This is a genomic window from Sulfurospirillum arcachonense DSM 9755, from assembly GCF_000597725.1.
Taxonomy (GTDB): Bacteria; Campylobacterota; Campylobacteria; order Campylobacterales; family Sulfurospirillaceae; genus Sulfurospirillum_A; species Sulfurospirillum_A arcachonense.
In genome coordinates this window covers 1-56,620 of record NZ_JFBL01000010.1, presented here as the reverse complement: position 1 = coordinate 56,620, position 56,620 = coordinate 1, and the positions used below count along the sequence as shown (strand labels likewise).

65 protein-coding genes, 2 tRNA genes and 1 other RNA gene (1 of these 68 cut by a window edge) are annotated in these 56,620 nt (G+C 29.4%); 41 read left to right on the top strand and 27 right to left on the bottom strand.

All coding sequences use genetic code 11. The annotated features are described in order from the left end of the window. Positions 1-35, top strand: partial view of a disulfide oxidoreductase gene (locus tag K354_RS0109005; protein ID WP_024955173.1) — the 3' end only. Its footprint begins 394 nt before the window's first position; the window shows 35 of its 429 coding nt (coding positions 395-429); its start codon lies off the left edge, out of view; the stop codon is at positions 33-35. Positions 36-37: 2 nt separating this feature from the next. Next, the gene (locus K354_RS0109000; RefSeq protein WP_024955172.1) at positions 38-676 is read left to right on the top strand and encodes a DsbA family protein; all 639 of its coding nucleotides are present in this window, start codon (positions 38-40) and stop codon (positions 674-676) included. Between the two features lie 272 nt (positions 677-948). On the opposite strand, the gene K354_RS0108990 is transcribed toward K354_RS0109000, so the two are convergent. Further along, positions 949-1,770 carry a thiamine-phosphate kinase gene (locus tag K354_RS0108990; RefSeq protein WP_024955170.1) on the bottom strand — a complete coding sequence of 274 codons (822 nt, stop codon included), beginning with the start codon at positions 1,768-1,770 and terminating at the stop codon, positions 949-951. 103 nt (positions 1,771-1,873) lie between these two features. Here K354_RS0108990 and K354_RS0108985 point away from each other — a divergent pair, with 103 nt between their 5' ends. The 5 genes from K354_RS0108985 (at position 1,874) to K354_RS0108965 (ending at position 5,791) form a co-directional block, all read left to right on the top strand. Then, the gene (locus K354_RS0108985) at positions 1,874-2,557 is read left to right on the top strand and encodes a DUF5644 domain-containing protein (RefSeq protein ID WP_024955169.1); all 684 of its coding nucleotides are present in this window, start codon (positions 1,874-1,876) and stop codon (positions 2,555-2,557) included. 4 nt (positions 2,558-2,561) lie between these two features. After that, positions 2,562-3,389, top strand: coding sequence for an HdrB C-terminal domain-containing protein (locus K354_RS0108980; protein ID WP_024955168.1), 828 nt, complete (start codon positions 2,562-2,564; stop codon positions 3,387-3,389). A 74-nt stretch (positions 3,390-3,463) separates the two neighbouring features. Further along, a complete protein-coding gene (locus tag K354_RS0108975) occupies positions 3,464-3,853 on the top strand; it encodes a class II SORL domain-containing protein (RefSeq protein ID WP_024955167.1) in 390 nt (129 codons plus the stop codon). A gap of 85 nt (positions 3,854-3,938) precedes the next feature. Continuing rightward, complete coding sequence (locus K354_RS0108970) at positions 3,939-4,604, top strand: uracil-DNA glycosylase (RefSeq protein WP_024955166.1); 666 nt, start codon at positions 3,939-3,941, stop codon at positions 4,602-4,604. Beyond that, positions 4,601-5,791 (top strand): hypothetical protein, encoded by a 1,191-nt coding sequence (locus tag K354_RS0108965; protein ID WP_051505414.1) that lies wholly within the window; start codon positions 4,601-4,603, stop codon positions 5,789-5,791. Before K354_RS0108970 ends, K354_RS0108965 begins: the two co-directional genes overlap by 4 nt. Here the strand turns inward: K354_RS0108965 and K354_RS0108960 are convergent. Next, positions 5,788-6,159 (bottom strand): YbgC/FadM family acyl-CoA thioesterase, encoded by a 372-nt coding sequence (locus tag K354_RS0108960; protein WP_024955164.1) that lies wholly within the window; start codon positions 6,157-6,159, stop codon positions 5,788-5,790. The two genes, K354_RS0108965 and K354_RS0108960, sit on opposite strands and share 4 nt — an antisense overlap. A 40-nt stretch (positions 6,160-6,199) precedes the next feature. On the opposite strand from K354_RS0108960, the gene K354_RS0108955 reads away from it, so the two are divergent. Next, entirely contained in the window at positions 6,200-6,661 is a 462-nt protein-coding gene (locus tag K354_RS0108955) for a methylated-DNA--[protein]-cysteine S-methyltransferase (RefSeq protein WP_024955163.1), read from the top strand. An 8-nt stretch (positions 6,662-6,669) separates the two neighbouring features. After that, positions 6,670-7,098 carry a hypothetical protein gene (locus K354_RS0108950; RefSeq protein WP_024955162.1) on the top strand — a complete coding sequence of 143 codons (429 nt, stop codon included), beginning with the start codon at positions 6,670-6,672 and terminating at the stop codon, positions 7,096-7,098. 29 nt (positions 7,099-7,127) lie between these two features. Here the strand turns inward: K354_RS0108950 and K354_RS0108945 are convergent, their stop codons facing one another. Then, positions 7,128-8,147, bottom strand: coding sequence for a bifunctional 3,4-dihydroxy-2-butanone 4-phosphate synthase/GTP cyclohydrolase II (locus K354_RS0108945; RefSeq protein ID WP_024955161.1), 1,020 nt, complete (start codon positions 8,145-8,147; stop codon positions 7,128-7,130). A gap of 113 nt (positions 8,148-8,260) precedes the next feature. On the opposite strand from K354_RS0108945, the gene K354_RS0108940 reads away from it, so the two are divergent. From K354_RS0108940 to rnpB, 4 genes are all read left to right on the top strand, one after another. Further along, positions 8,261-8,337: transfer RNA gene (locus K354_RS0108940), tRNA-Met, on the top strand. 18 nt (positions 8,338-8,355) lie between these two features. Next, a tRNA-Gln gene (locus tag K354_RS0108935) sits at positions 8,356-8,430 on the top strand. Positions 8,431-8,693: 263 nt separating this feature from the next. Then, a complete protein-coding gene (truD, locus tag K354_RS0108930; RefSeq protein WP_024955160.1) occupies positions 8,694-9,779 on the top strand; it encodes a tRNA pseudouridine(13) synthase TruD in 1,086 nt (361 codons plus the stop codon). A gap of 21 nt (positions 9,780-9,800) precedes the next feature. After that, positions 9,801-10,215: RNase P RNA component class A (rnpB, locus tag K354_RS14720), an RNA gene on the top strand. A 19-nt stretch (positions 10,216-10,234) separates the two neighbouring features. Here rnpB and K354_RS0108925 read toward each other — a convergent pair. The 3 genes from K354_RS0108925 to K354_RS0108915 are packed head-to-tail and all read right to left on the bottom strand — an operon-like array spanning position 10,235 to position 12,460. Beyond that, a complete protein-coding gene (locus tag K354_RS0108925; RefSeq protein WP_024955159.1) occupies positions 10,235-10,828 on the bottom strand; it encodes a pilus assembly FimT family protein in 594 nt (197 codons plus the stop codon). A 37-nt stretch (positions 10,829-10,865) separates the two neighbouring features. After that, positions 10,866-11,588, bottom strand: coding sequence for a class I SAM-dependent methyltransferase (locus K354_RS0108920; protein ID WP_024955158.1), 723 nt, complete (start codon positions 11,586-11,588; stop codon positions 10,866-10,868). Then, positions 11,585-12,460 carry a DMT family transporter gene (locus K354_RS0108915; protein ID WP_281169405.1) on the bottom strand — a complete coding sequence of 292 codons (876 nt, stop codon included), beginning with the start codon at positions 12,458-12,460 and terminating at the stop codon, positions 11,585-11,587. Before K354_RS0108915 ends, K354_RS0108920 begins: the two co-directional genes overlap by 4 nt. Before the next feature lie 93 nt (positions 12,461-12,553). On the opposite strand from K354_RS0108915, the gene K354_RS14710 reads away from it, so the two are divergent. Next, complete coding sequence (locus K354_RS14710; protein WP_024955156.1) at positions 12,554-15,844, top strand: cache domain-containing protein; 3,291 nt, start codon at positions 12,554-12,556, stop codon at positions 15,842-15,844. Continuing rightward, complete coding sequence (locus K354_RS0108905) at positions 15,828-16,172, top strand: hypothetical protein (RefSeq protein ID WP_024955155.1); 345 nt, start codon at positions 15,828-15,830, stop codon at positions 16,170-16,172. The genes K354_RS14710 and K354_RS0108905 overlap by 17 nt, the downstream gene beginning before the upstream one ends. Here K354_RS0108905 and K354_RS0108900 read toward each other — a convergent pair. Then, positions 16,165-16,551 carry a YchJ family protein gene (locus tag K354_RS0108900; RefSeq protein ID WP_024955154.1) on the bottom strand — a complete coding sequence of 129 codons (387 nt, stop codon included), beginning with the start codon at positions 16,549-16,551 and terminating at the stop codon, positions 16,165-16,167. The genes K354_RS0108905 and K354_RS0108900 overlap by 8 nt on opposite strands. Before the next feature lie 2 nt (positions 16,552-16,553). Next, positions 16,554-17,573: an aldo/keto reductase gene (locus tag K354_RS0108895; protein ID WP_024955153.1), complete on the bottom strand. Its 1,020-nt coding sequence runs from the start codon at positions 17,571-17,573 to the stop codon at positions 16,554-16,556. Positions 17,574-17,637: 64 nt separating this feature from the next. Here K354_RS0108895 and K354_RS0108890 point away from each other — a divergent pair, with 64 nt between their 5' ends. Then, a complete protein-coding gene (locus K354_RS0108890) occupies positions 17,638-18,936 on the top strand; it encodes a GGDEF domain-containing response regulator (RefSeq protein ID WP_024955152.1) in 1,299 nt (432 codons plus the stop codon). A 40-nt stretch (positions 18,937-18,976) separates the two neighbouring features. Here K354_RS0108890 and K354_RS0108885 read toward each other — a convergent pair whose 3' ends face one another. Genes K354_RS0108885 through K354_RS0108870 form a run of 4 tightly spaced genes read right to left on the bottom strand, consistent with a single transcriptional unit; the run spans position 18,977 to position 21,980 of the window. Beyond that, positions 18,977-19,198: a hypothetical protein gene (locus K354_RS0108885; RefSeq protein ID WP_024955151.1), complete on the bottom strand. Its 222-nt coding sequence runs from the start codon at positions 19,196-19,198 to the stop codon at positions 18,977-18,979. After that, positions 19,182-19,562, bottom strand: coding sequence for a flagellar export chaperone FliS (gene fliS / locus K354_RS0108880; RefSeq protein WP_024955150.1), 381 nt, complete (start codon positions 19,560-19,562; stop codon positions 19,182-19,184). Before fliS ends, K354_RS0108885 begins: the two co-directional genes overlap by 17 nt. Positions 19,563-19,571: 9 nt before the next feature. Continuing rightward, the gene (gene fliD, locus K354_RS0108875; protein WP_024955149.1) at positions 19,572-21,608 is read right to left on the bottom strand and encodes a flagellar filament capping protein FliD; all 2,037 of its coding nucleotides are present in this window, start codon (positions 21,606-21,608) and stop codon (positions 19,572-19,574) included. A 3-nt stretch (positions 21,609-21,611) separates the two neighbouring features. Continuing rightward, on the bottom strand, positions 21,612-21,980 hold the full coding sequence (locus K354_RS0108870) for a flagellar protein FlaG (RefSeq protein ID WP_024955148.1): 369 nt from the start codon (positions 21,978-21,980) through the stop codon (positions 21,612-21,614). Positions 21,981-22,110: 130 nt separating this feature from the next. Between K354_RS0108870 and K354_RS0108865 the strand changes: the two genes are divergently transcribed. The 9 genes from K354_RS0108865 (at position 22,111) to K354_RS0108825 (ending at position 28,678) form a co-directional block, all read left to right on the top strand. After that, the gene (locus K354_RS0108865) at positions 22,111-22,473 is read left to right on the top strand and encodes a hypothetical protein (protein ID WP_024955147.1); all 363 of its coding nucleotides are present in this window, start codon (positions 22,111-22,113) and stop codon (positions 22,471-22,473) included. Beyond that, entirely contained in the window at positions 22,463-23,038 is a 576-nt protein-coding gene (gene rsmD, locus K354_RS0108860; protein WP_024955146.1) for a 16S rRNA (guanine(966)-N(2))-methyltransferase RsmD, read from the top strand. The genes K354_RS0108865 and rsmD overlap by 11 nt, the downstream gene beginning before the upstream one ends. Positions 23,039-23,213: 175 nt before the next feature. Continuing rightward, on the top strand, positions 23,214-24,275 hold the full coding sequence (locus K354_RS0108855; protein ID WP_024955145.1) for a flagellar basal body P-ring protein FlgI: 1,062 nt from the start codon (positions 23,214-23,216) through the stop codon (positions 24,273-24,275). Between the two features lie 23 nt (positions 24,276-24,298). Next, entirely contained in the window at positions 24,299-24,559 is a 261-nt protein-coding gene (locus K354_RS0108850; protein WP_245600599.1) for a rod-binding protein, read from the top strand. A 54-nt stretch (positions 24,560-24,613) separates the two neighbouring features. Continuing rightward, positions 24,614-24,808, top strand: coding sequence for a flagellar biosynthesis anti-sigma factor FlgM (locus K354_RS0108845; RefSeq protein WP_024955143.1), 195 nt, complete (start codon positions 24,614-24,616; stop codon positions 24,806-24,808). A 22-nt stretch (positions 24,809-24,830) separates the two neighbouring features. Continuing rightward, entirely contained in the window at positions 24,831-25,259 is a 429-nt protein-coding gene (locus K354_RS0108840) for a hypothetical protein (RefSeq protein WP_024955142.1), read from the top strand. A 2-nt stretch (positions 25,260-25,261) separates the two neighbouring features. After that, positions 25,262-27,121 carry a flagellar hook-associated protein FlgK gene (gene flgK, locus K354_RS0108835; protein WP_024955141.1) on the top strand — a complete coding sequence of 620 codons (1,860 nt, stop codon included), beginning with the start codon at positions 25,262-25,264 and terminating at the stop codon, positions 27,119-27,121. After that, a complete protein-coding gene (locus K354_RS0108830) occupies positions 27,118-27,927 on the top strand; it encodes an ABC transporter permease (RefSeq protein WP_024955140.1) in 810 nt (269 codons plus the stop codon). The genes flgK and K354_RS0108830 overlap by 4 nt, the downstream gene beginning before the upstream one ends. Beyond that, positions 27,920-28,678, top strand: a complete 759-nt coding sequence (locus tag K354_RS0108825) for a TIGR02757 family protein (RefSeq protein ID WP_024955139.1) — start codon at positions 27,920-27,922, stop codon at positions 28,676-28,678. The genes K354_RS0108830 and K354_RS0108825 overlap by 8 nt, the downstream gene beginning before the upstream one ends. A 25-nt stretch (positions 28,679-28,703) precedes the next feature. Here the strand turns inward: K354_RS0108825 and K354_RS0108820 are convergent, their stop codons facing one another. Beyond that, on the bottom strand, positions 28,704-29,906 hold the full coding sequence (locus K354_RS0108820; protein ID WP_024955138.1) for a hypothetical protein: 1,203 nt from the start codon (positions 29,904-29,906) through the stop codon (positions 28,704-28,706). Between the two features lie 226 nt (positions 29,907-30,132). Between K354_RS0108820 and K354_RS0108815 the strand changes: the two genes are divergently transcribed. Genes K354_RS0108815 through K354_RS0108765 form a run of 11 tightly spaced genes read left to right on the top strand, consistent with a single transcriptional unit; the run spans position 30,133 to position 39,619 of the window. Next, positions 30,133-30,807: a F0F1 ATP synthase subunit A gene (locus K354_RS0108815; RefSeq protein ID WP_024955137.1), complete on the top strand. Its 675-nt coding sequence runs from the start codon at positions 30,133-30,135 to the stop codon at positions 30,805-30,807. 9 nt (positions 30,808-30,816) lie between these two features. Beyond that, positions 30,817-31,092 (top strand): hypothetical protein, encoded by a 276-nt coding sequence (locus tag K354_RS0108810; protein ID WP_024955136.1) that lies wholly within the window; start codon positions 30,817-30,819, stop codon positions 31,090-31,092. After that, positions 31,070-31,615, top strand: a complete 546-nt coding sequence (locus K354_RS0108805) for a thiamine phosphate synthase (RefSeq protein WP_024955135.1) — start codon at positions 31,070-31,072, stop codon at positions 31,613-31,615. The genes K354_RS0108810 and K354_RS0108805 overlap by 23 nt, the downstream gene beginning before the upstream one ends. Positions 31,616-31,630: 15 nt before the next feature. Further along, the gene (gene gatB, locus K354_RS0108800; RefSeq protein ID WP_024955134.1) at positions 31,631-33,055 is read left to right on the top strand and encodes an Asp-tRNA(Asn)/Glu-tRNA(Gln) amidotransferase subunit GatB; all 1,425 of its coding nucleotides are present in this window, start codon (positions 31,631-31,633) and stop codon (positions 33,053-33,055) included. A 5-nt stretch (positions 33,056-33,060) separates the two neighbouring features. After that, positions 33,061-34,614 carry an NAD-binding protein gene (locus K354_RS0108795; protein ID WP_024955133.1) on the top strand — a complete coding sequence of 518 codons (1,554 nt, stop codon included), beginning with the start codon at positions 33,061-33,063 and terminating at the stop codon, positions 34,612-34,614. Continuing rightward, positions 34,611-35,303: a potassium channel family protein gene (locus K354_RS0108790; protein WP_024955132.1), complete on the top strand. Its 693-nt coding sequence runs from the start codon at positions 34,611-34,613 to the stop codon at positions 35,301-35,303. The genes K354_RS0108795 and K354_RS0108790 overlap by 4 nt, the downstream gene beginning before the upstream one ends. Then, positions 35,300-36,184 carry an NAD(P)H-dependent glycerol-3-phosphate dehydrogenase gene (locus tag K354_RS0108785; RefSeq protein WP_024955131.1) on the top strand — a complete coding sequence of 295 codons (885 nt, stop codon included), beginning with the start codon at positions 35,300-35,302 and terminating at the stop codon, positions 36,182-36,184. The genes K354_RS0108790 and K354_RS0108785 overlap by 4 nt, the downstream gene beginning before the upstream one ends. Further along, positions 36,184-37,257, top strand: coding sequence for a glycoside hydrolase family 3 N-terminal domain-containing protein (locus K354_RS0108780; protein WP_024955130.1), 1,074 nt, complete (start codon positions 36,184-36,186; stop codon positions 37,255-37,257). The genes K354_RS0108785 and K354_RS0108780 overlap by 1 nt, the downstream gene beginning before the upstream one ends. Then, positions 37,244-38,467, top strand: coding sequence for an amidohydrolase family protein (locus K354_RS0108775; protein WP_051505409.1), 1,224 nt, complete (start codon positions 37,244-37,246; stop codon positions 38,465-38,467). Before K354_RS0108780 ends, K354_RS0108775 begins: the two co-directional genes overlap by 14 nt. After that, positions 38,464-39,237, top strand: coding sequence for an AmmeMemoRadiSam system protein B (gene amrB, locus K354_RS0108770; protein WP_037940567.1), 774 nt, complete (start codon positions 38,464-38,466; stop codon positions 39,235-39,237). Before K354_RS0108775 ends, amrB begins: the two co-directional genes overlap by 4 nt. 10 nt (positions 39,238-39,247) lie before the next feature. Continuing rightward, entirely contained in the window at positions 39,248-39,619 is a 372-nt protein-coding gene (locus K354_RS0108765) for a diacylglycerol kinase (protein ID WP_024955127.1), read from the top strand. On the opposite strand, the gene truA is transcribed toward K354_RS0108765, so the two are convergent. Genes truA through glmU form a run of 7 tightly spaced genes read right to left on the bottom strand, consistent with a single transcriptional unit; the run spans position 39,603 to position 45,968 of the window. Further along, positions 39,603-40,337: a tRNA pseudouridine(38-40) synthase TruA gene (gene truA, locus K354_RS0108760; RefSeq protein ID WP_245600597.1), complete on the bottom strand. Its 735-nt coding sequence runs from the start codon at positions 40,335-40,337 to the stop codon at positions 39,603-39,605. The two genes, K354_RS0108765 and truA, sit on opposite strands and share 17 nt — an antisense overlap. Before the next feature lie 9 nt (positions 40,338-40,346). Further along, positions 40,347-41,372 (bottom strand): LptF/LptG family permease, encoded by a 1,026-nt coding sequence (locus tag K354_RS0108755; RefSeq protein ID WP_024955125.1) that lies wholly within the window; start codon positions 41,370-41,372, stop codon positions 40,347-40,349. Beyond that, the gene (locus K354_RS0108750) at positions 41,365-42,096 is read right to left on the bottom strand and encodes a prepilin peptidase (RefSeq protein WP_051505408.1); all 732 of its coding nucleotides are present in this window, start codon (positions 42,094-42,096) and stop codon (positions 41,365-41,367) included. Before K354_RS0108750 ends, K354_RS0108755 begins: the two co-directional genes overlap by 8 nt. Then, a complete protein-coding gene (locus K354_RS0108745; RefSeq protein WP_024955123.1) occupies positions 42,093-42,770 on the bottom strand; it encodes a di-trans,poly-cis-decaprenylcistransferase in 678 nt (225 codons plus the stop codon). Before K354_RS0108745 ends, K354_RS0108750 begins: the two co-directional genes overlap by 4 nt. Positions 42,771-42,775: 5 nt before the next feature. Further along, positions 42,776-43,498 carry a hypothetical protein gene (locus K354_RS0108740; RefSeq protein ID WP_024955122.1) on the bottom strand — a complete coding sequence of 241 codons (723 nt, stop codon included), beginning with the start codon at positions 43,496-43,498 and terminating at the stop codon, positions 42,776-42,778. Continuing rightward, a complete protein-coding gene (gene coaBC / locus K354_RS0108735; RefSeq protein WP_037940565.1) occupies positions 43,495-44,676 on the bottom strand; it encodes a bifunctional phosphopantothenoylcysteine decarboxylase/phosphopantothenate--cysteine ligase CoaBC in 1,182 nt (393 codons plus the stop codon). The genes K354_RS0108740 and coaBC overlap by 4 nt, the downstream gene beginning before the upstream one ends. Then, positions 44,676-45,968 (bottom strand): bifunctional UDP-N-acetylglucosamine diphosphorylase/glucosamine-1-phosphate N-acetyltransferase GlmU, encoded by a 1,293-nt coding sequence (gene glmU, locus K354_RS0108730; RefSeq protein ID WP_024955120.1) that lies wholly within the window; start codon positions 45,966-45,968, stop codon positions 44,676-44,678. The genes coaBC and glmU overlap by 1 nt, the downstream gene beginning before the upstream one ends. A gap of 209 nt (positions 45,969-46,177) precedes the next feature. Here glmU and K354_RS0108725 point away from each other — a divergent pair, with 209 nt between their 5' ends. The 3 genes from K354_RS0108725 to fliP are packed head-to-tail and all read left to right on the top strand — an operon-like array spanning position 46,178 to position 48,468. Then, positions 46,178-46,942: a motility protein A gene (locus K354_RS0108725; RefSeq protein ID WP_024955119.1), complete on the top strand. Its 765-nt coding sequence runs from the start codon at positions 46,178-46,180 to the stop codon at positions 46,940-46,942. Positions 46,943-46,950: 8 nt separating this feature from the next. Continuing rightward, positions 46,951-47,733 (top strand): OmpA/MotB family protein, encoded by a 783-nt coding sequence (locus K354_RS0108720; protein WP_024955118.1) that lies wholly within the window; start codon positions 46,951-46,953, stop codon positions 47,731-47,733. Continuing rightward, the gene (fliP, locus tag K354_RS0108715) at positions 47,734-48,468 is read left to right on the top strand and encodes a flagellar type III secretion system pore protein FliP (protein WP_024955117.1); all 735 of its coding nucleotides are present in this window, start codon (positions 47,734-47,736) and stop codon (positions 48,466-48,468) included. Between the two features lie 17 nt (positions 48,469-48,485). Here the strand turns inward: fliP and K354_RS15010 are convergent, their stop codons facing one another. The 3 genes from K354_RS15010 to K354_RS0108700 form a co-directional block, all read right to left on the bottom strand. Further along, entirely contained in the window at positions 48,486-48,650 is a 165-nt protein-coding gene (locus tag K354_RS15010; protein ID WP_156928224.1) for a hypothetical protein, read from the bottom strand. A 140-nt stretch (positions 48,651-48,790) separates the two neighbouring features. Then, positions 48,791-50,158 carry a nickel/cobalt transporter gene (locus K354_RS0108705; protein ID WP_024955116.1) on the bottom strand — a complete coding sequence of 456 codons (1,368 nt, stop codon included), beginning with the start codon at positions 50,156-50,158 and terminating at the stop codon, positions 48,791-48,793. Between the two features lies 1 nt (position 50,159). Next, positions 50,160-51,035, bottom strand: coding sequence for a metal ABC transporter solute-binding protein, Zn/Mn family (locus K354_RS0108700; protein ID WP_024955115.1), 876 nt, complete (start codon positions 51,033-51,035; stop codon positions 50,160-50,162). A 63-nt stretch (positions 51,036-51,098) separates the two neighbouring features. Between K354_RS0108700 and K354_RS0108695 the strand changes: the two genes are divergently transcribed. Further along, on the top strand, positions 51,099-51,506 hold the full coding sequence (locus tag K354_RS0108695) for a Fur family transcriptional regulator (RefSeq protein ID WP_084607353.1): 408 nt from the start codon (positions 51,099-51,101) through the stop codon (positions 51,504-51,506). Between the two features lie 19 nt (positions 51,507-51,525). Here the strand turns inward: K354_RS0108695 and K354_RS0108690 are convergent, their stop codons facing one another. The 4 genes from K354_RS0108690 to K354_RS0108675 all read right to left on the bottom strand — a co-directional run bounded on the left by K354_RS0108690 (position 51,526) and on the right by K354_RS0108675 (position 55,456). Then, complete coding sequence (locus K354_RS0108690; protein WP_024955113.1) at positions 51,526-52,047, bottom strand: diacylglycerol kinase; 522 nt, start codon at positions 52,045-52,047, stop codon at positions 51,526-51,528. Positions 52,048-52,103: 56 nt separating this feature from the next. Beyond that, positions 52,104-52,772 carry an amino acid ABC transporter permease gene (locus K354_RS0108685; RefSeq protein ID WP_084607352.1) on the bottom strand — a complete coding sequence of 223 codons (669 nt, stop codon included), beginning with the start codon at positions 52,770-52,772 and terminating at the stop codon, positions 52,104-52,106. A 135-nt stretch (positions 52,773-52,907) separates the two neighbouring features. Continuing rightward, positions 52,908-53,693 (bottom strand): transporter substrate-binding domain-containing protein, encoded by a 786-nt coding sequence (locus K354_RS0108680; protein ID WP_024955111.1) that lies wholly within the window; start codon positions 53,691-53,693, stop codon positions 52,908-52,910. A 56-nt stretch (positions 53,694-53,749) separates the two neighbouring features. After that, entirely contained in the window at positions 53,750-55,456 is a 1,707-nt protein-coding gene (locus tag K354_RS0108675) for a YgiQ family radical SAM protein (protein WP_024955110.1), read from the bottom strand. A 321-nt stretch (positions 55,457-55,777) separates the two neighbouring features. Between K354_RS0108675 and K354_RS0108670 the strand changes: the two genes are divergently transcribed. Next, positions 55,778-56,317, top strand: coding sequence for a hypothetical protein (locus tag K354_RS0108670; RefSeq protein ID WP_024955109.1), 540 nt, complete (start codon positions 55,778-55,780; stop codon positions 56,315-56,317). The last annotated feature ends 303 nt before the right edge of the window (positions 56,318-56,620 follow it).

Sequence of the window (56,620 nt, the reverse complement as noted above, 5' to 3'; positions counted from 1 at the left end):
GAATTTTACTTTACATGTTAAGAAAGGAAAAATAAAGATGAGTAAACAAAAAATAGTTATTTTTACAGCAATAAGTTTAATTTTGCTTTTTATGGTTGGTGGGTATGTATATAAAAATCAACAATCCGCACAATTTAGCTCTATAGCTCAAAAAAACTCTGAAGCTTTTGTAAGAGAGCATTCTTTAACAATTGGTAATAAAGATGCAAAAGTTCATATTGTAGAATTTTTTGATCCAGCTTGTGAAACATGTGCAGATTTTTATCCTTTTATTAAAGATATTATGAAAAAAAATGAAGGTAATATTAAATTGACTTTGCGTTATGCTCCATTTCATCAAGGTTCAGATCATGTAGTAAAGATGCTTGAAGCTGCAAGAAAACAAGGTAAATTTCATGAAACGTTAGAAATGATATTTGCTACGCAGAGTTCATGGGCTAGTCATCATAAACCAAATCCTGAATTACTATGGAAATATTTAGCAAAACTTGGACTCGATATTGATAAGTTAGTTTTGGATATGAAAGATCCTGCTTTAGATACGCTTATAGCACAAGATTTAGCAGATGCTAAAACATTGGGTGCAACTAAAACACCATCTTATTTTGTTAATACAAAACCACTGGAAAAATTTGGATACAAACCATTAAAAGAGCTAATATACTCAGAACTTTAAACTAAAAGAGAACTTTTTTTGAGTTCTCTTTTTTAGAAGTTTTTGAATGTAGTAGTGTTTTATGAGAGATACATTATAGTTTAGTTTACTCTTATGTAGGGAGCTAAGAAATTGATTATTATTAAAAACACAATAAGAGCAAAACAAATAGCAGCTATATGGGAATTGGCTTTTTTAGTTCCTTTTTGTATAAAAAAATTTGAGCTAAATTTCCAAGTAAAATAAGATATTATAATTGCTACAGCAAGTAAAATTATTGACATGTTAATCCCTTAAAAATGGTTTTCTTTACAACAAGAGGTATATTTTCCTGTTACTGCTTTCGCAAATATTGTTATTTGTGTTCTATTCTTTTTGGCTATAGATTTTATTTTTGCTAGATTTTTTGGTGAAAATGAAAACAACATTTCGTACTCTTCGCCACTACATAGATCTTTTTTAGCAAGGTTTATTAAAAACTTCGCACCTAAATTTCTACTACTTTTACACAGCCTTGATAAATCTTTTGATAACCCGTCTGATATGTCTAAACCAGCATTTATATATTTTGCAGCTTCATAGATAAAGTCTGCTTTGAGTAAAGGTGTTACAAATTTACTATTTGTATGTACTTTCCCTTCTCTCAAAAGTTTGTTTAAATCTTTTTTAGAATTTCCTAGCTTCCCTGTAAATGCAATCAAATCACCTTTTTTCATAGTCTTTCTATAAATTGGTTTTTTTGTTTGAGAAATAAGTGTAATAGAAATCATAAGTTTATCGCCAGAAGTTGTATCTCCACCTATGATTTCAAAATTATATTTTTTTGCTGTTTCTTCAAAAGCATATGAGAGTTCTTGTAGTTGTAAAAGTGAAAAATTTGATGGTAAAACTAAACCTATAAGGGCATGTTTGGGTTTTGCATTCATAGCAATCGCATCCGAAATATTGACTAGCATACTTTTAATAGCGATTTGTTTTAGACTCATCCAAGAAAGTTTAAAATGAATATTTTCGCAAAAAAGATCTTTTGAGTAAACTAAGTTCCCTATAACGGCTCCATCATCTCCAATTTTTTTGTTTTTAAATCCAGAGATAAAGTATCCCTCTTTGTCCATCTTTATACCACACTGTTATTTTGATTTTATATATTTTTTGTATTATACCTTAAGTAAAGATAGAGTAGACTTTGGAACCTACTTAATTTGAGGAGAGTTGACTATGGAGTGTAAACTCATATTAGAAGTTTTTAGATTTGATTGTAAAACTGATTATCTTCCATATTATAAAAAGTATGTAGTGAAGATTGACATGGAAAAAACTGTTGCTGATTTGTTAGCTTTGATCAAAGATGACGAAAAAGTTTTTGAATATCCTACAGATGAATATGCTGCTATTAAAATAAATAATAAAGCTCTTTTTACAAATGTAAAACTCAGTGAAGTAAAAGATTATTTTGGAAAAGAGTTACGATTAGACCCTTTAAATTCTAAAAGAGCTATAAAAGATTTGACTATGAACCTTGAAGATTTTGAAAAAAGGTTTGATATTTTTGCTTCTTTTGTAAACTCAAGTGATAAAAAGGTTTTTAAATCATATATAAAAGAGCACTACTCATCTCCAATAGTTAATCTTGAAGAAGATTATTTAGGCGATGGACTTTTTGCTTTTGCATATGATATGATTCAAAAGTATCCTGAAAGAAAAGAAGAGATTTTAAACTTAATTTGTGTGAAAGATAGTGGAGTTTGGTTACATGTGAATATCTCAAATAAACTATTTCCCCAAAGTTATGAATTAGAAAGAAAAATAGATTTTTTAAAAAATGAAATTATAAAACAAGAGAATTCAGCAAATGATTTTGTTGATAAACAAAAAAACTTTAGCAGTAATTTTTTAAGGTAATATGATGGCACAATATAGATTATTTGATAATATAATAGAAAAAGGTACGGCATATCCTTTGATTCTTGCAGCTCTAGAGTTATTAAGTACATTTGATATAGAAGCACCAATTTTAACAGATTCAAAACCTGATATTGCAGCTGAGGGTAAATCTTTAAATGAAGAAGCTTTTTTATATAACTGTGCTTATAATTTAGCAAGTGCTAAAAAAGACAATGCTGATATAATTTGTGTAGAAGATAGTTCATATACCTCATTAAACTTAACAAAGATTATTCTTCTTGAAGATGTTCAGTTACGAGAAGAGATAGCAAACAAGCTTAAAAAAGATAATTTAGAACTCACTTTAGAGCCAAATGTTTTACATGTAAATGATATTCTAAGGGATGTGATTGGTTTTGACAAATTGCAAAAAAATATACAAAAACCATTTAATAATTTTAATGTAGCTATATTTAATGGTAATAAAACACATAATTTAGAAACGAATGATTCTATTTTAACTTTAATGGGTTTAAATATTATAAATTTTGAAAGACAAAATGATAGTGATGGTTATGAAATATTGCCTGCATCAAAAAATTATGCATATCAACTTGCAGGTAAAATTATGTTAGACATGTTTGATAATGCAGCGGACTTTGTAGTAACAAATGATGCTAGAAGTTTTTTTATGTTTGATTCAGAGCAAAAAAAGTTAGAAAGTATAGTAGGAAGAGATATTGAATTAAGTATTTTTTCAACAGCACAAATTGTTTTATTGGCTTTGGGATGTGAAAATATATCAAAAATGGGCTTAGATAAACACCATATAATAACAGATTTAATATAGTTGGATTAAATAAGACAAATTTAATCCTTTTTAGAATATAATTCTTTATAAAAATTTTAAGTTAAGGAAAAAATATGCCAAAAATTAATCGTTACGTTGATATAGATACAGTAGAAAGAGAAGCTAAAAAAGATTACATAGATAGACATTCTCCATTTATCGCCTGTGCTGATAGTGCAAAAAGTGGAGAAAAGTTTGCTGTAACAGTAAAAGTAGGAAACGAGTATTCTCATCCAGATGATTTTGATCATTTTATAGCGAATGTTGCATTATATAATGGAGAAACATTATTGGGTCGTGCTGATTTTGTACCAGGAACACTTGGTGGACAAGATGCAAAAGGACAAGCTGAAGTAGTTTTTAATATTGTTCCAACGACAAAAAAACTAAAACTAGTAGCACAATCTTACTGTACAAAACATGGAGTTTGGGAAAGTGATCCTGTTGCTGTAACAGTAGAATAATTATTTTAATAAGCCTCTTTTTTATAGAGGCTTCACTCTCTCCAATTTATCTCTTTTTAACACCTCATTAGATACTATTCTTTTCATGACACAAATAGAAAAAGCAAGACTTTTAAAAATATTATATCAATATAGAGCTATGGGATTTGAATACTTTAAAGAGTATAAGCCTGTAGGAAGTAAAGATACTAGCTCTATGTTACCCAAAGAAATTGGACAATTAAAAGAGTCTGTAATGTCTTGTCATTTGTGTAATTTAAGTAAAACAAGAAAAAATGTTGTATTTGGTGAAGGCGATGAAAATGCAAAACTTATGTTTATAGGTGAAGCACCAGGTGCTAGTGAAGATGAAGATGGAAAAGTATTTGTAGGTCGTTCAGGTACAGTTCTAACAAATATAATAGAAAATGTTTTGAGATTAAAAAGAGAAGATGTTTACATAGCAAATATTGTAAAGTGTAGACCTCCTGGAAATAGAGTTCCAACGATGGAAGAAGTGAGTGCTTGTAAACCATATTTAATGCAACAAGTAGAAAAAGTAAATCCTAGTATTATAGTTGCTCTTGGGTCTACAAGTTTTCATCACTTAACAGGCGAGTATGAAACTGAAATCTCTAAGATAAGAGGGGAAGTTTTAGAACTTGGTAATGCTAAGTTGATCCCTACGTATCACCCAAATTTTTTATTAAGAAATCCATCATCTAAAAAAGAAGTTTTTCAAGATATGTTAAAGGTTAAAAGTCTATTATGAAAATATTATTTATTTTTTTTATTTCTATTTCATTAATGTTTGCTAAGAGTGATAAAGTGTCGCATATACCACCACCTAAAAGTGTATTTATAAATTTGAATATTGATACATGTAATATGGATTGTATGGATAAACTTTTAGAAGATGGACAAATATTCTCTTTTTTAAGTTATTATAATAGTTCTATGGATGAACTTTATTCTATGCAAAGTGAATTTGAATACTATCAAAGAATTTTTAGAATTTTTGAAGATGAGAAATTCTCTATTCGAGTTGCTTTACTTGTTCCTCAAAGAAGTATAAGAAGGTACGCATCTACTACAGTTAATTCGGTAATAGCATATCTTGTTTCAAAACAAAATAATTTTGAAGTAAAAGTATTTAATAGTATTGATGAAAAAGAAGAGTCCATTTTAAAAGCACTTGAAGATATAAAAAAAGAGAAATTTACTTATGTAGTTGCTCCTGTTACAAATAGTGGCGCGAAGATAATTAACCAAAATGCGAATGGTTTAATAGTTTACATTCCTACAGTGCATAAGAAAAATATAGAAGAAAGTAATCCAAATATACTATTTGGTGGGATTGATTATGCAAAACAAATAGATACGTTATTGGGTTATACAAATAGTAAAATTGCTTATTTCTCAGATGGAAGTGGCTTGAGCAAGTCTTTAAATACTTTTCTTATAGAAAAGAGCCCACAAATAATTTATAATAAAAGTATAAATGATTCGAGAGTTAGTTTTAAAAGATTGTTAAGACACAATAGAAAATTAGCTGGAAGTTCAATTTTCATGAATACACCGCTTGTGAAAACAAGTCTTATATCTTCTCAATTAAGAGTTTATAAAATAAAACCATACGCTATACTCTCAACACAAATAAATTATAATCCTATGCTTTTAACACTCACGCAGTATGCAGATAGAGACAAGTTTTATATTGCAAATTCTATAGGAAAAACTACTGTTGGTATGGAAGAGCTAAACTCTCTTTTTGGACATGACATTGTTTATGATTGGGTTAATTACTCAACTTCTATAGGAATTGATTATTTTTATACACACTATTTTGTTCCAACAGCTGCAAAAAACTTTAGCGAAAATGTAGTAGACAATCAAGTAGAATATAAAGTTTCAATTATAAGACCAAAAAGATATAAATTTGAAAAAGAGCTATTCTAAAAAATACTTAGAAAAAACTCTTTTGATTTTGGATCTATTCTAATAGGTCGACCTTCTTTTACATAAGCTAATATAGAAGTCATCTCGAAAAGTTTTATATCATCTAACCATACACTTTGTATAAGGGTTAAAGATGCATTTTTTAAATCTAGTATTTTATGTTTTACTTCTAACATATCACCAAGTTTAGCAGAACGAATAAAATCAGCTTCTATATGTTTGACTACAAAATGAGCATTGTTTTGAGTAGGAGACATGCCTCTTTGAAAAAAAAGCTCACTTCTAGCTCGTTCACAAAACTTTAAATAATTTGCATGATATACAATACCACCGGCATCTGTATCATCATAATAAACTCTAATTTTCATAGAAATCCTTACATGTAAAGAAATAACGGTATAATACCGTATGAAAACAACATACTACTATAATTCACCTATTGGTATCTTGAAATTATGCTGTTCGGAATCTTCTTTAGAAGGGCTTAGTTTCGTGCAATATGCAGAGGAAAATCCAAAACAAATTTCTAAAATTCTCTCTACATGTAAAGAACAGTTGGATAGGTATTTTAGTGGAAAGCTAAAAAGTTTTGATATACCTATTGAGTTTACAAAAGGTACTGAATTTCAGCAAAATGTTTGGAAAGCTTTGCAAAATATACCTTATGGTGAAACAAGAAGTTATAAAGATATTGCTACAATTATAGGTAATCCAAAAGCTGTAAGAGCAGTTGGTGGTGCAAATAATAAAAACCCTATAGGTATCATAATTCCTTGTCATAGAGTCATAGGAAGCAGTGGTAAACTTGTAGGATATGCTAGTGGACTTGATAATAAAGAGTGGTTGTTAAAACATGAGAATAAAAAATAGGAAAATTAATGATAAAACCAAATCATATGGAAATAGAAAAAATATATAAAACAAAAGATATTATCCCAGCATTGAAGTATTATGGCAATAGCTTTGATAAAATCAAAACAAAGTATCCAGAACGTGCAAAAGCACTGATACTTGGATATAGAGTAAACCAATCAGGTTTAAATGAAGAGCAGATTCTTTCAGTAGTAGAAAATAAAATACAAGATAGAGAAATTACAGATTTACTTGGTTATAAAGAGATAAAAAGTATACGCTCTTGGAGTGTTTCATCTCAATTAAAACAAGAAGAAAAAGAGTTAGAAACATTAAGAGTTTGGTGCATGAAGTTAGGTGCAATATGTTTGCTAGGGAATCTAACTCAAAAAGATATTATTGAACTTGCAAAAAAACAAGAAGAGTTAGACTGTAGCGTACCAAAAGAGTTTTAAAATTAAAAAGCCTCTCAAGAGGCTTTTTATTATAATTCTTCAGCTATATCTAGACCAAATCCACTTAGCCCAACAAACTCTTTACCTTTTGATGTTGTTAAAAGTTGAATTTTTTCAACGCCTAATTTTTTAAGTATTTGAGCACCAATACCATACTCTTTTACTTCTCTTTTTGGAGAATTTTCATCATCTAAAAATATTAATACTCCGCCATGCTCTTTTAAATGTGAAATAGCTTTAATCATAGCATCAAATTTTTCATTATCAGAAAATAATTCAATATCAGGAATGATATTGTGAAATTTAACAGCAGATTCTTTTTTCACTTCGCCAAAAGTATATACGATATGATGATTGTCTTCATGATCAACCATATCTATACGTTTTGCTTCTGTACCTAAAAAGTTTGTATTTGCTGACGCAATTTCTCTTACTAAAGATTCATGCTGCATTCTATATTCAACAATATCTGAAATATATACTATATGAAGACCATGTTTTTCACAAAAGATATCTAAGTCATCACGTCTAGCCATTGTTCCATCTTCTTTCATGATTTCACAAATAACAGCAGAATCTGAAAGACCTGCTAAACGGCATAAGTCAATTGAACCTTCTGTATGACCTGTACGTACTAGTGCCCCACCTTTTTTGGCTATAAGAGGGAATATATGTCCGGGACGTGCTAGCTCATTTGCACTACTAGCACAATCTGCTAATATTTTTATTGTAATATCTCTTTCATGAGCTGAAATTCCTGTAGTACAAACTCTTGCATCTACTGAAACTGTAAAAGCTGTTTCTAATTGGCAGTCATTTTTCACTACCATAGGAGTTAGATTTAATCTCTTTGCAATATCATCAGACACAGATACACATATAAGACCTTTCGCTTCAGTTGCCATAAAATTTACTTTTTCTGGTGTTGAAAATGTAGCAGGATAAACCAAATCTCCTTCGTTTTCACGGTCTTCATCATCGACCATTACGACCATTTTACCTTGTTTTACATCTTCAATTGCTTGCTTAACTCTTTGTATAGCTGTCATGTTTTTCCTATCTTTGTATAAAATTTTAATTATTATACAAAAAAGCCCTTGACAAACAAATAAAAATCGACTATAATTTCACCTCACTTACACAGTGAAATACTTTTAAATGTCGCGGGATAGAGCAGTTTGGTAGCTCGTCGGGCTCATAACCCGAAGGTCGCTGGTTCAAATCCGGCTCCCGCAACCATTTTTTTAAACATCATGATGGGGATTCGCCAAGCGGTAAGGCACCACGTTTTGGTCGTGGCATTCATAGGTTCGAATCCTATATCCCCATCCACCATTTTTAACTTCCATAAATTTTATATAACTTGAAAACAACTTTTAATTAGTTTATAAAAGTACTTTAAAGATATCATCAATAATCTTAGCTTCTGCGTTAGATGTTTGATTTCTATTGATTGGATAGCTCATTTAAGGAAACTATTAAGCAGCTCAGATATAATGTCACTTATTGTATGAAGAAAGAGGGCTTTAGCTATATTAAGTTTTGGTAACTTTTTCAATAAATACACACTATCCTAGACTTAAAAGAGCAATACAATGAAACGATTATTTTTTTTAAACCATTCCCCTATTGACGTACTTTTTACAAAAACTGCTAATGATTTTGTAGTAAATGAAATACCTCTATATGAATTTAGTGGTGAAGGTGAACATCTCATCTTACATGTAAGAAAAAAAGACTTAACCACGTGGCAAATGGTACAACGTTTAAGTGAAGTCTGTGGAGCCAAAACAAGAGATTTTGGATATGCTGGACTCAAAGATAAAGACGGCATGACTACACAATATGTATCGGTTCATAAAAGTTTTGAAGCAAAACTTGAAAACTTTAAAGATGACAAGATAAAGATACTTTCAAAAACGTATCATAACAACAAAATAAGAGTAGGGCATCTAAAAGGCAATAGATTTTTTATAAGACTGAAGCGTGTCAATAAAGTAGATGGACAAAAACTCATAAATGCACTTAAAACTCTGAAAAAAGAGGGTTTCCCTAACTTTTTTGGTTATCAAAGATTTGGTAGAGATGGAGATAACTATATTTTAGGACGTGAAATCTTAGAAGGCAAAAGAAAAGAGCGTCAAAGAAAAATGAAGATGTTTTTTATCAGTGCATATCAAAGTTACCTTTTTAACGAATGGTTATCATCTCGTCTTGAAATAGGGCATATTTTAGAATCTTTCAATGATGAAGACGCAGCAAAAGCACTTGGTTTTTCTAAAGAACTAATAAAATCACTCAAAAAACAAAAAAAGTTTCTAAAAATGTTTGAAGGTGATGTTGCTCATCACTATCCAAATGGAAAACCTTTTATTGTTGAAGACTTGGAAACAGAAATAAAAAGATTTGAGGAAGAAGATACGACTATAACAGGATGGCTTCCAGGGCATAGAAGTATGCAAAGTGAAGGTTTTGTTCAAGAGATGGATACGAAGATATATGGCGAAGCTGAGCCATTTTTAAAGCAGATGGACGGTACTCGTAGATTCGGTTGGGCATTTTTGAAAGATGTTGAATACAAGTACATAGATGAAGAAAATTGGTTTGAGATGCATTTTTCTTTACCAAAAGGCTCTTATGCTACAGTGGTATTGGAAGAACTTACACACAATCTAAAATAATATGCTATAATCTCGACCTTAAAGGTACGGCAGGTGATTGCTTTGACATAAGTCGAAGAGGAAAGTCCGGGCTGCAATGAGACATGGTTCCGTCTAACGGACGGCTGGGGTAACCCAAGGGAAAGTGCAACAGAAAATAGACTACCATTGTGAAGTTACGAAGATAGGTAACTATCTTTGTGCTTTAGCGGTACAGCGCTTAGCGCAGATATAAAGAGCTTTGCTCTTGATGTCGTATTGAGATGGAAAAGGTGAAACGGCGGGGTAAGAGCCCACCAGTCTTTTGAGTAATCATAAGAGCTTTGTAAACCCAACCTGCAGCAAGAATGGATTGGTCAGTCTCATAATTCTACCATTCGCTAGAGTGTTATTGTAAAATAACAAGTAGATAAATAATCACCCACGACATAACTCGGCTTATCGCTGTGCCTTTAATTACTCTGAAAATAACTAACTTATTGAATTCTAACGTATCCAGTTTCAGGTTGTATTTCTATCGTAGCATCATTTACACCATCATTAAAAGTAAGGGTACAAGGAACTTGTAATATATTTACATATGCAGTTGCAGCAGCATTAGGATTAATTAAATATGGTCTCCCCATATTATCAAAAGATAGTGTTCTTCCACAAGTAGTAACTCTAAGGTTGGTTCCATATTCAGCAGTTAAATCTAATTCAGGTGTTCGAAGATTTACTGTACTATCACCAGTTAATCGCTTTGTAGGATCAATTATATTGTTTGCATAGTTTCCATTAGACCTAATCGAATAAATGTCATTTCCAGCATTAATAGGGTCAGGGACAAATTCTATATACCATCGTTGTTGAAACCATGTGCCAACTGCCGGATCAAATTTATTATCCATCATAGCCAAGTGTTGTGTATATCTAATATGGCTTATAATTTGGTCAGCAGCTTTTCTTGCATTATTATTGTTAAAACTTGGTGCTATCATAACTGATAAAATACCAACGATAACGATAACAAAAACGAGTTCAAGCATTGTAAATGCCATTTTTAGGTTACTTTGGATTGATGTTTTCATAAGAAGATTATACCATATTTTTGCATGATAACTCTTCTTACCATATAATCAAATTAAAATAACTTTCTGTAGTTTCTGTTATATTATCATTCTCATCACAGAGCTTTTTTAGGATTTCTTCTATTTTGTTTATATTTGGGACTATGCCTCTTATTTCTAGGTGCCATTGAAAGTTTTCTATAGATTTTTTGAGATCTCTTTTACTTATCTTCGTTTCTTCAAAAGGGATAAGATGATAAAATCTTTTATTTTTATCTAACCAGTTTTGTAATTTTTTTGAACCATTTGGTGCAGTATATATTTGTCCATGTGCTTTAAAAAGTAAATCAAGTATATTTGAATCACGTTTTCCTGCCCATCCTAGGTAGATTTTTGTAGTTGCACAATTGTCCATTTTGATAAAATCTTTTTCATCTCTTAAAGCTGGTGACATAGTGCATAGTGCATAGTCATAAGACTCTTTACATGTAAACTCATCCCAACTTACATGTAAAGTTTCTATATTTGTAAGATTAAGTGTTTTAGCATCTTGTTTTAAGACTTCAAGCATCTCCTTAGAAGAGTCAATAGCCTTTACATGTAGACACTGTTTTGCTGCTTGTAAAGTATATACTCCTGTGCCACATCCTATGTCTAAAAGAGTTTTGTTTGTAAGCTTTACATGTAAAGACTCTAGTGCTTTAAATATTTTTTTATCAAAGCTATTTTTATCTTCACTATAGCGGGAGTAGTTTTTTGCTTTTTTGTCCCATTGACTCATGCTTTTTCCTTTTTTGTAAAAAGAGATAAATATATACCAATACCTATAAAAATTGCGCCAATAATATGATAAAGATGGAGTTTTTCTCCTAAAAATAGATACGCTAAAAATGAGCCAAAAAGAGGCATGAGATGCGTAAACTGACCTGTTTTATTGGCTCCTATTTTATGGATACCTTGATGCCAAAAGTAATAAGAGACAAAAGAAGGAAAGATTGCTACATACAAGATAGGAGCATAATGCTTTTGAACTAAAACAATATCTTCACTTATAGAATAACCCATAAGCGTATAAGCAATCACTAACCAAAATAGTCCAATATATACAATAGTTGTAAAAAATTCAAAATCATTGAGATTTTTTGGCTTGAATTTTAATAATACAGAGTAAAAAGCCCAAGTTAGAGATGAAGATAAAACCCAAATATCACCATAGTTTAGTTCTAAATGAGTGAGTGTTGAAAGCTCCCCTCTTAAGATGAGAAATATCACCCCACATGTAGATAAAACTATGCCAGAAAATTGTATCAATTTGATTTTTATTTTCAAAATAAAATAGGACAATACTAAAATCAAAATAGGGACAAAAGAGTTGATTAGTAGAGCATTTGTAGCTGCTGTATAGTGAAGTCCTACATACAACAAAGTATTAAAACAGGTGATACCAAGGAGGGCTAAAGCACTTAAAATAAGAAAGTTTGATTTGAGAGTTTGTATAATCTTAGAAAAGTTTTTGACCAATATGGGAAAAACGAGAATTGCAACACCACTCCAGCGAAATAGAGCAAGCTGTATAGGATCTACATCTTCGTGAATAGCACGACCTATAATGAAGTTTCCAGACCAAAAAAGTACGCATAGTGTAAGAAGTATTGGAATTTTTATAATAAATCCTTTAAATTATTAAAAAAAACTTTGAGCAATTATAGTATAATAGAAACCAAATACTCATTAATAGGCATAATAATGAATAAAAAAGTAAATTTACTGAAGTATTTATCTGTTTCAACAGCTGGATTATTGGTACTTTTTTGTGTAGTTTTTATGCTAGTTAATATTGCTACTAATTATAACAAATTTCAAAAAAAATCAGAAATTTTAAAACAAGAATATATGCAAAGTAAAAAGGATAATTTAAAATCAGGTGTTGAACACTTTATAGAGTTGATAAAATATAATAAAAAAAAGATAGAAAAGCAAAAAAAAGAATTTTTAAAAAAACGTGTTTTAATAGCTTACAAAATAGCGGAGCAACTCTATAATCAATATAAAAATACCAAACCTCTAGAAGAAATTAAACAAATAACAATTGAAGCTTTAAGAACTATACGATATGAAAATAACGAATCATATTTCATAGCAGATTTAGATGGATATATAAGGCTTTCTGGAGATAGACCTAAGTATGAAGGTACCAATGTTTTAGAGTTTCAAAATTCTAAAGGTGTTTTTGTTACTAAAGAGGCAATATCTCTTGTTAAAAATAAATCAGAAGGTTACTATACTTATTTATGGGGAAGTAGAAAGAATCAAGAACAAAACAAAATAACGTACATAAAACTTTTTAAACAATTTGGATGGATTATTGGTGTAGGAGTTTATGAAAATAATATTAAAAAAGAGATACAAAAGTATATTTTATCAAATATAAAACAGATGGAATTTAATTATGACCATAGAAATTATATTTTTATTGCACAGTGGGATGGTTTAGGGTTATCTTATCCTGCAACTGGGAAAAATATGTATGATATTCAAGATGAAAATGGCATATATATCGTAAGAGAACTTATAAAAAATGCAAAAAATGGAGGGGGCTTTTTGGAGTATACAATGCCTTCTTTAGAAAATGAACAAAATTCATTAAAGCTTAGTTACACGCAGGGTATCCCTGAATGGGAGTGGTATGTTGGTGCTGGAGTGTATATAGATGATATTCATAAAGAGATAGTAAAACTGAAAGAAGATATGAAAAAAGAGCTTATTGAAACATCTATTGTTACTTTAGTAATTTCATTATTTATAATGATTTTATTTATGTGGATATATTCTAGATTAGGTAAAAAGATAAAAACAGATTTTGTTATATTTGTAGAGTTTCTAAACTCAGTTTTAAAATCAAATAAAAAGATTGATAGAAATAAATTGAAGATAGAAGAGTTTGACTTAATGGCAGAACATGCAAATTTTATGTTGGATAATAAAATAAAACTAGAAAAAAATTTAAAACTTTATAAGCATATTGTAAATACTTCTGGTGATTTTTTGTCTATGGTTGATAGAAATTATGTATATCTTGCTGTAAATGAAACATATTTGAAATTTTTTAGAAAAAATAGGGAAGATATTGAAAATAAAACAGCAAATAATTTATTTGGTGAAGAAATGTTTCAAAAAACAATAAAACCTTTGCATGATAGGGCATTGGTAGGAGAATCTTTTATTGAAGATGTTTGGTACAATAAAGATGGCAAAGATAGATGTTTGCAAACTAGTTTTTTCCCTTATTATCAAGCGCAGGAGAAACTACCTTTTGGATTTGTAATATCAGCCAAAGATATTACACAAATTAAAATAATCGAAGAAAAATTAAAACTTTGGGCAAAGGTATTTCAAAATACAAGTGAAGCTGTACTTATTTGTGATGCCCAAAAACATATTATTACTGTAAATACAGCATTTTCGCAAATAACTGGTTATAAGGAAGAAGATGTTGTAAATAAGCCAGTAAAAATTATGCAAAATGATACAGAAGGAGATTTTTTTAATGAAATTTTTGAAATAGTATCTAAAGAAAATTTTTGGAGTGGTGAAGTTGAAAATCTCAAAAAGACAGGAACATCCTATCCAGCACATTTAAATGTAAATGTAGTAAGAGATGAGAATAGTGTTATTACAAATTATATTATAGTTTTTAATGATATAACAAAGTCAAAAGATTCAGAAAAAATGCTTTCATTTTTAGCTCATCATGATGTTCTAACAAAACTCCCAAATAGAACCTTACTGATAGATAGAATTACACATGCAATCGAAAATTCTAGTAGATTAAAAAATAAAATAGCTATATGTTTTATAGATTTGGATAATTTTAAAAAGATAAATGACAGTTATGGACATAGTTACGGTGATGAGGTATTAATTCAAGTTGCGAGTAGGATTAAAAGTGCTATAAGAAAAGCTGATACTCTTTCTAGAATTGGTGGAGATGAATTTGTATTGTTATTAGAAAATATAAATGATAAAACAGAGATAAAAAATGCTATTTTTAAAATACAAACATTATTAAAAGATACTTTTATAGTAAATAAACAGAAGTTTTTTATCTCAGCGAGTATTGGTATTAGTTTGTATCCTGATGATGGTATGGACAAAGAAATGCTTATTAAAAATGCTGATATTGCTATGTATAGTGCAAAAGATGCTGGAAAAAATGCTTATAGATTTTTTACAAAAGATATGAGTTTAGCCTCTTACGAAACGGTTAATATTGAAAGTCAATTAAAAGATGCAATTATAAAAAAAGAATTTATTGTTTATTATCAACCGCAAATAAATTTAAAAACAAAAGAAGTAATAGGTTTAGAAGCACTTATAAGGTGGAATCATCCTCAATATGGAATTTTTGCTCCTAGTAAGTTTATAAAGTATGCAGAAGAGACAAGAATGATAATAGAGATAGGGGAGTTTGTTCTTTATCAAGCTTGTAGTGATGTCGTGAAACTGCAAAAAGAAAACAATTTTTTAGGCAGGGTTTCTATTAATGTTTCAGGTGTGCAAATAGAACATAGTGATTTTTTGACTACTTTAAATAAAGTTATAAAAATGACTAAAATAGATCCAAATACAATAGAATTAGAAGTAACAGAATCTACAATTATGAATGAACCAAATATGTGGATAAATCTTTTGTCTAGTATGCAAGAAAGTGGTGTAAAAATAGCAATTGATGATTTTGGAACGGGGTATTCGTCTTTGAGTTATCTTCAAAAACTGCCAATAGATAAACTGAAAATTGATATGTCATTTGTTAGAAATATTCCACAAGATGAGAATGCTTGTTCAATTGTAAATTCTATTATAAATTTATCAGATGGTATGAAAATGATAAGTATTGCTGAGGGTATTGAAACTAAAAAACAAGAAGATTTTTTAGAAAAAAATGGTTGTCATGAGGGACAAGGATATTTATATGGTAGGCCTATGCCTATTAAAGATTTATTAATATGGTTGGATACATTTGAACAAGAAAAGTAAAGTAGTTTTAAAAAACTCGGAAATATTTGGAAATTATAATTATTTAGAGCAGAGTTGGACAGTGCCTTCTTGGGTTGCTAAGAATGAAGATTTTATAGAAGTATTAAAAGATACAATTTCATATAATATTACAGACCAAGATTATAGACAGCCATCTTCTTTTGAAGAACTGTTTGCTTATCTTAGAGGAAAAAACTATGCAGTTTTTGATGAAAGATTTGTTGTTTGCCTCTCACAAGGAAGACTTAGTTATCTTACAAATGTTGGCTTTAGTAAAGTAAGTGCTACAGAAGATATATTTGACTTAAAAAATTGGAGAATTAGATAAATTCTCCGTTTACATAATACCATTTATTGTTTTCTTTTAAAAATTTACTTTTTTCAGTAAAAGAGATATCTTGTGAGTTTGAAAAAAGAGTTGCTTTAAACGTAACGTAGGCTTCATTTTCATTTTCTTCAAAGTGAATGATTTGAAGATTTTCAAATTTGGTTTGCTTAGAAAAGTTTTTAACAGCTTCTATATTTGTATCCCTTGTTGTACTGTGTGTGGTATTTATAATATATTTGTACTCATTGTAAACAAATGCAGAATATCTTGATTTCATCAAAAGTAAGGCACTTTGAGCTATTTTACCTTTGTGGTATGGATTACAACATTTTTTATATTTTTCACCACTACCACAAGGACATTTCGAATTAATGGTCATTTTTAGCCCATAGGGTATAAAATATCTTCATGAACAGCATCAAGCTTTCTCATGAGTTCATCACTAATTTTATATTCAAATGCAGCCAAAGTATCATCGAGTTGATCTGCATTACTTGCTCCAATAATAGTAGAAGCAATAAAATCAAAGTGCATACTCCATGCAGTAGCAAGTGTTGTTAAACTTACATCGTACTCTTTTGCTATTTTTAGGTACTCTTCAACAGAAGATAATGTTTTATCATTTACAAATCTTTTTGCTTGAGCTTGTATTCGAGGGTTTGGATTGTTTAAATACTTTGCAAACCTTGCATTTTCAGGATAAAATTTTTGGTTATATTTTCCTGTTAGCACACCACCTGCTAATGGAGAGTAGGGGAGTAATGATATATTTTCTTTTCTGCACACATTTGATAATTCGTCCATAAATCTTCTATTAAGCATTGAGAAATTGTTTTGAATAGATTGAAATCTTGTTAAATTTTTAAACTTTGATACTTCATTTGATTTTGTAAGACCATATGCACTATCATTAGAAGTTCCAATGTATCTAATTTTCCCTTGTTTTACAAATTCATCAAGAACATATAAACTCTCTTCAATAGGTACACTCATATCAGGCCAGTGAACTTGGTAAAGATCTATATAATCAGTTTTTAATCTTTTTAAAGTATTTTCTAGCGCTTTAGTAATGTGAAACCTATCAATTGCTGTAAGACCATGTCTAATAGGAGGAACAAACCAACCGTTTGCAGCACCTGCAACTTTAGAAGCGAGTATGATAGAGTCTCTAGGTTTAGTTTGCAACCATTCACCTATAATCTCTTCTGTAAGCCCTGCATATTCACCCGAAGGAGGTACTGGATAAAGCTCAGCTGTATCAAAAAAATTGATTCCCATATCATAAGCTTTATCCATAATTTTAAAAGATTCTTTTTTATCTGCAGACGTACCAAATGTCATAGTACCAAGGCAGATTGGGGTGACTCTTAATCCACTTTTTCCAATATATCTGTATTGCATCATTAAAACCTTTGTTAAATATTTACTATATTATAGTACAATTGTAATTAAGTAGGAGTGTATTATGCATGAAAAAATAGACAATGGAAAATTACTTGAGCTTTGCAATGTTTTACACATAAGTGATGATAGTTCAGAAGCTAAAGTCATGAATACATTTTTATCTTCACATGTAAAGAAAGCTTATACTGCTAATTGTTCAGAAGAAGGCATAAAATCTTTTTTTTGCTATAGACCTGATATTGTAATTTTAGATCTAAAAATATCAAATGAAATAAATATTGAAACTCTTAAAAAATTACGTGAAATTGATGAAAACAGTATAGTGATTTTAACTACAAGCACTCAACAAAGTGAATTTTTTATTACTGCAATTTCTCAAAATATAAATAGCTTTTTACTTAAACCTGTAGAAAAAGGCAGACTGTTAAATGTTTTATATGATTCTGCTGTTTTAATACACTCTAGATTTCAAAATAAATATTATGAAACGTATGAGCAAAAAATTATTGATAAACAATCAAATATGATTCTTATTTTAAATGAAGAATTTGATATAAAAAGAGCAAATGCTAAGTTTTTTGAAACTTTTGAGGTGGAGAGTATTGAAGAGTTTTCAAAAAGATATTCAAAAGAAGATATCATTCTAGATTGTAAAATATATCATGATTTTTTAAGTAAACTAGATACAAAAACTATTATTGATATAGTTGATCACCCTAAAAATAAATATGTTTCAACAATAATTGATTTACCAAATTATGATGTAAGAGCTTTTCTTATTAATGGTAGTAGAGAAAGAAATGATAGGGGTGATGTTGAATATATACTATCATTTGCAGATATAACAGCGTATGAAATAGAAAAAAGAAAAATTGAAAAGAGTAGCCATATTGACCCTCTTACAAAAATTCATAATAGATATATTTTTGAAGAGCTTTTTAAATATGAGTTAAATATGAAAAAAAGATATTCTCAGCCATCTTCACTAATCTTTTTTGATGTAGATGATTTTAAAAGTATTAATGATACATATGGGCATAATGTTGGAGATGAAGTTCTATCAGCTATTGCTATATTTTTTAAGAAAAAGATACGTGGAGTAGATTCATTTATTAGATGGGGAGGTGAAGAATTTATAATCCTTTTGCCATATACAAATAAAAAAGAAGCACTTGATTTGGCAGATAGAGTAAGAATAGAGCTTTCAGAAAAAACTTTTGAACATGATATAAAGATAACGTGTAGTTTTGGTGTAACTGAGATTGATGAAGAAGATACTTATTTGAGTTTTATTGAAAGAGCCGATAAAGCACAATATAAAGCTAAAAGTACAGGAAAGAATAGAGTCTTTTACATGTAAATTTTACATGCAAAAGATGGTAATATTGCTATTGTGAAGATTAATGACTATTTAAAAAAGCTTTAGTCCTTTTGATTTTATTCATTGTTTCAAGAGTTTTTTGTTTTTCAATTTGCACAATAGAGATGGCTTCTTCGATGAGTGCTTTAGCTTCTTTAGCTTCATCTATTTTTGTTATTATAGGAACTTCATTAATGAGTTTTTCTATAACATTTATATTATTGTCGATAATAGCTAGTTTTAAACTACTCAACCATTTCATTGACAGTTTCCTCATTCCATGCTTGTAATAGAATTTTTGTTACATTAATAACTTCATCTAATTTTGCTGTATTATTTGTAATGTTACATTCAGTTAATAGAGCTATTTGTTGTGTATAAAGACCACTTAAGTAGTGTGAAATATCTCCACTATCATAATTAAGTGAATTTATAAGTTCTGAGAATATAGCCGTTGTTCTATTTATCCAATATACTCTTTTTTCTATGTCATTAGCTTCAATTGATCTTTTTGCTTGTGAAGCAAATTTTAATATTCCTTCATAGAGCATTTTTATTAATTTTTCTGAAGATTCTATTGATACATTATTTTGTGAATATGCTGAGTACGCTAAATTTGATTTCATAATTTTTCCTTAATTATTACTAGAGTTTGATTGTTCAATCATCATTGAAAGTGATTGAAATTGATTATTTAATTTATTGATGATAGAATCATATGCAGCAAATCTTGTTGCCATAGTATCATATTTTTGGTCTAATGATTCTATTGTTTTTGTTTTTTCATCAATTAATGATTGATTTTGTGTGTGTAGTTGAGTATTATATAATTCAAGTATAGATTCGGTACCAGTTACATAACTTGCTAATAAAGAATTAAATTTTGTAAAATAGCCTTCTTTTGTTTCACTTTGTGAATAAACTGTTTTTTCGCTTAATCCAATATTTTCAAGTTTTGTTGCATCTCCAGAAACTGATATATCATAACCTGAAGATTCTATGAGATTTATGCCAAGACCATCACTATTTAGATTAGCTACTACACCTTCAATATTTGCATTGTTAATTGCTTCCTTAAGTGCTTGTGCTTGTTCCGATGCTGTACCAGTTAAACTAACTACTATATTTGTATCATTAATTACTAAATCACCATTTAAAATATCATTTGGAGTAGTTCCGTTAATAGCAAAACCTTCTATCTTAGTTTGAGAATAAGTTGTTGATCCTCTGAAAAAATCTTCTAAGTCAGTTGGATTTTCAGATATTTTTGCATCAAAGATACTTTTATCAAATTCTAAAATTCCAGATTCGTTTAAAGTAATACCAAAATCATTGAGACTTCTTGTTCTTGTATTTCCTATCTTGTCCCTTGAAAAATTAGGATCTTCTTCTTTTCCTTCTATTAATAACTGATCTATTTCTTCTTCAGTTCTTGGTACAATATCTGAAAGTAGAAGTTGTTTATTAATATCTGACTTTAATATTTTTATTTCATTAACATTTTGAAAATTACCTGCGGCACCACTATTTTCATCATATTTCGTAGATTCATTTAGATTACTTATAAGCTCATTATAACTGTTTACAAAAGCTTCTAGATTATCTGATATATCTGAAGTATTTTGTGTTATAGATACATTACTTAATCCAGTATTTTTATTAAGAGTTATAGTTGTTCCTTCTACCAAGTCATCTATAGTGTTACTATCTCTAGTAATATTAATTCCATTATATTTAAAAGAGGCATCGGTAGCATTTTGAATATGGTTTGTTTGTGCTGATGAAGTATTGTCCAGCCCAAAAATTATATCAGAACCATCTAGTGATGAGATTGACATATTTGTATCAGTTGATTCAAATACAAGAACACCATTTTCTATTTTTGAAGTTAGAACATTACCTAAATTTGCATCAATTTTGGATTGGATTTCTGTAATACTATCTCCTGTACTAACACTTATATCATAATCTGTACCATTAATGTTAAAAGTGAGAGTATCTCCAGCACCTGTATATGAACCAGTTGGAGTACTAGCTGTATATTCATAGTTTGTTAAACCCAAATTGAATAAACTATCTCCAGTAGACGTCATTGTTATAGCATTATTTTCACCAGTGTCGGTTGATTGTATTATTAGTTTATAGGGTTCATCTCCACCTACATTTAATATTGAAGCGCTAATTTTTCCATCAGTTGCATCAGTAATTTTATCTTTTAATTCAGTAATTGAAGTAGTAGAATCAACATCAATATCATAATCTTGCCCATCGATACTTAATCGTATTGTATCATTACCAGAAGCAAATGTTGTATTTTTATTAGCAAAAGATTTACTTTGATAAACATCTTTTAATGCAAGATTTTGTATATCTATATTAAAATTTTGTATGTTAGTTCCTGCTTCTACTGTTACAGAAATTGCATCATCAGATACTAAAGCACTTCTTTGTAAATAACTTAGTTCATCTGAAAGAGAACTAGTTGATGCTTTGAAAGTAGAAGTCAAAGTACTTATTATAGACAAATCTGATTGTTTTGTTGTATTTGTCTCAATCTTAGCTTCAAGTGGTTTTACTTGATTACTCTCATCAACTTCTCTAAGTTGATCAATAATATCATAGCTTAGTACACCATCACTACCAAGTCCTAAAGATGTCATTGTAGATGCCATTATTTATCCTTTTTTATCAAAGATAGTTCCTATGATTTCTTGCATTTTTTCAGATAGGAGCATAGCTTCTTCTGTCGGAATTTTTCTAATCATTTTTCCACTACTTCTTTCCATAACATTAACGAACATGGTATTGATTTTATCATTAAAACCAAATTTAACATTGGTATCTAATGCTTCCATATTATCGTTTAATTTTTTGACCGTTGCCGTTAACTCTTCTGAAATATCTTGTTTCTCTTGAGTATTCTCTCTAGCACTTTTTGCCATTTGATGAGAATTTTCAACTTGTCTAACTTGCGTTGGAGCTTCAGCTTTTGGTGTAGCAACTGCTGATTCAACTTGTTTACTCGTTGTACTAAAAATATCCATTTTGTCCTCCTTGACAATTTATTATGTACTTTTATAAACTATACATCGACTAAATTTTTTTTTTTTTTAATTTTATATGGTTATTATTAGAATTAGTATAATATTAGGAAAAATTATTGGGAGTAGGTTTGTGAAAATTGCTTTGGCATGTCAATCAGTCTTATTGGAAAAATCTTTAGAAATATTTTTAAAAAACTATTTAAGTCCTTATAAGCAATGTGATTTTGTTATAAGTGATAGCCATATAGAAATAGATAAGCCACTATTTTTTATTTCTTCCGATGATTCAGATTTAAATATTCCTTTTTCTAAAAGTTCTTTAATTATGGCTATAGAAAAATTTTATAGCACTATGAATGAACAAAATATAGAAAAAAATGTAAATATGGTAAAGAAAATAGATATAAATGAATTAGAAGAAAAAATAACTAAATTAACAAATAATTTTAGAGATGATTTAGTAAATATTATAAAAGATTATTATGAAGAGTAAAGAGTTAACAAAAAAAATAGTAGCAGGAAAATATAAAAATTTAAATATTAAACTTCCTTCCTCTGATAGTACTAGAAGTACAAAATCAATTATGAAAGAGTCTTTATTTAACACTCTTCAGTTTGATATAGTTGGAGAAAATTTTGTAGAAGTTTTTGGTGGTAGTGGTTCGATAGGATTAGAAGCACTGAGTCGTGGTGCTTCACATGCTTACTTTTTTGAAAAAGATAAAAATGCCTATAAAATACTAAGAGAAAATTGTTTTAATATTGCAAAAAATGATACTACATGTATAAATGGAAATAGTTTTGAAGAGTTTCCAAAATTTATTAAAACATTAAAAAAACCTGCTTTTTTTTATTTTGACCCTCCTTTTTCTATTAGAGAAGGTATGGAAAACATATATGAAAAAACATTAGAAATCATATCTATGATTCCAAAGGAATTATCTCTACTTATAATAGTCGAACATATGAGCTCACAAAAAATGCCTGAAAGCATCTCTACTTATACTCTCAAAAAAACCAAAAAATTTGGAAAAAGCTCTCTATCATACTACGTTTAAATCTTTACATGTAAAAATGGATTAATTTCCATTTTCTTTCTTTATAAGAATTAAAATGCGACCAAAGGTTGTGCTTCAGTGATATGAATTTTACTTGGACTTTGTTCAAGTAAAAGAAGACAGTAAAGTGGAACACCAATTGCTTTAACATATACAAATATGTCAAAGGAAGATTATGAGAATTGTAAGTGCTTTCATCTTACTACTATTAACTATCACATCTTTAAATGCTGAAAAAATTAGAGAGATTGCTAATATTATAGGCGTTAGAGAAAATCAAGTTATTGGATATGGTTTGGTTGTTGGACTTAATGGAACAGGGGATGGTTCTTCTTCAGAGTTTACAATCAGATCTCTTTCTAACCTTCTTCAAACAGTAAATGTAAAAATTGACCCAGCAGATATCAAATCAAAAAATGTTGCAGCAGTTATGGTAACAGCAGCTCTTCCAGCTTTTGCTAGACAAGGAGATCGACTAGATGTTACTATTTCTTCAATAGGTGATTCAAAATCTCTTGAAGGTGGTACTCTTTTAATGACAGCATTAAAAGGTGTTGATGGAAATATATATGCACTTTCTCAAGGATCAGTCACAATAGGTGGTCGAAATGGAAAAGGTGGTGGCGTAGCAAATCATACAACAGCAGGAACTATTTTTAATGGCGGAATAATTGAAAAAGAAATTGTTTATGATATTTATAATCAAAACTTTGCAAATCTTAGCTTAAAAGACTCTAATTTTAAAACTGCTGTTTCAGTTCAAAATGGTTTAAATGACTTTTTTCAAGAAGACATAGCAGTTGCAATTGATCCAAGAACTATAAGACTTATGAAGCCTGCTAGTGTATCAATGGTTGAGTTTCTAGCTAAAACTTTAGAGGTAAATGTTCAATATCAAAAAGAAGAAAAGATAGTTATTGATGAAAGAACAGGTACTATAATTTCTGGTATTAATATAGCAGTTGATCCAATCATAATTACACATGGAGATATCACAATAAAAATTTCACCTAAGAAAAAAATTGTGGAAGAAGAACTTACAGATGGTTTAAATATGAAAGATGGAGTTCATATAGGGGTAAATGAAAATTTATTAAACATGGAAAACGACAAAATAACAGTAGCAAATATTACAAGAGCTCTTCATAAATTAGGGGCAAAACCTAAAGATATTATTTCTATTATAGAAAATATAAAAAGAGCTGGTGCAATTAGAGCTAAATTGGAGGTAATCTAATGATTGATAATTCAATGGCACTTATGCATACAACATATAGTCCGCAAAATATAAAAGTAGAAAATAGTAGTGATGCTCAATTGAAAGAGCAAACAGATAAATTTGAAGCTTTTTTTATTAAAAAGGTTTTAGATATTTCACTAAAAAATGATAATAAACTTTTTGAAAAAGATGCTGGTGATAAGATATATAACTCAATGTATAACGATGCTATGAGTAATTCTTTAACAGGTAAATTTGGATTTAGTGAAATGTTATTTGGATTTTTAAAAGAGGGGCGTTAAGGTTTATTGTTTTTGACCGATATAAGAGTATAAGTTATATATGAAAGGTCAAAAATGATTTCAAAAGTTGCAGCTGGATCATCAGCTTATTTGCAACAGGTTAACTCTAATAATAAAAAAGAGTCTACTCCTGTTGACAAACCAAAAGAGATGGATAAAGTCGAATCTATAAAAGAGCAGATACAAAGTGGTGAATATAAAGTTGATTCACGAAAGACTGCGGAGGCCATAGCCGAAGATTTGATTTAGTCCATGAAATAAGGACAGAATCATGTTATCACATTATCTTAAAAGTTCAGTAGAAGATATTGACAATTTAATAGAATTAACTAGTAAAGACATTTTGGATATAAAAGAGGCTAGACATGAAGTCATCTTTGATAGAACAAAGATAAAAAATGATTTGATTAAATCGTTTGAAAATAAAAAAGCTCTTTTAGATAATGAATTAATTAAGTTAGTAAGAGATAACCCAAATAAATCTTTAGAAGATATTTTGGACGATACTCAAAAGAAAATGCTCGATGCTATGAAAAATAAACTTTCTATTTTAAAAACTAAAAATAAAGAATATGCTAGATTTGTTGTGACAGTAAGCGAATTTTACAATACACTTCTTGATAGAGTTTTTCCTAGAGTTCGAGAAGGTTATAAAAACTATAATCATAAACCAGCTTCATTTTTACAAGTGAGGGCTTAATTATGAGTTTATTTAGTACATTAGGGACGGGGGTCTCTGGATTAAAAGCTTCTGAATTAGCAATGTCAACAACAGGGCATAATATAGCAAATGCAGATAATGCATACTATACAAGGCAACGTGTAGTAACTCAAGCAAGTGAACCATTACACACTGATCCAGGAGACATAGGAACTGGAGTTAGTGTTACTACTATTGTTAGAATTCATGATGAATTTGTATATACAAGATTAAGAGAGAGTTCAGGGGATCTTTCTTATGACTCTTATAACAAAAAAACACTTGAAGAAGTATCAAAATATTTTCCTGATTTAAATGATAGTGGTGTAGGAGTTGATATACAAAACTATTTTGCTTCATGGAACGACTTAGCATCTAATCCAGATGATGCTGCACAAAAAATAGCATTAGTTCAAAATTCAGAAACTCTTGCTAGTAATCTACAAAATTCAAGAAATAATATTAGAAAGTTACAAGATTCTGTTAATGAAGAATTGATAACAAATGTCAATGAACTGAATCGTATAGGTGAACAAATCGTAGAGTTAAATAAAGCAATAAGTAGTGTTGAAGTAATAGAGCCTAATAGAGCAAATGATTTAAGAGATCAAAGAGATCAGCTTGAGTTGACTCTTTCTAAACTTGTAGACATATCTGTTTTTAAAGGTAATGTAGAATCAGATAATGTTATAGATCCTAACCTTACTGATCAAGGAAGAGATTATAATTTAAATATATCAGGACACTCTTTTGTTGATGGTATGACTTTTCATCCTATTGAAATCAATAATGAAAAAAATGGAAGTAGTTATTATTCAATCTATTCAAAAAGCCAAGATGGATCTACTGTTGAAATCACTAATAAGCTAGCAGGTGGTAAAATTGGTGCAATGCTTGATTTAAGAGGAAGAAGTATAGTTCCTGGTTCTAATAATGGTTATCCAGAAGATGGAACTTTACAAGGTTATATTGATAATTTAGATTCATTTGCAAAAACTCTTATAGAAGAAACAAATAACGTATATGCACAAAGTGCACAAGAAGATATGGTATCACTATCGAATTCAGGGTTAGAAGAAAATATTTCTTTAGAAAGTTATAATAAAAGTATAAAAGATGGAACTTTTGATGTTATTGTTTATGATAAACAAGGGAATGAAGTTGCAAGGAAAGCTGTAAATATTAATACGTTAACAACTATGGATGATGGTACAGCAAATAGTATTGTAGGGCAATTTAATACATCAACTGATGATAATGGAGATAATAATGCATTAAATGATGTTGATGATTATTTTACTGCTTATTATATGTATGATGATGATACAAATAAAGGTAAACTAAGTTTTTCATCTAAAGATAGCTTATCTGGATATACTATTGCTGTAGATGATCATGGAACAAATTTTGCGGGAGCTATAGGATTAAGTTCATTTTTTAAAGGAGAAAGTGCAGCTGATATTAGCGTTACCACTGAATATGTAAAAGATCCAACAAAAATGAATGCATATGGAGCACCAGTAGATGGAAATAATGATGTAGCAAATAATATGATTCAAATACAATATGAAAAATTAGAGTTTAGTATGGGTAATAACTCTAATATTTCAGAAACTATAGAAGGTTTTTATCGATATGTTACAACAGAAATTGCAACAGATGGACAAACAGCAGGAAGGCTTTATGAAACAAGTTCTGCTCTTTTTAATACAGTTAATGCCGAATTTCAATCTATAAGTGGTGTGAATGTGGATGAGGAGTTATCTGCTTTAATTAAGTTTCAAGCTTCTTATGGAGCTAATGCAAAAGTGATAACTACAGTAGATCAAATGTTAGATACTCTTTTAGGCTTAAAGCAATAGTGAAGTTTCCTCTTTATAGTACATTATCAATTTGTTTTATATTACTAGTATGCTTTTTTGCAGGATATGTATATTCTGGAAATGCTTATGAGTTAAATCCAGAAGCAATACTTTTAGCACCATCTTTTGAATTTCCATTGGGTACAGATAGACTTGGAAGAGATTTATTAGCTAGAATAATTGAAGGTGGTAAAATTTCTTTAAAGATAGGATTAATTAGCTCTATAATAACAAGTTTATTAGGTCTTATTATAGGAGTTAGTGCAGGATTTTTTAAAGGTAAAACAGATAAAACAATTATAGTTTTGATAGATCTTTTTCTTACTTTCCCAACTTTTTTCTTACTCTTGGCACTTATAAGTTATGTTAATGCATCTGTTTGGGTGATTATTGTTGTTATATCAATAACAGGATGGATGAGTATGGCTAGGATGATAAGAAGTGAAAGTTTTGCTATATCTAATGCACCATTTATTAAAATATTGACAATTGGTAAAGTCAATAGTTTAAAGATAATACTTAAGTATTTTACTCCAATGTTAGCACCTATATTTTTTATTAGTTTTACTTTTGGTATTAGTGGAGCAATACTTGCTGAAAGTGGTCTAAGTTTTTTAGGAATCGGTATAAATCCTCCTCAAATTAGTTGGGGTACAATTTTAAGTGAAGGAAAAGAAGTTATTGACATTGCTTGGTGGTTAAGTTTCTTTCCTGGACTTATGATATTTATTGTGACATACTCTTTAATAAATATATCTGATTACTTACAAACAAAAACAGACTCCAAAGAGTCTCAAAGTGAATAAAGTTTATGAATTATTAGAAAAAGAGATAATTAAAAGAAATTCACATTTTGAGTTAAATGAAGATAAACCCGATCCTCTTTTAATAGCTTCGATATATAAAGATGAATATATTTCATTGATATGCGCACTTTTTGCCTATGGTAATGTACAATCAATAATGAAATTTTTAAAATCACTTGATTTTTCATTGCTCGAAAAAAACAATACTATCTTAGAAAAAAGTTTAGAAAAGAGTTATTATAGATTTCAGTCAAATCAAGATGTGATTGAGTTTTTTAAAACAATGAAATTATTAAAACAAAGTACATCTTTAGAATCACAATTTTACGAAGGATATAAAAAAAAATTTGATGTCATGGAAGGGTTATCTTTTATAATCTCTTACATGTACGACTTAAATTCTTACCGCTCTCGTGGATATGAATTTTTGATTGGAAAAATCCCTACATGTAAAAATAATTCTCCATATAAAAGGTGGCATATGTATCTTCGTTGGATGGTACGAAAAGACAATCTTGATTTGGGTCTTTGGACAAGTATAGATAAAAAAGATTTACTAATGCCTCTTGATACTCATACTTTTAATATTGGACAAAAATTAGGACTTATAAAAAGAAAGAGTTATGATTTTAAAGCTGTTTTAGAATTGACAGAAGCTCTGAGAAAATTTGATATAAATGACCCTGTAAAGTATGATTTTGCCCTTTATAGGATTGGTCAGGAAAAAATGTTAGAGAAGAATAAGGCTTGAATACTTAATTCAAGCCTTATTAGAATTATTTTTCTAAAATAATAATCTTACCTTGTACTTTTCTCATAACAGAAATACCAGGATAGCCTGTTCCATCATAAGGGTCTTTAAATTCAGTAAAATAACCTCGGTTAAATGGTTCATCTTTCATATGAAGAATAACCATACCAGGATAACCTTTGTATAAAGGGATACCTAAGCCATTTTTATAAAGAGTTGCAGATTTATTGGCTCCATAAGCTATTAATTCACCACCTTTATTTTTAGCAAATCTACTTGCAACTTTTTTAACATCACCTGAATCATTTGGATAATCACTTGAGTTCCATTTACGATCAGTATTTTTAATAACTTTTACCATCTCTTTTTTAATAGCTGCAACTTTATCAAGTTTGTCTTGAGGTATAGAACCGATTTTATCTTGATTAAAATATTTATTGCTTCCATTATGAAAAAGGTCATCTAGCGAGTCATAGTAAATATAGCCTTTAGATTTTAATAAATTTAAAGCATCCGTTTTTTTAGCAATAAAGTCATCAATGTTTGACCCAGCAATAAGACTTTTTAGGTTGTCTCTGTATATTTTAGCATTTTTAAACATATCTAAAACAAAACTCACTTTGATAGTAATCATTGAGCCTTGATATCCATAATCTGGATGATTTTTTATCAAAGTAGCAAAGTTTTTTCTAAAATCATTTTCATAAGCTAAAAAACCTGGTAAGTTTTTATCTACAAACTCAACTTTAGATAATGATGCATTATAGTTCTTTAACTCTTTTGTTTTACCAACATTAAGAAGAGTAAGAAGATCATCAAAACCACGTACGGCCTGTCCATACCTAGCCTTTTGATCTATTAGCTCATTTGCAGCAGCTGATTGCTGCGCTTTATTAGTTGAAAGCTGAATATATTGTTTTTCATAACCATTAAGTTTATCTTGCAAAGCAAGTCCATCAGGTGATGACATATAACCTTCAGATATCTTAGCAATATATTTTTTTGCTTGTTCAATTGTTCTTTCTACACTTTTATAATTTGTTTTTTGAAAGTAACCTGGAATCCTATTGATTTGCTTTTCTGCAAATTTTTTATATTTTATATCTTTTTTAAGCTGTTTCTCTGGTGAGAGTGGTTTTTTAGCTGCCTCAAGTGGCATACTAGATATAAAAAGGCCTAGACAGAGTGCTAACATAATTTTAGCAGTCAACTTTGGAATCATATACATGTTTTTCTCCTCAATGTAAAATCTCTGAATTCTACTCCAAATTAACTTAATAATAAATATGTTGAATAAATAGTATTCTAAATATATATTTGAGTTGTAAAAGATGATTTTATAATTAATCTTATTCTATATAAAATAGAAAATCGAATAAAAAGATTTTTTTTAATGAAGTATTAATGGATTTAAGGGTATACTCTCAAAAATTTATACAAGAAGGAAAAGTGTAATGAATGAAGTTTTTACATTTTTAGGGCTTATTAATCATTCTCATGGTTTTATTATCGGGGCACATATTGTATTGGTAGGTTTAATTATTTTATTTGTTGCTAAAAAAGCAACTACTTCTATGCAACTTGTACCAAGCGGCGCACAAAACATTATGGAAGCTTATTTAGAAGGTGTTATCTCTATTGGTAAAGATGTTATTGGTGAAGAGTTAGCTAGAAAATATCTTCCATTAGTAGCTACTGTTGGTTTATTGGTATTAGTTGGAAACTTAATAGGAATTATTCCAGGTTTTGAATCTCCTACTAGTAGTGTTAATATGACATTAGTTTTAGCATTGGTAGTATTCGTATATTATAATTACGAAGGAATTAGAGTGAATGGTGTAATAAAATATTTTGCTCATTTTATGGGACCAATGAAAATATTAGCTCCACTTATGTTTCCAATTGAAATAGTATCTCATCTTTCAAGAATAGTATCTTTATCATTTCGTTTATTTGGAAATATTAAAGGTGATGATATGTTTTTAGCAGTTATTTTAATGTTAGCTCCATGGATAGTTCCAATGGTACCATTTGGTCTATTGACTTTTATGGCATTTTTACAAGCATTTATTTTTATGATTTTAACATATGTATATCTTGCAAGTGCTGTGCAAATTAGTGATCATTAAGAGTTCACTATGTTGAAAAAACGTAGTACTTTTGAGCGACTTATAAGTCTTTTACAAGGAGCCTCATGGGCCCTTGTACTCATTGGTGCTATATCTTTCTTTTTTACTCTTTACCCTTTTGGTTTTTTTATTGCTATTGTTGGTGCTTTTTTAGGTTCTTTAGGAGGACTTTTTTTTGTCGTGATATTTGAAATAGCAAATCTTCAAATAGAAAAACTTGATGAAATCAAAAAACAGACTAAATTGTTAGAGAGATTAGTGGATGAAAAAATATCTCATAACTGACCCTGTTTACTATTCTTCAAATCCTCAAACTTTTTCAAAAAAACTTTCAAATATAATAAAAGAAAAAAATCCAGATTTTATTTGTTTAAGAGATAAAAATACAGATAGCTATGAAGAGCTTGCAATAAGTTTAAAAAATATAGTAAGAGATAAGATAAAAACATTTTTACATACAGATTTTAAACTTGCAAAAAAACTTGATTTTTATGGTATTCATTTACCCTCAAATAGATTAGAAGATATTCAAAAAGCAAAAGATTTAGATTTAAAAGTTATCGTTTCTACACACACTTTAGAAGAAGCAAAAAAAGCAGAAAGATTAGGTGCAGATTTTATTACCTATTCTCCTATATTTTTTACTCCAAATAAAGGTGAGCCTAAGGGTTTAGAGAAGTTAAAAGAAATAAATGATAAAATAAATATAAATTGTTTCGCTCTTGGCGGAATTTGTGAAGATGAACAAGTTCAACTCTGTAAAAAAACAGGTGTTTATGGATTTGCTTCAATACGTTATTTTGTATAAAAAGGTTATATTAATATGTTCGAAGTTGTTATAGGATTAGAAGTACACGCTCAACTCAATACAAAAACAAAAATATTTTGTTCTTGCCCAACTAGTTTTGGTGATGCGCCAAATACAAATGTTTGTACAGTGTGTTTAGGGTTACCTGGTGCTTTACCAGTCTTAAATATAGAAACAGTAAAAAAATCTATAGCATTTGGAACAGCTATTGGTGCAACGGTACATAAAAAATCAATTTTTAATAGAAAAAACTATTTCTATCCAGATCTTCCAAAAGGGTATCAAATTAGTCAATTTGAAATTCCTATTGTTGAAGGTGGAGAAGTTATTATTGATTTTGAGGATGGAACACAAAAAACTATCGGTGTTACACGTGCTCACCTTGAAGAAGATGCGGGAAAGAACAATCATCATGGCTCAGTTAGTCATGTTGATTTAAATCGTGCAGGCACACCTTTACTTGAAATTGTAAGTGAACCTGATATGAGAAGTGCAGATGAAGCAATAAGATACCTTAAAAAACTTCATTCTATTGTAAGGTATTTAGATATAAGTGATGCAAATATGCAAGAAGGTAGCTTTAGATGTGATGTAAATATATCAATCCGTCCTAAGGGCGAGGATAAACTTTATACAAGAGCAGAGATTAAAAATCTTAACTCTTTTAAATTTATTCAAAAAGCTATTGAGTATGAAGTACAAAGACAGTGTGAAGCTTGGGAAGATGGAAGATATGATGAAGAAGTTGTACAAGAGACAAGACTTTTTGATGTCGATAAAGGTGTCACAAAATCCATGAGAGGAAAAGAGGATAGTGCAGAGTATCGCTATTTCCCAGATCCTGATTTACTTCCTGTTGTAATTCCTGATGAGATGATGGAAGAGTGTATAAAAATCCCAGAACTTCCTGATGAAAAGAAAAATAGATTTGTAAATGAATATGGAATAAAAGAATATGATGCCACTGTTATAACAGGTTTAGTTGAAATGGCTCATTTCTTTGAAAATATGATAAAAGAGGGTGCTGATGCTAAGATGAGTGTTACTTGGCTTACAGTAGAACTTCTAGGACGCTTTAGTGGAGGTATGTCAGCAGTTACATCTCCTGTAAATGCACAAAAACTTGGAACTTTAGTGAAAAGAATTAAAGATGGTACTATAAGTGGTAAAGCTGCTAAAGAAGTACTTGATTTTCTGATGGAAAATGATGTAAGTGTTGATGCAACGATAGAAAAACTTGGACTTAAACAAGTAAGTGATGATGGAGCAATTTTAGAAATGATTGATGCTATTATTGCTGCTAATACTGATAAAGTAGAACAATACAAAAGTGGAAAAGATAAATTATTTGGCTTTTTTGTAGGTCAAACTATGAAAGCAAGTAAAGGTACAGCAAACCCAGGAAAAGTAAATGAACTTTTAAAACAAAGATTGGGTTAAAACTAATGATAGCAAGGCTTATTGTCTCTTTTGTATATTTTTTAGACGCATGCAAAAATTATAAAAAGGCAAAAAGTGTTGCTTATGATATTTTAGAAAATCCAAAGTCAAAGATAAAACCATATTTTGATGCATTTATAATCTTCTTAGTTTTAATAACGGTTTCAATATTAATTTATGATATAGCACATGAATTACCATATCACTTTGAATTTGTTGAAAATTTAGCGGTGAGCATATTTATACTAGAGTGGTTAGGTAGATTTTGGATTCATGATGATATTCGGTTAGATATCATAAAGTATCATGAAAGAATGATTAATTTAGGATTAAAGCCTAGTTTAGTAAAAATGTGTAAAATATATTTTTTTAAAAAAATAAAATATATTTTTTCTCCAATGTCAATTATTGATTTACTAGCAATTCTCCCTACATATAGACCACTTAGAATTTTAAGAATATTTTTAATTTTTAGACTTTTAAAAATCTTTCGATATACAAAAAGTTTAAATATATTTTTTAAAGTTTTAAGTGATAAAAAATTTGAATTTAATTTTCTATTTTTAATAGGAATTTTTACAGTTTTTCTTTCTTCAACAATTATGTATGTATTTGAAGGAATTGGAAATAATCCAAATATAACATCTTTTTTAGATGCTGTTTATTGGGCTATTATTACGATTACAACTGTGGGATATGGAGATATAACACCAGTGACATTTACTGGTAAAATAGTAACTTTATTTCTTGTTGGTGGAGGATTTCTAATACTCGTACTTGCTACTTCCATTGTGACAAATGCTCTTTCTGATAAGATTGATATTGTAAGAGAAAATCAACTTTTAACTCAAGCTCATAAACTTAATCATCTTATTGCTATATTTGGTTTTGGAAGAATGGGAAAAACTTTAGCAGATGAGTTACATAAAAATAAAAAAAAGTTTATAGTAGTTGATAAAGATGAAGAGAATATTTTAAAAGCAAAAGAACTTGGATTTATGTATATCAAAGCAGATGCTTCTGAATATGAAACTATTAATAATGTAGTTTTTAAGAATGATGTTGAAAAAGTTGTAATAACTACAGATAGTGATGCTTTAAACCTTTCTATTTTGTTGACAATAAAAGCGGAAAAAAAAGATATTGAAGTTATAGTTCGAGCTAATAATGATGAAAATATTAAAAAATTTAAAATTGCAAAAGCAGATCATGTCATCTTCCCTTATGAAACAGTTGCAGAGGTAGCAGTTGAGTATATAGGAAATTCTGTTAAATTTGATGCAATTGAAAATATTTTATTGCAAAATAGTTCTATAATTCTTGATGAAATAAATATTTTAAAAGGAAGTAATCTTATTGGCAAGAATATGGTTGATATTGGAATGAAAGAATTAAATATAACAACTATTGCTATTTTAAAAAATGGTCATAGCAAAAATTATATTTTTAATCCAGATTTTTATACCTATAAATTTGAAGAAAAAGATACTTTAGTAGTAATCGGTGATGAAGAAAATATAGAAAAAATTAAAAAGCGTATATCAAGGCAATTTGCATGATTAAGATTGTATTATTTGGTTATTCAAAAACTGGTCGTGAAATTGCAAAACTATTACATCCAGATGAGTATGAGTTAAATATTATAGATGAAAATCCTTTACATGTTGCACAGGCGAATGAAGATGGCTTTTTTGCTAGACATTCTACATTTAACGATGATAAATTGTTAAATGAAATGGGCATTGGAGAAGATGCTAAAATATTGTTTTGTACATCAAGTAATGATAGTTTAAACCTTTTTGTAACACTTTCTGCTAGAAATATAGATAAAAATTTAAAAATTTTGACTTTAATTTACAAAAAAGAAGATGAAAAAAAGATGCTTTTAGCTGGTGCAAATAGAACTATAAGTCCATATGATGTTGGTGCGCTTAAGGCTTTTAGGATTATTGATAAACCACAAGTTTCTAAAGTTTTAAATTTGTTTTCATCACATACAAATAAATTAGCTATTAGCGAAATAAAAATAGTGAAAGATTCTATTTTAAATGGAGTATATTTTAATGATACTAATATCTTTCGTGAATTTGATTTGATATTTTTAGGTATCCTAGATAGAGAATTAGGAGAAGAATTTATTTTTTGTTCTCAAGGGCTTAATCATAAAATAGATGATGAAGATGTTATTGTTGTTCTTGGAAGTAAAATGAACATTCAAAATTTTAAACAAAAAGTAGGATCAAAATGAATATAGCTGTAATTGGTGCTGGTAAATGGGGACAAGCCATTCACTTTTCTTTATCAAAAAGCTTTACATGTAAAATATCTTCGCGAACAAAAAAAGAGATAAAAAACTTTGTACCAATGAGTGAAGCATTGGCGTGCGAATATTTGATTATGGCACTTCCCGCACAGATTGTAAGAGCTTGGTTAAAAGAAAATTTTGAGTTTAAAAACCAAAAAATATTAGTAGCAGCTAAAGGTATTGAAAAAGGTACCGGAGCATTTTTAAATGATATTTATAAAGAGTTTGTTCCTGAAGATAATTTAGCTTTTCTTTCAGGTCCATCTTTTGCAGCAGAAGTTATAAAGTCTTTGCCAACTTGTGTAGTGATTAATGCAACAAATAGTAATTTGGCTAATAAATTTGCATCTTTTTTTCCAGATTTCATAAAAACATACATTTCAGATGATATTATTGGGGCTGAAATATGTGGAGCCTATAAAAATGTTTTAGCAATAGCAAGTGGAATATGTGAGGGATTAGAACTTGGTAACAATGCAAGAGCCAGTTTAATTTCAAGAGGTTTAGTTGAAATGAGACGTTTTGGAAAGTTTTATGGAGCGAAGGATGAAACATTTTTAGGTTTAAGTGGAGCAGGTGATCTATTTTTAACAGCATCAAGTACACTTTCTCGCAATTTTAGAGTTGGTATTGCATTAGCTAAGGAAAAAAAATTGGAAGATATCTTAATTGAGCTTGGAGAAGTAGCAGAAGGCGTTTTTACAACAGATGCTATATATGAATTATCAAAAAAAGAGGGTATTTATACTCCTATAGTTGATGAAGTATATAAGGTTTTAAAAGGTAAGTCACCTAAAGAAAGTTTGAAAGATTTGTTAGCATAATGAAATATATAGTAATTTTATTTTTATTAATCTCATCAGTCTATTCTAAAACACCATCATTAGAGTATATGATATCTCAAATGATTATGGTTGGAGTTGGTGGGAGCAAACCAAGTGAAAAATGGGTGAAACAGCTTAAAAGGGATATTGAAAATGAAAAAATAGGAGGAGTAATTCTCTTTGGTAATAATATTGAAAATCCTAAACAACTTTTAAAACTGACTACTTATTTATCTTCTGTAAAAACAAAAAATCCTCTTTTTATTGCAATAGATCAAGAGGGTGGAAAAGTTCAAAGGTTATCAGAAAAAAATAGTTTTCATTCATATGATGCAGCTTTTGAATTAGCAAGAAATAAAACTCTTACACAAACATATGAAACGTATGAAAAAATGGCTAATGAGTTGAAAGAATATGGTTTTAATGTAAATTTTGGTCCTGTAGTTGACCTTAATATCAATCCAAACTCACCTGCAATTGGAGCTAAAAAAAGAGCCTATTCTGACCAAGAAGAAATAGTTGTAGCTTATGCAACAGAATTTATAAATGCTCATAAAAGTAGAGGAATAATCACAGTTTTAAAACATTTTCCAGGACATGGAAGTGCCAAAAAAGATTCTCATAAAGATTTAACAGATGTAAGTACTACTTGGCAGTATAAAGAGTTAAAACCATATTATGATTTGATTAAATATGATAGAGTCGATGCTATTATGGTTGGGCACATTAGTTTAGACAAATTTGATAAAATATATCCAGCTTCTCTTTCAAAAAATACAATAAAAGGGCTATTAAGAAATAAGTTAGAGTTTCAAGGTGTAGTTTTTAGTGACGATATGAGGATGAAAGCTATTAGCGATAGATATACTCTAAAAGAGAGTGTAAAACTCGCTATAAATGCAGATGTAGATGTTTTGGTTTTTTCAAGCTATTTTACAAAAAAATCAAGTGTTATTAAAGAAGTAACAGACATTATACTAGAAGCCGTTAAAAAAGGTGAAATTAAAAAAGAAGAGATAATTGACTCTTATGAAAGAGTAGTTAAACTAAAGGGTAAATATGATATTAATTAAAAATGCTAAGTTAGTTAGTTTAGAAATAAAAGATGTATTAATAAAAGATGGAAAAATAGAATCTATAGAAGATAGTATTGAAATATCTGAAAATATAAGAATAATAGATGCACAAAAAAGTTTTCTTTTACCAGGTCTTGTTGATTTAAATGTAAGATTAGCAAATTCACAGTTAAATAGTAACTCTTTGAAAAAACTAACAAAAACATCTTTACATGGAGGGGTTACAACCAGCGTAATAATGCCAGATTTTTCTCCTAGACTAGATAATTCAACTTTGCTTGAACATTTTAAAATTAAGGCAGAAAAAGAAGAGTGTGATTTGCACGTTGCAGCTCCTTTATCAAATGAAGAAGATGAAAGATTAAATAACATTGCAACACTTTTAAATAATGGTGCAACAGCAATTTGGACGCCTTCTTCTAGTAATACAAATGTTTTAAAACGTGGATTTCAATATGCAAGAATGAAAAAAGCTCCAATTTTTTGTAAATGTTATGATGCTGATTTAGATGACAATGGAGTTATGAATGAAGGAGAAGTTTCATTTAGGCTTGGTCTTGGTGGTATTTCTAAGGTTTCAGAAAATTCAGAAGTAGCAAAAATTGCTGAAATTTCTTTGATAAACAATACAAAAATTATTTTTCAATCACTCTCTACAAAACGCTCAATTAGTATATTAAAAGAGATGAAAAAAATTAATAAAAATATATATAGAGAAATTTCTATTCATCATTTGTGCAAAAATGAAAATAGTTGTGATGGTTTTAATACCTATGCTAAAATAATGCCTCCTTTAAGAGAAGAGAGTGAAAGAGTAGCAATGTTAAGTGAGTTAGTACTTGGTAATATAGATGCTCTTACAAGTTTACACTCACCAAAATCAGTGACTTATAAAGATGTGGCATTTGATGATGCAGCATTTGGAATTGGTTGTATTGAAGAGTATTTATCTTTGTGTTATACGCATCTTGTAAAGAGTGAAATGATTTCAATGGATAGATTATTAACATTGTGTTCATTAAATCCAGCACATATAATAGATAGAGATGATATTGGTAAAGTAGAAGTTGGATATAAAGCAGATTTAGTTATTTTTGATGAAAAAGTATCAAAAATAATAAATGACAAAAGTTCTTTATACAATGGTGATACTCTTTTTGGAGAAGTTAAAAAGGTCTTGAAGGATGGAGTTATTGTAGAATCATGACAAGAGAAATGAGTGTAGCAGGAGTTTTTTATCCAGCTACTAGTGCTGAAGTGATATCTTCATTTAATTATTTTAATGATTTAATTTCTCAGCAATTTAATGACTCTTTATATAATGAAGATGTCAAAGCACTTATTGTACCTCATGCTGGTTATGTTTATAGTGGTTTTACTGCAAATCTTGCTTTTAGAAACGTAAACAAAATGCCTAAAAGGGTAGTTGTTATTGGACCTAGTCATAGAGTTGGATTTTATGGAGTTAGCATGAATATGTATAGCTCTTATGAAACTCCCTTTGGTGATATTAAAGCTGATATCGAGTTTAAAAAAAATTTGAAATCGAGGTTTGAATTTGTTTCAGTTGAACATGCTGAACATAGTACAGAAGTACAATTTCCTTTTATTAAACACTATTTTCCAAAGGCTACTTTAATAGAATGTGTTTATGGACAAAATGCGAATTTAGATAATTTAATCGAGACTATACTTAAAGAAGAGAATACTCTTTTAGTCATAAGTACAGATTTAAGTCATTTTTATGATCAAGACAAAGCAAATACACTTGATAAATACTGTATTGAAGGTATAGAAAATATAGATGTGGATATACTTCAAAAAGGTGAGGCATGTGGTATGCAAGGAGTAGTCGCACTTTTACATGTAGTCAAAAAAATGAGTTTACATGTAAAGAGTATAGATTATAGAACAAGTGGTGATATAACTAATGATATGAAAAGAGTTGTTGGTTATTATAGTGCAATAGTTTATTGAAAAGAGATAGATGAGAAATCAGCCAAAATATAATTTGTTTAAAAATACGATATACGCGTTAAAAGGTTTAAAAGATATTATTCAAAATGAAAGTTCTTTTAAAATAGAACTTTTATTAGCTTGTGTCATGGGAATTATTATTGTTTGTATAGATGTAACTGTAGTTGAAAAATTATTGTTATTTATTACTTTAATGGGGATACTTATAGCTGAAGCTATAAATAGTGCGATTGAAAGAGTAGTAGATCTTGTAACGTTAAAACATAATAAAATGGCTGGGCGGGCTAAAGACGTTGGAAGTGCTGTTGTTTTTTTAAGTATTATTCTTTGTATTAGTGTATGGTTTGCTATATTTTATACGAATTTTAATAAAATATTTTAGCTAAATAGAGTCCGCAAGAGGGTATTATAGCCGTACTATGTTTTTGAGTTTTATTGAGTTGTTCTTCTAATTGCTCGATTGTCAATTCTTCATTCATTACTTTAAGAGCAAAATCACTCATCATACGTACTTGACTTCTTATAAAGGAGTTCCCTAAAAAGTAAATAATAGTCATATTTTTATAAGTATATGCACCAGCTTTGAAAATGTGTCTTATATCTGTTTTTGTATCACTTCCAGTTTTTTTAAAATTTTCAAAGTCATGAGTACCTATAAAACTTTTTAAAATTGAGTTTAATTTTTTTGTATTAATATCCTTTACATGTAAAGCATATGGAGCAAAAAAAGGCTGGTATTCACCACTATACAGAACATATCTATAGAGTCTTTTATAAGCTCCATATCTTGCATGAAAATCCTCATTAACATTTGTTATAGATTTAATATAAATACTAGGAGCCAACATTTTATTTATTTTTATTTTGAGTTTTTCTAAATCTTCCCAAAAATCAGGAAGTTCACAGTGTAATACTTGTGCAGTTGCATGGACCCCTGCATCAGTTCTTCCACTACCTACTAGATTAGTTTGAATATTAAGCTTTTTAAATACTTTAGTTATTAATCCAGCTACAGTAGTAAGTTTTTTATTGTTTTTTTGGATTTGAAATCCATTAAACTTACTCCCATCGTAACTTAGTGTGATTTTTACTTTTATCACTAATAAACCTTAATATTTTAAAAGAATTTTTTTTCTATAAAATATATATGAACATATAAAACTAATACTAATTACAAGAGCAACTGCAGGTAAATTTGCAAGTTTTACTAAAAGAAAACCAGGAACAAGATATCCTATTATTACTGTAAACATAGAGAGGTAAATTTTATTTTTTTCATACCTATATGTAACGATACCAATGCTAAGAGCAAACAAAACTGTAGCAATTGGGAAAAGTGCGATGAGAAGGAAAAAAGCTAAATTATAAGCTCTTTTTTTGTTTTTAAGTGCTTCTTCCCAATAAGAAAGTATATTTACAACTTTACTTACTTCATCTTTTTCTCCACTTTTAATATACATTTCACTAAAATTAATTTGTTCTATTTTTTTATCAGATATTTCAAATGCTTTACCTTTATCTAAAATAAGTTTTAAATTACCATTGTCATTGTCAATATTTGCAGTAGTTGCTGTAATGATTTTTTCTGCTTTATTAGAAGAAGCTTCTTGAAACATAACAATGCCATTAAAACTATCTTTTTGTTCACTTTTATCAATATAAACTAACCAATTAGAAAATTTTTGTCCAAATTCTGTAGCTTTGATGTTAAATTTTGCTTCAGCTTTTTTATAGTCTAAAAAATTTGCATTTAACTGTTTTGCTGTTGGAATTAAAACTAAAATATTTATAATTAAAAGAGAAGAGAGAATAGAAGCTACGATAATAAAAAGTTTAGATATTTTTTGTGGTTTATACCCAAGCGTAAAAAGTACAATTGTCTCATTTTCTTTGGATAAATTAAACAAAGATAAGCTTAGTGCAATAAAAAATGTAACGGGTAAAGTATAGAGTAATATGTTTGGTAAAAGATAAATATAGAGTACACCAAGTTCAAAAAAAGTTATTTTTATAACAGAAGTAATACTTGCTATTTTTATGAAAAACACTATAGAAGTTATAAAAAATAGTGTAAAAAATAGTGAAGAAAACAGTGAACTAAAGCTTCTTAGTAAATAGTTATTAACTCTACCCATAAATCATGTCCAATACTTGATGAATTTGTGGAGTAAATGTCCACGTAATAAATAGTCCAAATGCTAAAAAAGGTATAAAAGGTAATTCATAACCTTTTTTTGACACTATTAAAAAAACTGGAAGTGCAATTATAGCAGATATATAAATAGCTGCAAGTCCAAGTTCCACTCCTACAGTAGCTCCAATAATACCAGCAATGATAATATCAGCTTCACCCATGGCCTCTTTTTTGATAATCCACGAAACTAAGATGCGAAGTAGTGCAAATGCACCAGCTAATAAAAGTGCATCATTAAGAGAAATTAAAAAATCTTGCACAAAAACAGAGATAAAAAGAGCAGGAATACTTATATTATCAGGTACAGCTTTGTATTTTAAATCGATTAAACTTAAGGCTAAAAGCATTGTAAAAAGAGAAGCAATAATAGCCGCTTTAAGTAAACTGTCTGTTTTTAGTGTCACTAGAACAAATATGAAAGTTGTCAAAATTTCAACAATAGGATACTGGATAGATATCTTTTTTTTACAAAATGCACATTTTCCACCAAGAAAAATCCAAGAAAGAAGAGGTATATTGTGGTACCACTTTAAAGGATGTTTACACATAGGACAATGTGAAGCTGGTAAAGATATATTTTGCCCCTTAGGAACTCTTATAATAACAACGTTTAAAAATGACCCTATACAAAGTCCTATAATTCCAATTAAAACTATTTCCATCATAGTGCTCCAAATCTTCTAGACGTTGTTTTATATTTTGAGAGTATTGTTTCAAGCTCACCCGTACTAAAATCAGGCCAAAGTGTACTTGTAAAAAATAGTTCAGCATAAGCACTTTGCCAGAGTAAAAAGTTAGATAACCTTTGATCCCCACCAGTTCTTATAAGTAAATCAATATCAGGAAAATTTGAAGTATCTAGAAGTTGGCTTATATCTTCTTCACTCACTGTAACTCCTGTTTTTATCGCCTTATTTACTGCTCTTGTTATCTCATCACGAGAGCCATAATTGATAGCTAAAATTTGTGTCATGCCTGAACACTGGACTGTTTCTTTCTTTAAATGTAAAATAGCTTTTTGTAAAGAATTTGAAAATTTACTGATATCTCCAATCACTTCAAAGCGTATATTATTTTCTTTTAATACTATTAACTCTTTTTTCAAAAATTTTGTGAGAAGTTTCATTAAAAATTCTACTTCTGTTTTAGGACGTTTCCAATTTTCTGTACTAAATGCATACAAGGTAAGATACTCTACTCCTATTTTTGCACAATATTGTGTTATAGTTCTAACATTATTTGCGCCTTCTTCATGTCCAGATGAACGTTTTTTATTTTGACGTTCTGCCCATCTTCCATTACCATCCATAATAATTGCTAGATGTTTTAAATAGTTCATTAGTTTTATCCTTTTAAATCTAGTATCAACTTATCAGAAGTATAGAGTGGTTCGATTTGTTGGTTGATACTTATATTGGCACTTATCTTAGATTTTCGTAATTCCTTAGTTAAAAATGAGTGTGTTTTATGAAAAAGTACTTTTAAATCTAATATTTCATCATCTATAGTTCCTATTATAGGACCTAAATTTTCATAAGCACAGTAAAATTCTATGTGATTTGGAGCCAGCCTTATTTGTAAGAGATTTGCCTTTTCTTTTTGTTTTAATGGAAGATGAATTATACCTTCTTTTAAAGCAAGTAACATTTCACTAAAAAGTTTAAAAGTATCTTTTTGGGTTTCCTCATTAGCTAAGTTTTCAAGTAACCACTCTTTTAGAGTACTTAAGGGAGACTCTACTTTTATAAGTTCTTCTAAAAATTTCATAACATCAATATCTAAAAAATTCTCGTCATTTTGTAAAAAATTAGGCTTTTTTACTAAATTCGATATTGTAATAATCCCATTTTTACTTTCACCAAAATTACCCCAGTATTTTGCACCACTTTCAAGCTTTTTTTGACTTTTTGTTGTAAATTCTCTAGAACCTAGGAGAAGTTTATATCTATTCATAGTAAGTGTTTTTAAAACAACTATGTTAATAGGAAGTGAGCCGTTAAATCTCATAGGATTTGAACTGTTTTTACTCGCTTCTATTTTTGAGAGTTTAGAGATTGTTCTTATCATAGAGTTTTTGATAATTTCACTAATTGTACTGCAATTTCAAATTTACTTGAAAGTGCAAGTTGATTTTCGATATTTTTACTTATAAAAGTAATTTCATTATTGTCACTTCCAAAACAGTTCTCTTGTTTTAGCACATTTAGACATACTGCATCGAGTGATTTTTTCTCTAACATATTTTTTGCATTTCTTAAAGCACTGTTTTGATCTGTTTCAGCTTTAAAACCTATGGCTTTTATATCTTTTTTGTCTAAACCAAGTAAAATATCTTCATTTTTTACAAGTTCTAAATCCCAGTTATCTCCTAACTCTTCTTTTTTTAACTTACCATCACAAATTTTTTGAGGTACAAAATCACTAATTGCTGCACACATAAAAAGATAAGAGTCTTTTTCTAAAGAGTTTTGTATGGCTTGTTTATACTCTTGCGTTGTGCTTACATGTAAAGAATTTATTGGTAAAGTTTCATCTGGTTTTGAAGTGATAAGTTTTACATTGGCACCATATAAATAAAATGCATAAGCTAAGGCATTTGCCATTTTTCCACTTGAAAAATTTGTTAAGCATCTTACGTCATCTATTTTTTCAACACTTCCACCACCAGTGATAACAACTTTTTTATTAACCCAAAACTCGTCTTTTAAAAGCTCTCGTGAAGTTATATCAAAGATACTTTGAGGCTCACTCATTGCACCCGTTCCTGTATCTAAACAAGCTAGGAGTTTATCTTGAGGTTCACATATAATAAAACCAAGATTTTTAAGAATTTGTGTGTTTTGTTTTGTAATAGGATTGAGTATCATGTTTGTATTTGCAGATGGTGCGAGTACCATAGTTTTATTAAAGGCTAAAATCGATTGAGTGAGTAAGTTATCTGCAATGCCATTTGCTAGTTTATTGATAGTATTTGCACTCACCGGAGCGATGATAAAAATATCCGCCCATTTGCCAATGTGAATGTGATTAAGGTCATTATCCCAACTTTCAGTCTCTACATGCAAAACTGTATTATGACAAATAGCTTCAAAAGTGAGGGGAGTAATAAAACGTTTTGCTTCTTCACTCATGATAACTCTTACATTTGCCTCAGCTTTGATAAAGAGACGAATAAGTTCTAAGGTTTTGTATATTGCTATACTTCCTGTTACACCTATAAGTATGTTTCTATTTTTTAACACTATTATTTCCCGAAAAATTTATAGAAAAACCCATCAACTATCTTTAATGGAGCTCTTGTTATGGCTAAACAACCTTTTTTCAAATCTTTTGTTACCGTAGTACCAGAAGCTATAATTACATCATCCTCAACTTTTACAGGAGCCACAAGTTGTGTATCGCTTCCTACAAATACGTTTTTTCCTATGATTGTTTTATATTTTGCTTTCCCATCATAGTTACATGTAATAGTACCACATCCTATATTAGTTCCCGTATCTATTTCACTGTCCCCTAGATAAGCAAGATGTCCTGCTTTTACACCATTGAGTGTTGATTTTTTGATTTCTACAAAGTTCCCTATGTGAGAGTCAATCAAAACAGATTTTGGACGAACTCTTGCCATAGGTCCAATGCTAGAATTTTTTAACATACTATCTTCAACAACACTATTTGTTTTAATGTGTGAGTTGATGATTTTGGCTCCTTTTAGAAGTGAAACACCACTTTCTAATATACTTTCACCCTCTATTGTAACATCACTTTCAATGTATATAGTCTCAGGAAGTCTCATACTAACTCCAGCTTCCATAAATCTTTTTTTGATTCTTTTTTGCATAAGCTCTTCTGCTTGTGCCAAGTGGTATTTAGAATTAACTCCCATAAATGTTTCTTCATTTATCTCAACAGCTTTTACTTGGAGTTTTTGCTCATTTGCAATACTTATTAAGTCTGTTATGTAGTACTCTTTTTGATTATTGTTGTTAGACAATTTTGATAAGTTTGTATTTAAAAAATCTGTATCAAAAAGATATACTCCTGCATTGACACTTTTTACTTTAAGCTCAAGTTCATTTGCATCTTTTTGTTCTACAATTTTTGCTACATTTTTAGAGTCATCCATGATAACTCTACCATATCCTGTAGCATCATTTGCTATAAAACTACTCATAACTACAGGAGCATCTTCATCAAAAAATATTTGCATATCTTGGGCCTCTAAAAGTGGCATGTCACCATTGAGTACTAAGACTTTTTCATATTTTGGTGAAATACCCATAATAGCACCACCTGTTCCTGGAAAGTTATCATAATCTTGAATGTGAAAGTGAATATTTTCAAAATGCTTGTTCATTTCATCTTGTACTAATTGAGCTTGATGATAGAGTATTACATGTATATCATTTGAAATTTTTTTTGCTTCTTTAATAATATGATATAACATAGGAAAACCGCTAATTTGATGTAAAACTTTTGGTTTTTTTGATTTCATTCTGGTGCCAAATCCAGCAGCCATAATTGCAATAGAACAATTCATTTTATTTCTCCTTATCAAGGATTCACTTTCCTTGAAAATTCTCTCGTTTTTTTTACTATTTTTTAGAAAGTAAATAATTTATTAAAATAGACGATATTTTAACAGAAAATTGTTTTAATCGTTATAAAATAAGGCTTTTAACCGCTTTTTAACATAAAAACAAATAAAATAGTACAAATTTAAAGTTCTGATTAAAAAGGCAAGGAAGCATGGATTTAGGAACAGTCGTTGGTTTAGTACTTACGTTAGCACTTCTTTTTGGTGCAATGGCGATGGGTGTTGGTATCGGTCCTTACATTGATATACCTTCAGTTTTAATTGTTTTTGGTGGTACAACAGGGGTTCTTCTCGTCGGTTTTAAGATGGAGCAGATGAAAAGTCTTTCGAAAATTTTTATGATTGCAATTAAACCTCCACAGGAAAATATTCCAGAACTTATCAAAAAAATGGTTGATTATTCTACAAAAGCAAGACGTGATGGAATTTTAGCATTGGAAACTGATGCTAATTCAGAAGAGAATGAATTTTTAAAAAAAGGTCTTTCTATGGCCGTTGATGGAAATGAACCTGATACTATTAGAGCTTTATTAGAAATAGATATGGAACAGACAAGTGAACGACACAAAGGAAATGCTCAAATATTTGCTCAAATGGGTGGTTTTTCAGGTGCTATGGGTATGATTGGTACACTTATTGGTCTTGTTGCGATGCTTTTAAATATGGCTGATCCTTCGGCTATTGGTCCTGCAATGGCTGTTGCTTTGCTTACTACAATGTATGGTGCTATGATAGGTAATATTGTTGGTGCTCCTGTTGCAAATATTTTAGAAATTAGAGATGGAGATGAAACATTAGCCAAAACACTTATTCTTGAGGGGATTATGGCGATTCAAGCTGGAGATAATCCAAGAACTTTAGAGGGTAAATTGTTATCATTTTTACCACCTAAAGAGAGAAATTCTCAATTTGATTAGGAAAAATAATGGCTAAAAAATGTCCAGATTGTCCTAAATGTCTTCCTCAATGGTTAGCTGCATTTGGTGATTTGATGTCACTTCTTTTATGTTTTTTCGTTTTGCTTTTATCAATGTCTACGATGGATGCAAAAAAGATTCAAGAAGCAATTGGTTCACTTGCAGGTGCTTTGAGTGTTCTTGAAGGTGGTACAAAAACTGAAATTAGTCGTGAAAGGCAACAACAAGCAACACCAATTGAATCAACTGACGAAACTTCAAATCGAGTTCAAACAGCACAACTAAAAAAAGAAATTATAGAAATAAATGAAATACTAAAAATAGCTGGTGGTCCTGAAATACAAATAGAAGAAGCAGAAGATGGTTTTATTATAAGACTTCCTGATGGACTTTTATTTGCACCTGGTTCTGCTGTAATTCAAAATGAAGATGCACTTTTGTTTTTAAAACGTATTGCTTTAATAATAAAAAAATTACCTGAACGTCTACATATAAAAGCAAGAGGGCATACAGACAATAATCCTCCAGCTAGTACAAGTCCTTATAAAGATAATTGGGAACTTTCAACTGCTCGTGCAGTAAGTGTAGTAAAAGAATTAATTAAAAATAGAATAGATCCTAAAAAAATTATAGCTTCAGGAAAAGCACAGTTTGATCCTTTAACTTCAAATGCAACTCCAGAGGGAAGGGCTAAAAATAGAAGGGTTGAACTCCATTTTTACTCTTTAGATTCTTCTTTAAAGAAAAAAGCACAAAAGAGTGTTTTAGATTCAGCATCAGGGGCAAAGTAGTTGAGAAAATATTTTATTCTTTTTTTGCTTTTAAGTACAAATATACTTATTGGTGCGGACACTATTCCAACAGTCAATTTAAGTCTTAGTGCCCCAGATTCTCCAGAGCAATTGGTCACAAGTTTAAATTTACTTGTTGTTCTTACGATACTTGTTCTAGCACCATCGATAATTTTTGTAGGCACAAGTTTTTTAAGACTTATTGTAGTTTTTTCATTTTTACGTCAAGCTCTTGGAACACAGCAAATGCCACCAAATCAAGTATTGGTTTCATTGGCTTTAATACTAACATTTTTTATTATGGAGCCAATAGCTACAAAATCTTATAACGAAGCTGTAAAACCATATCTTGCTCAAGAAATAGGTTATCAGGATGCCTTTGAAAAAGGAGTACAACCTTTTAAAGCTTTTATGGTAAGAAATACTCGAGAAAAAGATTTAGCACTTTTTTTTCGTATAAGAAAATTAGAAAATCCAAAAAATATTGAAGATGTACCTCTAACTGTAGCAATGCCAGCTTTTATTATCAGTGAATTAAAAACAGCTTTTCAAATAGGTTTTTTACTCTACCTTCCATTTTTAGTAATTGATATGGTTGTTGCCTCAGTTCTTATGAGTATGGGTATGATGATGTTACCTCCAGTTATGATTTCTTTGCCATTTAAATTGCTTGTATTTGTGCTTGTAGATGGTTGGAATTTACTTGTTGCAAATCTAGTTGAAAGCTTTCATTAACATTTGAAGTATTTGACTTACCATGTAAATCTTTTTTGACGATTATCTATAAAATCCAGCGTATCTATTTCTAGTGGGTCTTTTTTTTCATTATAGGACGGTTTTATACTTTTTGAAGTTGTACAACCCGATATTAACAGTGTTATAACACAATAAATAGTTATTAAACAAATATTTTTCATTAGCAATACCTTTTATTATAATAATAAAAAATTATAATATATATTCTATTTAACATTACTGAATACTCATGATATAAGCATCTAATATTATATATTGGTAGTAAAAATTTGCTAATTACAAATTTAGTAGAGATTTTCCACTAAATTTGTAACGGAGATATTAAAAGAGTTATTCCTAAAATTAGTATAAATATGATGGCTAAGTATTCTATTATATTAATAACACTATTAAAATTATTAGTAATTTTTACATGTAAATACTGTGCAAAAATAGAACTTGCAAAAATAACACTGCCCATTCCTAAAGCCATAGCTAAAGCACTTAAAATACCAATAAAATAATTACCTAAAGTAAAAGTAAGTATAAAAATAACAACTGTACCAGCACAAGGAATCATACCAGCAGAAATTGCAATACCCCAATCTTTTTTTGTAGAGGCACAAGAGTGGCAAGAACAACAATGCTCATGACTTTCACTTGAGAATTTTTTGTAAAGCATATATAGCGCAATAAGTATGATAATAACAGCACTCATGTAACTAGTATATACACTTATATCATTGAGAACTTTACTCACAAATGTTTTAATAATATAGATACTCGTTATGACTAAAACAAAAGCACTCACTACATGGATAATTCCTATACGAAAAGAAAACAATAATGCTTTATACCAATTTCCACCATTAGCCAAAAAATAACTTGTTACAAGAGTTTTGCCATGTCCTGGTCCTAGTGCATGAAAAAATCCATACAAAAAAGAAAATCCAAGTAAAATAGATAGTTTTTTAAAAGTATTTCCTTTTTGTATGTTTTGTAAAGAGTCTTTAATATTATCCGTATATTTTGCTAAGATTTTTTTTAAAGAAGAAAAAAAGTTGTTTTGTTTTATATCTTTTGCTGCACTGATTTTAGGGACAATATCTTTTAGAGTTTTTTCTTTAGGCGGAAGTGAACTTGAAACTTTATAATAAGCAACATAATTATTTATATTGGGAAATAAATAGAGTGAATCATATAAAGATATCTTTTTGGATTCTAAAATCCTAAAATCAAAAAATCCCTCATAGTCTTTAAAAACTATTTTAATAGTTCTATTTTCTAATAATTTGAGGAAAAAATCTGTTTTAAAATCAAAAATTATTTGTTTATCTCTATAGACCATTTTAGAATTCTCAACTTTAAATTTTAAATTTTTGTTTGATTGTTCATTATCATAAAAAGATATTTGCATGAGAAAATTTCTTGGTTCAATATAATCAATAAGTGTTTTTTTTACTTCAATTATTTCTGAAGGGTCAAATTTTTGATTATTATTTACATCATAACTACTTAAAAGTTGGTTTGTAAAAGCCTCAGAAAAAATCCACTTGATATTTAAACCAAGTAGATTTTTGTTTTCTTTTATCATATTTATTTGTGTATGTATTTTGGGTGTATACAAACTACATAATGCACAAGCATTTAAAAAAATAGGAAAAAAGATAAAGAATACAAGTTTTTTCAATTTACATCTTTTTAGTTGATAAAGCTTTTGCAAAAGTTTTTAAATTTTCACTCCAATTTTCACTAAGAGGGCTGATCTGAATCACTGGAATTTTAAGTTCATGTGCTAAACTTTTTGCAATTTTATCTGAAAATTCTGGAGAAGTAAATATAGCTTTTGCATTTTCTTCTTTTGCTTCTTCTATGATAAATTTTAATGTTTGAGGTTTAGGACTTTTCCCTTCTACTTCAATAGGAACTTGGATAAGGTGATACTCTTTTGCAAAATAACCCCAAGATGGATGAAATACTAAAAATTTTGTATTTTTTGGTGTATTTCTTAGTATATTTTGTATTTCTCTATCTGTATTATGAATTTTGATTAAAAATTTATCTAAATTCTTTTTATAGTAGTTTGTGTTTTCTGCATCTATTTTTATAAGTTCGTTATATATATTTTTTGCAATAATTTCTACATTTTTTGGACTTGTCCAAGTATGAGGGTCTTTACCATCATGGTGTTCTTCGTTCTTTTCATGATGTTCTTCGTGATCTCCACCATGGTGATGACTTTTCATAGCGATTTTTTTTATGCCTATGGTTGAGTCAGATATGATCATTTGTTTATTTTGGTTACTAAATTTATCTAACCATGCATCTTCAAACTCTACACCAATTGTAAAATAGATATCAGCCTCAGCTATATCTTTCATTTGACTTGGTTTAGGCTCATATGTATGAGGTGAGTTTCCTGGTTTTACCATTAGACTAACGTCAACTTTATCTCCTCCTATAGCTTTAACAAAAGTTTGTTGGGGTAAGATACTTACAATAGTATTTAGATTAGCAAATAATAAACTGTTACAACATAAAAACATGATTAAAATTATTTTTTTCATTTGATTCCTTTTTTGCAACTTAGTCGCATTTAATTTTAGAAATGATATACTATATAAACTTTAATGCAACTTAGTCGCATTATAATTGGAGATGGTTTGAATATTGAAAACATTGTAAAAAAGAAAAATTTAAAATTAACGAGTGCTAGAAGGGAACTTTTAGAAATTTTGTTTTACGCTAAAAATCCTCTTTCATATGAAGATATTAAAGAAAATATAGTTATGGATAAAGCTACTTTTTACAGAAACATAATAAAATTTGAAGAAGAAAACATTATAAACTCTTTTGAGTCAAATGACAAAAAGAGATATTTTGAAATTTTTCAACAGCCTCATCCTCATTTTGTCTGTTCAAGATGTCATAATATTGAATGTATAAAAGAAAGATTGGATTTTAATTTAGAAGGGTATTTAGTAGAAAATATCATCTTAAAAGGTTTATGCAAAGTTTGTAATAAAACTTCAATATAAAACATGTAAGAGAATTCCCTTATATGTAAAGCTCAAATCTATCCATCTGTTTTAAGAGTGCATCAAAAAGTTTTTGTGCATGTTGTAGAGTTTTCTCATTTTGATTTTCAGCTTTTTCTAAAAGTTTATCGATTGTTTTCAAAGTACTATCGCTGAGATAGTTTTTTGTATTTAAGTCTTCTGCTTTTGGTAAATAAGAGTTTATATCAAATGCTTTATTGGTAATTTGTGCCATTGAGTAATCTTCTTCACTTGCATTGACCTCTTCAAAATATTTTTCCAGCATAGGTTGGACAAGTTTCATAGCATCATCTATCTCTTTTTGGTCTTGAGCATCTATACCATCACCTGCATATTGAAAGCTATAACCATACGAGTGAGATAAGCTTAACATCATAGTAGTAGAATTTTCATCTTGTTTATATGAAACTTCAGAAGATTTTTCATCGTAGAGTTTTAAATCTATCTTATCACCACTACTTGTTTGCATTGACAAGTTAAAGTCATTATAACTGTAATTACTCGCATTGATACCTTGCATAATAATCCTCCTTATATATAAGAAGTACATCGGCAAAAAGTAAATTTCATGTAGTATTAATTTTTCATTTTGTCTTCGAGCCTTTTTGCATAGTAAGAGATAGGATAGGTAAGGGCAAGATAACCTAGTGCTAAAGGTATATAACTCTCTAGCGTAGAGTATGTATAGGCGTTGACTTCTTGAGCATTCATAGTAAACTCACTAATAGAGATAATAGAAAGAAGTGAAGAGTCTTTGATAATAGAAGCAAATTGTCCTGTTAGTGGGGGCAAAATCCTTTTATAGGCCTGTGGAAAAATGATATACAGATATGACTGAAAAGGGGAAAATCCAAGTGATTTTGCAGACTCGTATTGTCCTTTTTCTATACTTTTGATTCCTGCACGTATGATTTCACTTACATAGGCTCCTGCAAACATAGAGAGTATGACTGTTCCTACTATGTATCTATTGTCAAAGCCAAGATTGTTGGCAAATACATAAAAGAAAATAAGGATTTGCACTAAAAGAGGCGTTCCTCTAATAATCTCTATATAAAATCTTGAGAAAAATCTTAATAGTATAAATTTTGAGTTTTGCCCATAAGCAAACAGAACACCTAAGATTAAACTCAAAATAAGAGCAAAAAAGGAGATATAGATAGTGACTAAAAAACCATCTATAAATTTTTGTTTGTACTCGTATATCGTATCCCAATGAAAATCATAAGAGATTGATGTAAACATAAAGTAACATACAAAAAATACGATACCACAAAGCAATATAAAGTTGAAGATGTAAACACTTTTAAAAGTCTTTACATCTTCTTTTTGGTCTATTTCTTGTACAAAAAAATCTTTAAACTTTAAGATAGTGTATCCCTAAAAGAAAAAAGGAACACCAAGCTTATCAAATGTAGCTCGTGCTTTTGTTAAATATTTTTTTGAAAGATTATCAAATGTACCATCACTTTTTGCTTGTTTTATAAAAGCATCTACTTTAGTTTTAAGTTCAGTATTGCCTTTTTTGATTGCAGCTCCCCAGTATTCTGGACTGTCTTGAAAAGGTTTTAGAAGTGCAACTGTAGTATTTTGATGTTTGTTCCAGTTTTTATATATAGTCAATTGGTCATAAAGAAAACCATCTGCTTTTTTCTGAATCACTTCAAGGACTGCTGCATTTTCTTTATCAAATACCAACAAATCAGCATTTTTTAGATACTTTCCAGCATATACATGACCAGTAGTCCCTTTTTTGACAGCGATTTTTTTGCCTTTTTGGTTTAAATCATTGATGTTTTTTACACCACTTGAAGGATTTGTCAAAATAGCCAAATTTGATTGTGCATAAGGGATAGAAAAGTCTATAGTTTTAGCACGCTGTTTTGTGATTGTCATAGAAGAGATTATTAAGTCTATTTTGCCTGTTTTAAGTGAAGGAATCAGACCATCCCAAGCAATATTTTCGATTTTGACTTCACGATTTAGGTATTTTCCCAAAGCATATGCTAAATCTACACTTACTCCACTTGGGTTACCCTGTTTGTCACTCATCTCAAATGGAGGATATTGAAGCTCCATCCCAACTACTAAAGGTTTTTCAGCAGCAACTAAATGTGGAACAGCTAAACATAGCGTAACTAAAAGAGCGCTAATAAGTTTTAACATAAGAATCCTTTTTTTTAATATTGATTTATTGTATAAGGAATTTTCTTAGGTATAGGTTATTTTCTAAACTTTTTATAATCTTTTTTTATTACTATATTTTTTTGTTTCTCTTTTTTATTCATATCTTTTTCCACAAAAATAGGCTTTCTTGTCTTTGGATCAAGTCCTGTATAGTACATCAATGTTGAGTATGTAGAAGGGGTAGGGGTAAAAACTTGCGCTTGTTCTGGATTCATCTTTAAGATATTTGTTGCAAAGTCTTTGAGGTTATACATGTTTTGTTCTTTACAGCCTGGATGTGCGGCAATGAGATAGTATGTTAAAAACTGTTTTTTACCTGATTCTCTATTTAGTTTGTCAAAGAGTTTTTTAAACTCGACCAAGGACTGTTTTCCTGGTTTTCTCATATATCCTAGTACTTCATCATCGATGTGTTCAGGGGCTACTTTCATCTGTCCACTAATGTGATGATTTACTATCTCTTTTAAGTAGGTATAGCCGTTGAGTTTATCATCGCTTATAAGATCGTATCTGATGCCACTTGCAATGAAAGCTTTTTTGATACCTTTGATGTCGCGTATCTTTCTTAAAAGCTTTATCTGTTTGCTATGGTCTGTTTTCATCGCACTACACATTGTAGGGAAAATACAGCTTTTATCTTCACAAGTCCCTTTTTTGAGCTTTTTCGTACACTCGTATCCGTACATATTGGCAGTTGGTCCACCAACATCGGAAATAATCCCTTTAAAATCTTTATATGTTGTAAACTTTTTTGCTTCTTTGAGTATGGATTCTTCACTTCTACTACGAATAGTCCTTCCTTGATGCACTCCAATAGCACAGAAGTTACACTCCCCATAACATCCTTGATGAGTAGTAATAGAAAACTTGATAGTGTCCAATGCTTTTACTTTTCCATCTTTTTGATAGTAAGGGTGTAAATCTCTCTCGTATTCAAGTTCACTCACTTCATCTAACTCTTCTGTTGTGAGATTGAGTGAAGGAGGGTTTTGTATGAGGTATCGAGAGTCTACTTTTTGGCAAAGTCCTTTGGCACTTATGGGGTCGTTGTTATGGTAAAAGTCATCAAACATATCTATGAATCTGTTTTTATCTTGTAAACACTCATCATGGCTTGGAAGTTGGATATAGTCCTCTTTTGGCTCTTTAGATATATAAGAAAGACCTCTTACATGTAAGGGATTTTCTTCGTTTTTTAAAGCAGTTGCAAACTCGATAATGCTTTTTTCTGACATCCCATATAAAAGATAATCAGCTTTTGCATCAAAGATAAGAGGTTTGCGAAGTTTGTTTGACCAAAAATCATAATGCGTCACACGTCTGAGACTCGCTTCAATGCCACCTAGCATGATAGGAACAGTATCTTTGTAGTGTTGTCTAATAAGATTGCAGTACTTTAAAGTTGCCATATCTGGGCGTTTGTTGTTTTTTCCACCCGGAGTATAGTCATCATCGCTTCTAAATTTTTTTGTTGCTGTATAGTTTGAAACCATGCTATCCACACTACCACCACTCACACCCCAAAAGAGTTTTGGCTCACCAAGTCTTTTGATGTCAACATCACTTTTTATATCGGGTTGTCCGATGATTCCCACACGAAAACCAGCATTTTCCAAAACACGTCCAACCACAGCCACCCCAATATATGGAGAGTCTATGTACGCATCTGAAGTAATCAATATAATATCAAGTTTTTTCCAACCTCTTTTTTTCATCTCAGCTCTTGTTGTTGGTAAAAACATTTAAGTGTCCTCGTGTATGTGATTCGTTATGTAGATATATATTATACTAAAGATTAGATAAACATAATATAATCTTTAGGATTTACATGTAACGAATATTTCGTTAGAATAAGTGCGAAAAGAAGTTTAAAAGTTTAGAAATGGGGCTTGACCCATTTTTATATTCTAAAGTGTGATATATTGTCAACTATAAAAAGCACGAGGAAAATCTTAAAAGGTGATAAATGATAAATAAAAGTAGCCTGTCCCCTTTTTTTATAATTGTCAACATTATATAAATGCCGTAGAAAAAGTTTACTATAGGATAAAAGATAAACAGTAATGATCTATAAAATAATTTTAGTAATTTCAATTATTATAAGCGTATATTTTTTTTATTTAACTAAGGTTGATCCTGATTTTAATAGATTAATACATATGTTTTATGAACCAAATGATTTAAAAGTACCTGTATTATATAAAGATATAAAAAAAATTGAAGATATTGATGGCACTTATGAAATATTAAATTGTAAATATGTACCTGAAATATATGTTTTAGGATTAGGATTGAAATATGAATTTTTGACAAATTCTTGGCATGAAAACAATATAGAACCAGATGGTGGATATAACATAAAAATGAAATTAACTATAAAAGATAATAAAAATAAAATTATTTATTCAAATATACTTAATGAATTTAGTGGTATATATGGAGGGAACTTTGGTTTAAAATATGATGAAATATTTACACTAGATAGTTTTAAATTAGTGCATTGTAAAAACCTAAATATGAAAATAGAATTTATTGATAGTAATATAAAAAATATTCCTGAAGATTTATTGTATTTATTTGTTATGGTAAATACTAACAAATAGATTAAAGAGGACAGGCTACTTTTAATTCAATAAAAGATAAAAAAATATATTTGTGAAGCATAAAAACTATGAACATAGTCTCTTTACATGTAAGACTTTTATAGCTCAAAAGTTTTACATGTAAAGATATATTTTAATTTAGGATATAAATGATGAGTTGGGCATTAAATTTTGAATTAGAAAATAATTTAAAACTACAAGGGGATAGAAAAGTAGCCTGTCCCGAATGGCACTTACTTAAGCAAAAAACACTAAACTAATATGGAATAAAACTGGCTTTAAAGAAGTATCGTAACCACACGA

Excerpts from the sequence above, each read along its gene's own strand:
- truD (WP_024955160.1), top strand. The coding sequence starts at position 8,694 with ATGAAACGATTATTTTTTTTAAACCATTCCCCTATTGACGTACTTTTT.
- K354_RS0108780 (WP_024955130.1), top strand. The coding sequence starts at position 36,184 with ATGAAATATATAGTAATTTTATTTTTATTAATCTCATCAGTCTATTCT.
- K354_RS0108755 (WP_024955125.1), bottom strand. The coding sequence starts at position 41,372 with ATGGGTAGAGTTAATAACTATTTACTAAGAAGCTTTAGTTCACTGTTT.
- fliS (WP_024955150.1), bottom strand. The coding sequence starts at position 19,562 with ATGAAATCAAATTTAGCGTACTCAGCATATTCACAAAATAATGTATCA.
- K354_RS0108695 (WP_084607353.1), top strand. The coding sequence starts at position 51,099 with ATGCAACTTAGTCGCATTATAATTGGAGATGGTTTGAATATTGAAAAC.
- K354_RS0108975 (WP_024955167.1), top strand. The coding sequence starts at position 3,464 with ATGCCAAAAATTAATCGTTACGTTGATATAGATACAGTAGAAAGAGAA.
- K354_RS0108955 (WP_024955163.1), top strand. The coding sequence starts at position 6,200 with ATGAAAACAACATACTACTATAATTCACCTATTGGTATCTTGAAATTA.
- K354_RS0108850 (WP_245600599.1), top strand. The coding sequence starts at position 24,299 with ATGCATACAACATATAGTCCGCAAAATATAAAAGTAGAAAATAGTAGT.
- K354_RS0108750 (WP_051505408.1), bottom strand. The coding sequence starts at position 42,096 with ATGATGGAAATAGTTTTAATTGGAATTATAGGACTTTGTATAGGGTCA.
- rsmD (WP_024955146.1), top strand. The coding sequence starts at position 22,463 with ATGAAGAGTAAAGAGTTAACAAAAAAAATAGTAGCAGGAAAATATAAA.
- K354_RS0108970 (WP_024955166.1), top strand. The coding sequence starts at position 3,939 with ATGACACAAATAGAAAAAGCAAGACTTTTAAAAATATTATATCAATAT.
- K354_RS0108795 (WP_024955133.1), top strand. The coding sequence starts at position 33,061 with ATGATAGCAAGGCTTATTGTCTCTTTTGTATATTTTTTAGACGCATGC.
- amrB (WP_037940567.1), top strand. The coding sequence starts at position 38,464 with ATGACAAGAGAAATGAGTGTAGCAGGAGTTTTTTATCCAGCTACTAGT.
- K354_RS0108945 (WP_024955161.1), bottom strand. The coding sequence starts at position 8,147 with ATGACAGCTATACAAAGAGTTAAGCAAGCAATTGAAGATGTAAAACAA.
- K354_RS0108690 (WP_024955113.1), bottom strand. The coding sequence starts at position 52,047 with ATGCAAGGTATCAATGCGAGTAATTACAGTTATAATGACTTTAACTTG.
- K354_RS0108680 (WP_024955111.1), bottom strand. The coding sequence starts at position 53,693 with ATGTTAAAACTTATTAGCGCTCTTTTAGTTACGCTATGTTTAGCTGTT.
- K354_RS0108740 (WP_024955122.1), bottom strand. The coding sequence starts at position 43,498 with ATGATAAGAACAATCTCTAAACTCTCAAAAATAGAAGCGAGTAAAAAC.
- K354_RS0108965 (WP_051505414.1), top strand. The coding sequence starts at position 4,601 with ATGAAAATATTATTTATTTTTTTTATTTCTATTTCATTAATGTTTGCT.
- K354_RS0108885 (WP_024955151.1), bottom strand. The coding sequence starts at position 19,198 with ATGAAATGGTTGAGTAGTTTAAAACTAGCTATTATCGACAATAATATA.
- glmU (WP_024955120.1), bottom strand. The coding sequence starts at position 45,968 with ATGAATTGTTCTATTGCAATTATGGCTGCTGGATTTGGCACCAGAATG.
- K354_RS0108985 (WP_024955169.1), top strand. The coding sequence starts at position 1,874 with ATGGAGTGTAAACTCATATTAGAAGTTTTTAGATTTGATTGTAAAACT.
- K354_RS0108900 (WP_024955154.1), bottom strand. The coding sequence starts at position 16,551 with ATGACCATTAATTCGAAATGTCCTTGTGGTAGTGGTGAAAAATATAAA.
- fliD (WP_024955149.1), bottom strand. The coding sequence starts at position 21,608 with ATGGCATCTACAATGACATCTTTAGGACTTGGTAGTGATGGTGTACTA.
- K354_RS0108925 (WP_024955159.1), bottom strand. The coding sequence starts at position 10,828 with ATGAAAACATCAATCCAAAGTAACCTAAAAATGGCATTTACAATGCTT.
- K354_RS0108685 (WP_084607352.1), bottom strand. The coding sequence starts at position 52,772 with ATGTTTACATCAATCTCTTATGATTTTCATTGGGATACGATATACGAG.
- K354_RS0108895 (WP_024955153.1), bottom strand. The coding sequence starts at position 17,573 with ATGCAATACAGATATATTGGAAAAAGTGGATTAAGAGTCACCCCAATC.
- K354_RS0108810 (WP_024955136.1), top strand. The coding sequence starts at position 30,817 with ATGTTGAAAAAACGTAGTACTTTTGAGCGACTTATAAGTCTTTTACAA.
- K354_RS0108805 (WP_024955135.1), top strand. The coding sequence starts at position 31,070 with ATGAAAAAATATCTCATAACTGACCCTGTTTACTATTCTTCAAATCCT.
- K354_RS0108790 (WP_024955132.1), top strand. The coding sequence starts at position 34,611 with ATGATTAAGATTGTATTATTTGGTTATTCAAAAACTGGTCGTGAAATT.
- K354_RS0108960 (WP_024955164.1), bottom strand. The coding sequence starts at position 6,159 with ATGAAAATTAGAGTTTATTATGATGATACAGATGCCGGTGGTATTGTA.
- K354_RS0108950 (WP_024955162.1), top strand. The coding sequence starts at position 6,670 with ATGATAAAACCAAATCATATGGAAATAGAAAAAATATATAAAACAAAA.
- K354_RS0108815 (WP_024955137.1), top strand. The coding sequence starts at position 30,133 with ATGAATGAAGTTTTTACATTTTTAGGGCTTATTAATCATTCTCATGGT.
- gatB (WP_024955134.1), top strand. The coding sequence starts at position 31,631 with ATGTTCGAAGTTGTTATAGGATTAGAAGTACACGCTCAACTCAATACA.
- K354_RS0108990 (WP_024955170.1), bottom strand. The coding sequence starts at position 1,770 with ATGGACAAAGAGGGATACTTTATCTCTGGATTTAAAAACAAAAAAATT.
- K354_RS0109000 (WP_024955172.1), top strand. The coding sequence starts at position 38 with ATGAGTAAACAAAAAATAGTTATTTTTACAGCAATAAGTTTAATTTTG.
- K354_RS0108725 (WP_024955119.1), top strand. The coding sequence starts at position 46,178 with ATGGATTTAGGAACAGTCGTTGGTTTAGTACTTACGTTAGCACTTCTT.
- K354_RS0108675 (WP_024955110.1), bottom strand. The coding sequence starts at position 55,456 with ATGTTTTTACCAACAACAAGAGCTGAGATGAAAAAAAGAGGTTGGAAA.
- K354_RS0108980 (WP_024955168.1), top strand. The coding sequence starts at position 2,562 with ATGGCACAATATAGATTATTTGATAATATAATAGAAAAAGGTACGGCA.
- K354_RS0108700 (WP_024955115.1), bottom strand. The coding sequence starts at position 51,035 with ATGAAAAAAATAATTTTAATCATGTTTTTATGTTGTAACAGTTTATTA.
- K354_RS0108820 (WP_024955138.1), bottom strand. The coding sequence starts at position 29,906 with ATGTATATGATTCCAAAGTTGACTGCTAAAATTATGTTAGCACTCTGT.
- K354_RS0108890 (WP_024955152.1), top strand. The coding sequence starts at position 17,638 with ATGCATGAAAAAATAGACAATGGAAAATTACTTGAGCTTTGCAATGTT.
- K354_RS0108775 (WP_051505409.1), top strand. The coding sequence starts at position 37,244 with ATGATATTAATTAAAAATGCTAAGTTAGTTAGTTTAGAAATAAAAGAT.
- K354_RS0108855 (WP_024955145.1), top strand. The coding sequence starts at position 23,214 with ATGAGAATTGTAAGTGCTTTCATCTTACTACTATTAACTATCACATCT.
- K354_RS0108670 (WP_024955109.1), top strand. The coding sequence starts at position 55,778 with ATGATCTATAAAATAATTTTAGTAATTTCAATTATTATAAGCGTATAT.
- flgK (WP_024955141.1), top strand. The coding sequence starts at position 25,262 with ATGAGTTTATTTAGTACATTAGGGACGGGGGTCTCTGGATTAAAAGCT.
- K354_RS0108720 (WP_024955118.1), top strand. The coding sequence starts at position 46,951 with ATGGCTAAAAAATGTCCAGATTGTCCTAAATGTCTTCCTCAATGGTTA.
- K354_RS0108840 (WP_024955142.1), top strand. The coding sequence starts at position 24,831 with ATGTTATCACATTATCTTAAAAGTTCAGTAGAAGATATTGACAATTTA.
- K354_RS15010 (WP_156928224.1), bottom strand. The coding sequence starts at position 48,650 with ATGAAAAATATTTGTTTAATAACTATTTATTGTGTTATAACACTGTTA.
- K354_RS0108870 (WP_024955148.1), bottom strand. The coding sequence starts at position 21,980 with ATGGATATTTTTAGTACAACGAGTAAACAAGTTGAATCAGCAGTTGCT.
- K354_RS0108920 (WP_024955158.1), bottom strand. The coding sequence starts at position 11,588 with ATGAGTCAATGGGACAAAAAAGCAAAAAACTACTCCCGCTATAGTGAA.
- K354_RS0108845 (WP_024955143.1), top strand. The coding sequence starts at position 24,614 with ATGATTTCAAAAGTTGCAGCTGGATCATCAGCTTATTTGCAACAGGTT.
- K354_RS14710 (WP_024955156.1), top strand. The coding sequence starts at position 12,554 with ATGAATAAAAAAGTAAATTTACTGAAGTATTTATCTGTTTCAACAGCT.
- K354_RS0108785 (WP_024955131.1), top strand. The coding sequence starts at position 35,300 with ATGAATATAGCTGTAATTGGTGCTGGTAAATGGGGACAAGCCATTCAC.
- K354_RS0108765 (WP_024955127.1), top strand. The coding sequence starts at position 39,248 with ATGAGAAATCAGCCAAAATATAATTTGTTTAAAAATACGATATACGCG.
- K354_RS0108745 (WP_024955123.1), bottom strand. The coding sequence starts at position 42,770 with ATGAACTATTTAAAACATCTAGCAATTATTATGGATGGTAATGGAAGA.